The following is a 55,786-nucleotide window of genomic DNA, read 5'->3' on the forward strand; positions in this document are numbered from 1 at the left end:
TGGCTCCGGTGGCTCCGGTGGCTCCGGTGGCTCCGGTGGCTCGGGTGGCTCGGGTGGCTCCGGTGGCGCGGGCGGAGGCCACGGCGGCTCTGGCGGCTCTGGCGGCTCTGGCGGCTCTGGCGGCTCTGGCGGCTCTGGCGGTGCTGGCGGTGCTGGCGGTGCTGGCGGTGCTGGCGGAGGCCACGGTGGTTCCGGTGGTTCCGGTGGTTCCGGTGGTTCCGGTGGTTCCGGTGGTTCCGGTGGTTCCGGTGGTTCCGGTGGTTCCGGTGGTTCCGGTGGTTCCGGCGGTGGTTCCGGTGGTTCCGGTGGTTCCGGTGGTTCCGGCGGTTCCGGCGGTTCCGGCGGTGGCCACGGCGGCCCAGGGGGTGGTTGCGGTTGCGGAGGCAACAGTGGCGGCAACGGCTCAGGTAACGGGCACGGCTCAGGGGGCAATGGTAACGGTGGCGCGGGTGGCGGCCATGGCTCCGGTGGCGACGGCTCGGGTGGCGGCCATGGCTCCGGCGGCAACGGCCACGGCTCGAGCGGTAACGGCGGCTCCGGTGGAAATGGCGCCGGCGGCGGCCACGGCCACTAGGCCGCGCCCTAACAATCGACGCGCGTTTGGAGAGCAGCTATTTCAGCTCGACAGTTGCTCTCCTCGCCGGCCGCGCCGCCCTCCATCGTCGATACGCCGAGGCGCCTTGCCCGGCAATTCACCGTCTCAAAGATGCATCACCGCCGGCCATTGGTCTGTCGGAAAATCCTCGGCGCCAACGTCCGCCAACGCACCGACGGCGCTCGCACATATCCCGTCGTACTACCCGAACTCACAACATTTCCAGCGGCACCTTCTTGCGCGGCGGCTTAAACGCCTCGTCGATCGCGGCGAGTTCCTGCGTCGACAGCACAACATCGAGCGCTTCACGATTCGCGCGGACATGCTCGACGCTGCCAGCCTTAGGAATCGCGCATACCTGCGGCTGCGCGAGCACCCATGCCAGCGCGACTTGAACGGCCGATAGTCCGCGCTCGCGCGCGATGTCGTCGAGTACCGACCGCTTCGGCAGTCGCATATGATCGATCGGGCTATAGGCCATCGCGGGCATACCGCGAGCCGCCATCCACGGCAGTAAATCGAACTCGGGGCCACGCCGCGCCACGTTATAGAAAATCTGGTTCGTGGCGCACGCTTGCCCACCGGCGTCGACGAGTTCTTCCATATCGTCGACGTCGAGGTTGCTCACGCCCCAATGCCGTATCTTGCCGTCACGCCGCAACGCCTCGAACCCTTCGACGGTTTCCTCGAATGCGATGCCGCCGCGCCAGTGCAGCAGGTATAAATCGAGCCGGTCTGTCTCGAGCCGCCTCAAGCTCGCCTCGCACGATGCCACGACGCCGCGCCTGCTCGCGTTATGCGGATAGACTTTGCTGACGAGAAACACCTGGTCGCGCAAACCGGCGAGCGCCTCGCCGAGCAACGTCTCGGTCGCGCCCTCGCCATACATCTCCGCGGTATCGATCACGGTCATGCCGAGTTCGATACCGGCACGCAATGCGTCGATCTCGGCGGCGCGCCGCTCGGGCCGCTCGCCCATTTCCCAGGTTCCTTGCCCCAAGCGGGCAATGCGCTCGCCGTCGGGCAGCGTGACGAAGGTGTCGTCGCGCATCATATCGACCTCCCTTTCAACGGTTGACCCTGCGAACAAGTGTAGCCATCGGCGCCATTGTCTGCGCGCGCGCCCGCGAATAGCCGGTATGAGACGGTAGAGCACCAGCGGCTCGTACGCGAGAAGCGGCCCGAAGGCTCGCGCGATGCCTTAAAATTGCCGCTTGCCCCTCGCCGCGCATATTCCATGACCCAAGCTTCCTCGGAAGACCGCTGGCGCGATCTGCGCCCCGATCCCGACAACGACACGCCGCTTTACCTGCAGCTCGCGCGCAAGCTCGGCCAGGCGATCCACGAAAACCGCTGGAACGCCGGAGAAGCGTTGCCCTCGGAACGCGTGTTGTCGGACGCCCTCGGCGTCTCGCGCATCACGGCGCGCAAGGCCATCGCACTGCTCGTCGAGCAAGGCCTCATCCGCCGCACGCAAGGCGCGGGCAGTTTTATCACTCCGCGTTACGACGATCCGCTCTCGCGCCTGTCGAGCTTCAGCGAAATGCTGCGCCGGCGTGGGTTCACACCCAGTTCGAAATGGATTTCGCAAGAGATCCAGCCCGCAAGCCGCGACGAAGTCATTCAATTGGGGTTGTCGCCGGCCGCCGCCGTCACGCGCCTCAAGCGCCTTCGGCTCGCGAACGGCATCGTCATGGCCGTCGAAAACTCCACGCTCCCCGCATCGGTCATACCCGACCCGCATGCGATCGGCGATTCGCTGTATAGCTATCTGGAACAGCGCGGGCTCGGCATCGTACGCGCGCTGCAACACTTCCGCGCCGTCAACGCAAGCGAGGAAATCGCGCGGCAAATGGGCATCGCGACGCACGACGCGCTGCTGCTGATCACGCGCATCGGTTATACGGCCGATCAGCGCGCGATCGAGCTGACGGACACATACTGCCGCAACGACTACTACGACTTCGTGGCCGAACTACGCAAGTAGCGCAAGGAGCAACAGCCACGCAAGGCAACGCACGCCGCGCGATCGCTCGTGCGGTTCAACGCTTGCTCACGCACCCCAACTGGGCCGATCGGTGCCAAGCGGCACGGGAGGGCGATCGAAACGCGGCGGCGTTTCCGACATCGTCTCCGCCGGCGCAGCGGCCAGCACCTTACCGAACGGCGAGTCCATCGTCTGCATGAGATCGCGTACCGCGCCGAGCCGCACGTCCGGCGCGCGCCACCCGTCGGCGATCGTGCCGAACGATTGCAGCCATCGCCCCGTTTGCGCCAGCGAGACGCGCACATGCCAGCTACCGCCTTGAACGGCCCGCCGCTGCAGCGCGACCATCGCGCCGAAAGCGGCCAGGTACCCCGTCGCATGATCGAGCGCCTGACACGGCAAATGCTTGGGCGCCGCCGTACCCGCCGCCTCCCGTTCTGTCCAAGCGATGCCGCTCGCCGATTGCACGAGACTATCGAAGCCGCGCCGCCGCGACCATGGACCGGTATGCCCGTACGCGCAGATCGAGACATAGACGATTCCCGGCCGCGCGCGCGCCAGCGCCTCGGGTGAAAACCCGTGCGCGGCGATCGCCCCCGGCCGATACGCTTGCAAGAAGACGTCTGCCTCGCGCGCGAGCGCATGCAACACGGAGCGCTCGTCGTCGCGTCGCAGATCGAGCAGCGCCGAACGTTTGCCGCGGCCGTTATCGATGACCAGCGGCGCGATGTTCGGCAAGTGCGGGCCGTTGACGAGCAACACGTCCGCGCCGTGTTGAGCAAGCGTACGCCCTGCTACCGGGCCCGCGATGATACGGCTCAAGTCGAGCACGCGCACGCCTTCGAGCGGCCGCGTCGAGGGCGAGCCGCCAGCGCCGATCGGTATCGGCGGCGCCTCGTTCGTACCGCCGTCGATTCGCTCGATCTCGAACAGCGGTAAAGCGGCCAGCGCGGCGGCTTGCGGCAGCGCCGACCATTGCTCAGGGCTCCTAATCAATGCCGCGCACAGCCCCGCATCGGCAAGCACCTGATCGAGCGCGGCGCCATCCCATTCACGAATGGCCTCGGTCACGGCGGCTTGATCGTCGGCGCAGCCGAGCACCTTCACGATGCCTTGCCGATGATGCGGGAAATTCGTGTGAAGCTGGATCCACCCTCCGTCGCGCGTCTCGTAGAAGCCCATCAGAGGGTCGCGCAGCTCGGGGGCCGCACCTTCGTCGATCCTCAGATAGCGTTCGCTGCGGAACACGGCAAGGGCGCGCCGCTGCTCGACCTCCACACGTTGACGGCGCCCCGTGCGCAAGCGGTGGCATTCGGCCGCGGCGAGCGCTTGCGCGCCGATGGTGGCGTTGGCCAGCGCGCCGACGCGATAGACCGAAGGCAGACCGGGGTCCTCGCCGACGAGGCGAATGTCGTCCAATGCGGCGGCATCGCAACCGGCCACGGACCATACATGTTCGAGCGCGCTAAAGGCAGTCATGATTCGGAATTGGCGAAGTGAAGGGTGTCGATGAGTCTAGAATCGACATCAACGTCGATCAATCTTGATTCAAATAATCAACATATATCGATTTGTTTGGTTCTTCGCGGAATTTAAGACCATGTCGACCTACTTGACCGCGGCAGAAGCGGCCGCCGCCCTCGGCATCAGCGTTCCGACGCTGTACTCGTATGTCAGCCGGGGCATGCTGAGTTCCGCACCGGAAAGCGCAGGCAAGCGCCGGCTCTATGCCGCCGATGAAGTCCGAAAGCTCGCTCGCAGGAAAGCTGACGGCAAGCGGGCCGGCAAGGTCGCGCAGAAGGTGCTCGATTGGGGCGTCCCAGTGCTCGAATCGCGCATCACGTTGATCGCCGACGGCCGGCTACTTTATCGCGGACGCAACGCGATCGAACTCGCGCGGACCGCCACGCTAGAGGAGACGGCCGCCTTGCTTTGGGAATGCGACCAGGCATGTTTCGATGCGGCACCCGATGCGCCGATCCCCTCGTCGGCCTGGCAGGCTTGGCTCAAGCAGACGGTCGCGAGCGCGCCGCACGAGCGCGCGCTCGTCATGCTGCCCGCCGCCGCGGCGCATATGCCGCGCTTGTTTTCGACCGGGCGGCAGGCGCAGTGGGAGACGGCACCCGCACTGTTGCGCGTATTGGCCGCCGCGCTCGCCGCCGTGCCCCTGTCGCGCGAACCGCTGCATCGGCAATTCGCGGCCGCTTGGGGCGTTCGCCATCGCCGGCATGTCGAGTTGCTGCGCGCCGCGCTCGTCGTATGCGCCGACCACGAATTGAATGCATCGGCCTTCACCGTCCGCTGTATCGCCTCCACGGGAATGCATTTGTTCGGCGCCGTCACGGGCGGGCTCGCGGCGCTGGCGGGACCACGCCACTGCGGCGAGACGATGCTCGTGACCGCCCTCTTTCATGAGGCGCGCGAAGCGGGCGACGTCGACCGCTATCTGGCCGCGAGGCTCGCGCGAACCGATATCGTTTCACGCACGATCTTGCCCGGCTTCGGCCACATGCTTTATCCGGACGGCGATCCGCGCGCGGCCGTGTTGCTCGACATGCTCGCCGAACGAGCCGCGAGCCGCGCCGAGCGCCAGGCGCTCGCGGACATCGATTCGATCGTCCGGGCGGCGTACGATGCAACGGGACTCGCCCCCACCGTCGACTTCGCGCTGTCCGCGCTGGAGCGTGTCCTCGCGTTGCCGTCGGGTTCGGCGTTTTCATTGTTTGCGCTCGGCCGGGCGGCGGGCTGGATCGCACATGCGATGGAGCAGATGGAGGACGGCCGGCTGATCCGTCCGCGCGCACGTTATATCGGCCCCGACGAGCCGGCGCACTGATTCGCCCGCCTATCGATTCGCGCGCGATAGCGCCCGGCGACTCAAGCGAGTGCCTGCCGCCCGCGTGAACCGAGCCCGTGCGCGATGGCCGAACGCGTGCGAGCGGGACCGGCGCGCGAAACATCGTTCCCGACTTTCCCACGCGAGCTCGCACTGCTCAACGTCAACCGCACGTCGCCTCGCCCCGCGCCGATCCATGCACGCATACCCGCCGGCAGGACGAAGGATTGGCCGGAATCGACCCAATAGTCTTCGGCATCCCCTTCGAACGTCAGCCAAAGCGTGCCCTGCTCCACCTCGACGACGAGCGCATGGTCCGCCCGCCACGCCGTTGCGGGCTCGTCGTATCCCATCTCGAACGTACGGATCTCGCGCATCGCCTACTCCTTCAAAAATATTCCGTCTATGCATTATTGCGAGGGCATGGCTACAATCACATGCACAGTACCGAACAGTTTTGTCCGAACTGTTCAGTTGAAATACCGAACAGTCGGAGCATGAGCATGCAGATCAAGATCGACCGCGCGAGCGCCGTACCGATGACCGAGCAGATCGTCGCGGCGATGGAGGCGTGGATTCGCTCGCGGGAGGCGCACGCGGGCGCGAAGTTGCCGTCGATCCGCCAACTCGCGCAAGACTGCGCCATCAGCCGCTTCCCGGTGATCGAGGCCTATGACCGGCTCGTATCGCTAGGCTTGATCGAGTCGCGTCACGGGTCGGGGTTTTACGTAAGCGCGAGTGTGCACGCCGCGCTCGATCGCGCGGGCGCATCCGATCCGAGCCGCGCCGAGGAAGAATCGAACTACATCCTCGCGCAGTTCAATCACCCCGGCGAAACGCTCAAGCTCGGCAGCGGATTCATTCCCGAGGCATGGCGCGATATGGAAGGCATCGCGCAAGCGGTGCGGCACGTCGCCCGCACCGATCCCGGCTCGTTGATCGACTACGCCACGCCGCTCGGCAATCCCGCTTTGCGCGAACATCTACAGGCGCGCATCGCCCCGCTCGGGATCGGCGCGGACGCATCGCAGATCGTCACGACGTTCGGTGCGAGCCAGGCGATCGACTTGATCGTCCGATATCTGCTGCGCGCGGGCGACACGATGTTCGTCGAGGACCCGGGGTATTACAACTTGTTCGGACTCCTAAAACTGCACGGCATCAACGTGGTGGGGATTCCGCGGACGGCGACCGGTCCCGACATCGATTTTCTCCAAGCGCAATTGAAGCGGTACCGCCCGCGGGCCCTGTTCGTCAACACGGTGTTCCACAATCCGACCGGCACCGTCGTGGCGCCCTCGGTGGCGTTTCGCCTGCTGCAGCTCGCGCACGAGTACGACTTCACGATCGTGGAGGACGATATCTATGCCGACTTCCAAGCGGATACGACCGACCGGCTCGCGGCGCTCGATCGGCTCGAGCGGGTCATCTATATCGGCGGGCTGTCGAAGACGCTGTCTTCCTCGCTACGCATCGGGTTCATCGCCGCGAATCACAAGACCGTGAAAGCGCTCGGCGACATTAAGATGCTGACGAGCATCAGCGGGTCGCAATTCGCCGAAGCCGTCACCTTGACGATGCTCGAACGCGGCGCCTATCGGAAATTTCTCGAGCGGCTGCGCCGGCGCATGACCGACGCGCTCGGCTCGACCGCGCGCACGCTGGAGGCGAACGGCTGGCACCTATTCGCGCCGCCCATGGGCGGCAAGTTCATCTGGGCTCGTGTGCCGCACATCGACGATTCGCAGGCCTTGGTCGAATGCGCCGCGGCCTGCGACGTCACGATAGCGACAGGCGCCTACTTCCGGCCGAATAGCGAGGCGAGCCCGTGGATTCGCATCAACGCCGCCTACGCACAAGACCGCCGGGCGCAAGCGTTCTTCGCGCAAGCCGGCGCACTTGCGCCCGGCGACGGCCGGTCGGCCGCGAACGCGCTCGAACGCGCCGTCGCCGGTTGACGCGAGAACACAAAGCGGCGCGAGTGCGCCCCGTCCCGGTGCCGCCTCGGCGCGCGTTCGGCACCACCGCTGTGCGCGCGCGGGCCCAGCGGCACGCTTTGCATGCAGGCGGCGCGCCGCGTCGAGGGGTTTGACAATGCGCATAGAACTTGCTCTCCTATGCTGTACAGTTCGTCATTGATTGCTAAGTAGCGCCGCAGGCGCATGCAAGCGCCCGTTTTCACCCGTCGACTTCCCCATGAGCATGATCGATCTCGATCCTCCCGGCTTTCAGCCGCCTCGTCCCGTCGCGGACGACGCGGGTAGCCGCCGCACCGTCGTCTACGGCGGCTACACCGTGTTCAGCGTGTTCCAGCCGGTGTTTTCGGTCTCGCATCGTCGAGCGATCGGCTATCACGCCTCGCTGCGCGCGCACGATGACGAGGGGCGGCAGGTTCCCTCGCGCGACGTCTTCGCACAAGCCGCGCGGCGCGGAGATCTGCTCGAGCTAGGCCGGCTCGCCGAATCGCTGCACTTGGGCAATTTCAGCGCGATCGACGGACACGATGAATGGCTGTTTCTGAGCCTGCACCCCGCGGCGCTCATGGATACGAGTTATGGCGACGCGCTGCTCGCGAACCTCAAGTCGTTGGGGTTGCCGCCGCAGCGCGTCGTGCTCGAGGTTCCCGAACAAGCCGGCGGCGAGACGGGACGCTTCGCGGAGATCGTCGACGGTCTGCGCAAATCGGGGTTTTTGATCGCGCTCGGCGGCTTCGGCGCGAAACACTCGAACATCGATCGCGTCTGGCATCTGCATCCGGACATCGTTTCGCTCGACCGCGGCATCCTCGCGCAAGCTAGCGAGCACTCACACTTCGAACGCGTCTTGCCTCAACTCGTCTCGCTGCTGCACGAATCGGGGCAGCTCGTGCTGATGGGGGGCCTAGCCACCGAGCGCGACGCGCTGATCGCACTCGAATGCAATGTGGATTTCGTGCAGGGCAGCTACTTCGCCGAGCCGAGCGCCGAACCGGCCGAACCGCAAGCCGCCGCGGGGCTCATCGATGCGTTGTCGGCGGCCTTGCGCAAGCGCGTCGCCGCCCGCGAGCGCACGCAGGCCGAGCGCCTGGAACCTTACGTGAAGTCGCTCGAGCAAGCCTGCGAGCGATTCGTGAGCGGCACGCCGGTGCTCGCCGCTTGCGATGCGCTGCTGGCGCTACCCGATACCGCGCGCTGCTTCGTGCTCGATGCCGAGGGCAGACAGATCGGCGACAACCTCGTGCCGAACGGCCGCGTGTCGCGCCGCGCCAAGCGTTTTCGCCCTCTGCTGCATTCGGAAGGCGCGAACTGGGCCCATCGTCCGTATTTCACGCAAGCCGTGCGAGCGCCCGGTCCCGTGCACGTGACGGCGCCGTATCTATCGCTGAACGAAGCGCACTTGTGCGTGACGGCATCGATCGCCGCGCAAACGGCTCTTGGACTGCAGGTGTTGTGCGTCGATATCGACTGGGAAGCGGCGTCGAGCCGCAGATGATACGAGCGGGAGATGGCCGATCGCGAAACACGCTTGCTAAAGCGCGCATCGGTGAAGCAAGGTCGGGGGTAGCGGGTAGTGGACGATAGAGCCGGGTTCAGGCCGCGCAAGCGGCCGTTACCGGCGAGCGGCCGGCGATTCGCATCAGCAATTGCGTGATCGCGCGCGAGCCGACGCGGCGGTTGAGCGCATCCAGTTCCGCCCCGCTCCTCAAGAGTATGAATTGCCCTCTCCAATCGCCCGACGGCCCGCGCGTCCATGCAAAGCGCACGAGGCCGACGACCTCGCACGCATGCATGAGCGCCAACCCGCCCCCCCAGTCCGACGGCAACGCATAGACTTCGACGGCAACGCCTTCGCTTTGCGCGACGGCACGTTCGGCCGCTGCGCGCGCCGCGCCCGCGTTTGCGCCCGAATGTGCCCCCGAGTTTGCCCCCCGGTACCCCGTGCTCGCGACAGCCTGCCCTGCCATCGGCCTTTGTGCGCTTTGGGCGAACAGCCGTAGCGCGCCGGCCGCATCGGCCGCGTGGATCGCATCGCGCAAACCCTCGAAGCTGCCCACGTGCGGCTGCGCCGCCTCGATACGAGCGCGCGAGCGTCCGTCCGCCGCCTGACGCTCGGCGTTCGTGAGACGCTGCCGCGCCCGATGCGCGAGTTGCCGGCAATGCGCGGCCGTCTTGCCGACGACCTCGGCGATTTGCGCATAGTCGAAATCGAATGCCTCGTGCAGCACGAACGCCGCGCGCTCGTCCGGCGAGAGCCGCTCGAGCAATAGCGCGACGGCTTCGGCGATCGACGCCGCCCGCATCGCTTCGTCTTCCGCGGACGGGACGAACTCGTCGAGCCACGGCTGGGTCACCCATTCGTTCGCGCGCGCCGTTTGCTCCGATTGCAAGCGCCGGATACGATCGATCGCCAAACGGGTCGTCACCGTCGTCAGCCACGCGAGGGGCGTGCGCAACTCGTGCGCGGCAGCCGCGTGCCATTTGAGCCATGCGTCCTGCACGACGTCCTCGGCTTCCGCCCGGCTGCCGAGCATGCGATAAGCGATCGATATGAGCCGCGCACGGGCGGCCTCGAAACCCAATGTTTTCTCTATTTCTTCTTGCGTCATTGAATTGGCTCCTAAAGTCGAGCTTTTGGCGCGCCGTGCGCCCTCGTCCTGTTGACGTTCGAGCATGCTCCGATGTGACGCGAGTGCGGACGTTTTTTTCCGTAGGCCGAGCGTCACATCGACCGCGGGCGGCGCGTCATGTCAGCAAAGACCGCTTGCGAAGCGTATCCTCGTTGGGCGGCCATCGTCGACTTCCACCCGAGGAGCGCCATGCTTTCCTATCCGTCGAACCAACTCGTGCCGACCGTCATCGAGCAGTCGGGCCGCGGCGAGCGCGCCTACGACATCTATTCCCGACTGCTGCGCGAACGGATCGTCTTCCTCGTCGGCCCCGTCACCGACGACACGGCGAGCTTGATCGTCGCGCAAATGCTTTTTTTGGAATCGGAGAATCCCGATAAGGATATTTTCTTTTACATCAATTCGCCGGGCGGCTCCGTATACGACGGTTTCGCCATCTACGACACGATGCAATTCATCAAGCCGCAAGTCTCGACGCTATGCACGGGATTCGCGGCGAGCATGGGCTCGTTTCTGCTCGCGGCCGGCGCGAAAGGCAAGCGCTTCGCGCTGCCCAACGCCCGCATCATGATCCATCAGCCCTCCGGCGGCAATCAAGGCACCGCGGCCGACATCGAGATTCAAGCCAAGGAGGTGCTGTTCTTGCGCGAACGGCTCAATCGGATATTGGCCGAGCGTACGGGCCAATCGATCGAGCAAATCGAGAAGGATACCGATCGCGACAATTTCATGTCGGCAACCGCGGCAAAAGAATACGGGCTCATCGACGACGTGCTGACCGATCGCGTGTCGCTCGCGGACTTCGCGCGGCGCGATACGTTGTGATCACTTCGCCGGGCACGGCTACCCAAATGAACTTAATGGCCCAGCGTTGAAGCGAGCGCGTAAGAAGTGACCGCGAACGACCGGAAAGGGGCGGTTATTTTCGCGGCCATTGTCATCATGAAAAATCGAGCTACTATCGGCCAGACACCTCGCGATGAAACACAGGTGGACGCGAATCCACTGACCGACATTCATGACCGTTTACCAGACAGAACCGGCATTATAGTTCGCCACGCTCCAGTGCTGCGCGCACGTCGCATGCAAGTCGCAAAGCATGACTCTGCTGCTCCGGACTGTCCGGCATGATGAATTTCAGCAACAACTGAAAGGTTGTGGAGGGGTTCGCTTTCGGGGGACTGTTCCCCTCTTCCCAACGGCTGCGCAATCCCGCATTCGCCCGATCTATCGCGTCATCAACGTTCTGCTGACAAAGAGTCCACTTAAATTCCGGCTGCTTCTCGTGATGATATCCCGGCATAACGCGTCGCAGCTCTCTCTGAGCAGCATGCCTGCTCAGTGGCGCATTACTATTTCGAAAATGCAACAGCCCCCATACTTCTATGCACGGATCCGAAAGCGAAACCGGGATACCGCCCCTCCTGGCACGGTCCAAGGCTCGCTCAAGGTCCTGATGCTCGTCGACATCGAACACCGCCCAGACAATCGTGTCTGAGTCAGACGAAGTGTCATGGTCAATGCAAGCTTTCACAATCGTGTCGGGCGTCCCTGCACCGCGCTTTATACCCACGAGTGTAATCGGAGATCGCTTCGCAACGGAGGCATAATACGCTTCTATATATCTTGGCTCCGTAATCTCGCCTTCGCAATAAACAACCAGACCTTGCTTCCTTACTCTCTTGGCGGGCTTGCGCTCTAACGACGCACTACTCCGCAATGAATTCAACTTTCGCGGCATTCTTTTATCAGCGACAAATCGCGACCAAAAAACGGGATGGCCCCATAACGCCCCTCGAGGTAGCCTTTTTCAATGTTTTCTTTTGCACGAGCACTAAAATCAGTTAACGGATAAACAGACGTTTCACCAGCGTCGTTTTTCTCAGCGAACCAGACCTCATCGCGTCTGAGCAGGTCACGGGACAGCAAATTGGTATCGTGTGTCGAAAAAATTAATTGAGCTCGCATAGGGTTCGAAGTCGAGCTTGTAAAAAGCTTGATTATTTTCTCCGAAAGCTTTGTGTGAAGATTGGTCGCAATTTCATCCACAACAAGCACACCACCAACTGCAAGCGCAATCATCATAGGGCCCAACAAACTGGCCAAATATCGAGTACCCATGCTTTCATCAGAGTATGGAATCTCGTACTTCTTGCCATCCACACCCAAATGAGTAAACGTCAACCGATATTCTTCGTCAGGATTTGCATCGGGTGGCACAACGGTATTGAAATTCGTCTTCATAAACTCCGCCAAACGCCGAAACACCTCCTTTCGAGACTCAGAAGACTCCTCTTTGGTCACTGAATAATCTGTGATACCCGCATCAATATTAGATAGAAATTGAACAATTTCATCGCGACAATGATGATCTTTCAATTGTTGAGCGAGTGCGGTCTCAGGCATGGGCCCATTACTCAACCGAACCGCGAGCACCTTGTATGACAGAGCGAGCCATACCGGCAGCATCATCGAATGATTAATTGACTCGGCGTGCGCAAGCAGAAGCGTATTGCTTCGCTCTGCAATACTTCTTAACGTGCGATCGATGGGCTTGAACGATGGTCCAAAATAAACATGTGGCTCGTCGCCAGTGAAATCCCGCTCAAACAATGTGTTGCGCGCGCCCTTCGGAAACGAATACAACCATTCTTGGACGATTCCGGTGGCGTTGTGAGCGTAGCCGTAGGTGTAGCGAGTACCGTTTACCGCAACGTCTGCTTCATAGATTGATGGTTCAAGATGCGACTCATCGTCCAGCGCGAAAGGGCGGAAACCGATCGTCTTCGTTAAGTCCCCTGCTAACCCTTCGATCCCGGCAGAGAAAGCTACAAGCGCGTCGAGGATGTTCGTCTTGCCGGCTGCATTCGCCCCATAGAGCACCAGGACCGGAAGTACCTCCAATGAAGGGTTGCGAGTCAGTACGTTGTCGCTGGTGTGCGACAACTCCTCCTTCAGTTGTGTGGACGCAATCCAGGATATCTCCTGGAGGTCCTTGATCGACGCGTGGTTCTTGGCGCTGAAGCGTAAAAGCATGTTGTTAGCCCAGTGTTTTGTCGATTTTCGAACGTTTTGCTCAAAAAAGTCAACGACTTTGCCCTCAGAATCATCCGAGTCTCCTTGCCGGTGAGGTCAGCGTGCGTCTCACTCGCGCTGGATAGCCCACCAGTAATGACTCGCTCGGTTGATGTTTTGGATAGACTCTCGCGCTCAATATCGAGACGGCGGAAGCGACGATCGGCCACGGATTCCACTGGAAACGATCGTTATGATGCGTACGCCTGAGGTTGAGCCGACCGTGGCTCGGATCCAACCAATGGACGCGAACAATCGCTAGGTTGGGGACTTGGCGATGAGTCAGGCGTACGCCTGGTCAACTTGAGCCATCTGAGCAGCCTCAATGGCATGGGTCACAGTTCGAAAACGACTTTCAGCCACTCTCCGATTGAGTAGCCGCGCGCCGGGATCAAACATTGATTTGCCCGCCCGCGTATGCATACGGCGCTGAATTTGTTTGGAAAATCCAGAATGCATCCGGCAAAACCCTCGAGGTTTCCATCATTGAAAAAGGCCCTCTGTCTCTCGATCAGAAGGCCTTTTTTGGATGACAGACGCGGTTCGGATGCCTCGCGCCCTTCTCCTCGCTTACGCGAAATTCTTCGCGGCGAAGTCCCAGTTCACGAGGTTCCAGTACGCCTCGACGAACTTCGGACGCGCATTGCGATAGTCGATGTAGTACGCATGTTCCCACACGTCGATCGTCAACAGGGCCTTGGCATCGGTCGTCAGCGGCGTTGCGGCGTTGCTCGTCGAGACGATATCGAGCGAACCGTCGGCCTTCTTCACGAGCCACGTCCAGCCCGAACCGAAGTTGCCCACGGCAGCCTTCGAGAACGCTTCCTTGAACGCATCGAAGGAACCCCACTTCGCATTGATGGCGTCGGCCAGCGCACCGCTCGGAGCGCCGCCGCCTTGCGGCTTCAGGCTATTCCAGAAGAACGTGTGATTCCAGATTTGAGCGGAGTTGTTGAAGATACCGCCCGACGACTTCTTGATGATTTCTTCGAGCGACAGGTTCTCGAACTCGGTGCCCTTGATCAGATTGTTCAGATTCGTCACGTAGGCTTGGTGGTGCTTGCCATAGTGAAACTCGAGCGTTTCTTCCGACATGTGCGGAGCGAGTGCGTTCTTCGCGTACGGCAGCGGCGGGAGCGTATGTTCCATGGTGCTGTTCCTTGTGTGTTATGGGGAAGTAGGCGGCTAACGCTTTGGAGCACTGGATTGTAGGCGAGTTGGAATAACCCCGCAAACGCGCGGCCTTTATGGGCAGCATTGACCGTCAGCCGCCGTAATCAGCGTAAAAAATGCTCTCGCAATACGCATTTCGTCGCATGGATGGATGCAAATGACCGACGATGGCGCCGCAATGGCCGCAATCGCGGAAAGCGTCAAAAGCCGTCGGTCAGCCGCGCCTGCACGTCCTTGAGCGTCACATCGACCGAACCGTCGGCGACATGAACCGTCAGGCGCTTGTCCCGCTTCAGCGCCGACGGCGATCGCACGGCGCGCCCCGTTTGCGTGTCGATCAGCGCGGCGTAGCCGCGTTCGAGCGTGCGCTGCGGGCTCAGTACCTCCAGCCGGCCCTCGAGCGTCGCCACCTGGGCCGAACGTCGCTCCCGCTGCCGCTCGATACCGGCGGAAAGCCGCCGCGATAGCCCCCCGAGCGCCGCGCGCGGCGCGGCAAGATCGGGCCGCCAGCGCTGCCAGGAAAGCCGCACGATCGCGAAGCGGGCCTGCGCGTCGCGCAGCGGACGTCCGCCCGCCGAGGCGAGACGCGCCTGCAATTGCCCAAGATGGGTTCGCTGGCGGCGCAACCGCTCGGCGGGACTCACGAGCCTGCGCGCCAGCCAGTCGAGCTGCTGCGCGCGCCGCTCCATCAGCCGCCCGAACCCGCGCGCGAGCGCGGCCGTGCGGTGGTCCAATTCGCGCAGCAACATCGTGCGTTGCGGGCTCACGAGTTCCGCGGCGCCCGTCGGCGTGGGGGCGCGGACGTCAGCCGCGAAATCGGCGATCGTGAAGTCGGTCTCGTGTCCGACGCCGCTCACGATCGGCAACTCGCTCGCCGCGATCGCCCGCGCAAGCCGCTCCTCGTTGAACGACCAGAGATCCTCGATCGAGCCGCCGCCGCGGCAAACGATCAGCACGTCGACCTCGCGCCGCGCATTCGCCGTCTCCACCATGGCGGCGAGCTTCTCGCTGGCACCGGCGCCTTGCACGGGCGCCGGATAGACGATGACGGCAACGTGCGGTGCGCGGCGCGCGAGCGTCGTGAGCACGTCGCGCAACGCCGCCGCCTGGAGCGAGGTCACGATGCCGATCGCACGCGGATGCGTGGGCAAAACGCGCTTGCGCTCCGCGGCGAACAAGCCCTCCGCCTCGAGTTGCGCCCTCAGCTTGAGGAATTGCTCGTAGAGCCGCCCCATGCCCGTGCGGCGCACGGCCTCGACGTTCAGTTGCAACTCGCCGCGCGGCTCGTACATCGTCACGAGCGCGCGCACCTCGATCTTGTCGCCTTCGCGGGGCGTGAATTCCGCGTACTGCGCGCGGCCTCGAAACATCACGCAGCGCATTTGCGCGCCGGCATCCTTGATCGAAAAATACCAATGACCGCTGGCGGCACGCGTGAAGTTCGATACTTCTCCCGCTACCCAAACGAGCGGAAACGAGCGCTCGAGCATCGTGCCGATCGCGCGGTTGAGGACCGATACAGGCACGGCCATGTCGGCCTCGAAGGCTGCGGCGGGTAGCGGCGCCGCGGCGCCGCCGGGGGGAAATGGAGGGCGAGATTGCATGCAAAACCTTTTTGGACCGGTCGGGACAATAGACCGCCGCGCGGCGCGCGTCCAGCCCTCCGTCATCGCATGCAAGGTTTCCCACATAGCGAAGCGCCATCGACGATGGCCGAGAACGCCGAATAAAATCCGCGCAACGCACGCAGTCATGTTTTAACACATTGATTTTTATAGAATATTTTTAAGCATATCATTGGACTTGGCCGATAAGAAGTCCGATTTATCGGCCTTCCGGCTCGCGGGGGTGGAAGTTTTTCACAGAGTTATCCACAGCCGAGCCCGGACGGCGGATATCGCTGCCGAGCGAGAGCCGGCCGCAACGCGCGCTTGCGGCGTGCTTGCGCCGCGCGCTACAGTGCCGAGTTCCGCTCGCTAAACTTCCGACAATCTGACGCCCCTCGCCCGCCGAATGAATCGCATGGCCGACCGACTCAAAGCACGCGCCGAAACCTATGTCACCCGAGAATGGCAACGCCGCGGAGCATTCGCTTGGGGCATGACGCCGCTGGCCTGTCTGTTCGGCGCGGTCGCCGCGGCGCGGCGCGCCGCCTTCGCACTCGGCTGGTTCGAGCGGGTGCGCGTCGGGGTGCCGGTCGTCGTCGTGGGCAATGTCACCGTCGGCGGCACCGGCAAGACGCCCACGGTCATCGCCCTCGTCGAGGCGCTGCGCGCCGCAGGCTTCACGCCCGGGGTGGTCTCGCGCGGGTACGGCGCCAAGGGCGGCGAGCCGCGTCCCGTCACGGCGAATTCGTCCGCCAAGCAAGCCGGCGACGAGCCGGTCCTGATCGCGCGGCGCACGAGCGCGCCGGTGTGGGTCGCGCGCGATCGCGTCGCCTGCGCCAAGGCCCTGCGGGCCGCTCACATCGACGTGGACGTGATCGTCAGCGACGACGGTTTGCAGCACTATCGTCTCGAACGCGACGTCGAACTCGTGCTGTTCGATCACCGCTTGGCGGGCAACGGCTTGCTCTTGCCGGCCGGGCCGTTGCGCGAGCCGCTCTCGCGACGCCGCGACGCGACGCTCGTGAACAACCCGTTCGAACGCACGCTGCCGCCCTGGCCCGACACGTTCGCCCTATCGCTGACACCGGGCGCGGCATGGCATCTAAGCGATCCCAGTCTGCGACGTCCGCTCGCGCAGTTCACGGGCGAGCGTGTGCTGGCGGCCGCGGGCATCGGCTCGCCCGAGCGCTTTTTTGCCACGCTGCGCGCGGCGGGGATCGCGCCGCTCACGCGCGCATTGCCCGACCACTACACATTCGACGAGAACCCGTTCGTGGGCGAGGACGTGGACGCCATCTTGGTGACCGAGAAGGATGCAGTAAAATTAAATGCTTGGCGTGATGCTCGTATCTGGGTCGTCCCGGTCGAAGCCACGCTCCCTGCTGGCCTCATCGATTTGGTTGTGGAGAAACTCCGTGGACGCTCGCCTGCTTGAAATCCTCGTTTGCCCGATTTGCAAGGGGCCGCTCACCTACGATCGCGGCCAGCAAGAACTCATTTGCCAGGCCGACAAACTGGCATACCCGATTCGCGACGGCATCCCCGTCATGCTCGTCGACGAAGCGCGCCAAACCGTGGAAGGCACGCCCGTCGATCCGGCCGGCGGTGCTTGAGGCCGCGCTCGCCGCTCCCGGGCGCCTCACGTCACACGTCTTTTCCCGCACCTCGATGACCGCCAACGCCAGTCTCGCCACGCCGCCCTTCGTCGCGGTGGTTCCCGCTCGCCTCGCCTCCACGCGTCTGCCCGAAAAACCGCTTGCCGATATCGCCGGCAAGCCGATGGTCGTGCGCGTCGCGCAGCGAGCCCGCGAAGCGGGTGCGCAGCGCGTGCTGATCGCCACCGACGACGCCCGTGTCCTCGAGGCCGCGCATGCGCATGGGATCGAAGCAGTGCTCACGCGCGCCGACCATCCCTCGGGCACGGACCGGCTCGCCGAGGTCGCGACGCTGCTCGCGCTGCCGGACGAGACGATCGTCGTGAACGTGCAAGGCGACGAACCGCTGATCGATCCCGCGCTCGTGCGCGACGTTGTGTCGCACCTTGCCGCGCATCCCGACTGCGCGATCGCAACAGCCGCGCATCCGATCGTCGACGCGGCCGAAGTGTTCAACCCGAACGTCGTGAAGGTCGTGCTCGATGCGCGCGGCGTGGCGCTGTATTTTTCGCGTGCGCCGATCCCTTGGCAACGCGACGCCTATGCGCCGCAGTGCGGCGCGCAAGCGATCGACATCGCGGCGATGCCCGCGCCGCCAACGGGTGCGGTCCTGCGCCATATCGGGCTGTATGCTTATCGCGCACGCTTTCTGCGCACGTATCCGTCGCTCGCTCAGGCACCGATCGAACACGCCGAGATGCTCGAGCAGTTGCGCGCGATGTGGCACGGCGAGCGCATCGCCGTGCGCGTCACGAACGATGCGCCGGCGCCCGGCGTGGACACGCCGGCCGATCTCGAGCGCGTGCGCACACTTTTCCTAACGAACAGCTAACCTTTCCGGTCGAAGCGCTAACGACCCATGGCATAATCGGGGCCGATTGCGCGAGCATTTCGCACTATTCGCTTCCGATTCCCGTTCGTTTCGCCCGATCGCCCAACGGCTGCCGGCTGCGTCGTCAACACGATGCGCCCCGCCACACGGGCTCGACCGATGCGCGTGCGCGCGGCGTGACACGCAACGGATGGAAGCATGTATGCCATCGGCATTTCGATGTGCGTTGGGCTTCGCGCCGCAGCATTCACATACGATTCGGAGAACAGCATGCGTTTGATCCTGTTGGGTGCGCCGGGCGCCGGCAAGGGTACCCAGGCTAACTACATCAAAGAACAATTCGGGATTCCGCAGATTTCGACCGGTGACATGCTGCGCGCCGCCGTCAAAGCCGGCTCGCCGCTCGGCGTCGAAGCCAAGCGCTTCATGGATGCCGGCGAACTCGTGCCGGACGCGCTCATCATCAATCTCGTGAAGGAGCGTCTGCTCGAAGCCGATTGCAAAAACGGCTATCTGTTCGACGGTTTTCCGCGCACGCTGCCGCAAGCCGAAGCGATGAAGGAAGCCGGCGTCGCCATCGATTACGTCCTCGAGATCGACGTGCCGTTCGATGAGATCATCGTCCGCATGAGCGGCCGCCGCACGCACCCGCAGTCCGGTCGCACCTATCACGTGAAGTTCAATCCGCCGAAGGTCGAAGGCAAAGACGACGTGACGGGCGAGCCGTTGATTCAACGCGACGACGACAAGGAAGAGACGGTGAAGAAGCGTCTCGACGTCTACGTCGCGCAAACGAAGCCGCTCATCGACTACTACCAGCAATGGGCGCAACGCGGCGTCGAAAACGGCTTGAGCGCGCCGCAGTATCGGCGCATCTCGGGCCTCGGCAGCGTCGACGAAATCCGTCAGCGCGTGTTCGAAGCCCTGAAATAAGGCCGCGTCAAGCCAGCACAACCCGCCCCCAACGGCGGGTTTTTTTACGCCCGCGAGCGATTACAATCGTCGGCGGCCCCCTGCCAACCGGTCACGAGCCGCGCGGCGGCGGGCATGCACCCTCTTGAAAACATGAAAGGAGCAGCAGCATGGAGATTCGCGGCAACGCATTTTTGGTCACCGGCGGCGCGTCGGGCCTCGGGGCGGCGACGGCGCGGCTTTTCGCCGAACACGGCGGCAAGGTCGTCATCGCCGATCTGAACGAAGATGCGGGCAATAAGCTCGCGGGCGAACTGAAGGGCGCGTTCGTCAAATGCGACGTGAGCCGCGAGGCCGATGCCCAGCAGGCCGTCGAAGCGGCGACGCGGCTCGGCCCGCTCGTCGGGCTTGTGAACTGCGCCGGTGTGGCGCCGGCCGTCAAGACCGTCGGCAAAGACGGTCCCCACCCGCTCGAAAAATTTCAACGTACGATCGAGATCAATCTGATCGGCACGTTCAACATGCTGAGGCTCGCCGCCTTCGAGATGTCGAAAAACGAGCCGAACGCGAACGGCGAGCGCGGTGTGATCGTCAACACCGCCTCGGTGGCGGCATTCGACGGACAAATCGGGCAAGCAGCCTACGCGGCGTCCAAGAGCGGCGTGGCCGGTATGACGCTGCCGATCGCACGCGATCTGTCGCGTAACGCAATCCGCGTCATGACGATCGCACCGGGTATCTTCGAAACGCCCATGCTGCTCGGCATGCCGAAGGAAGTGCAAGACGCGCTCGGCGCGATGGTGCCGTTCCCGCCTCGCCTCGGCAAGCCGGACGAATACGCGATGCTCGTCAAGCAGATCTTCGACAATCCGATGCTCAACGGCGAAGTGATTCGCCTCGACGGCGCGATCCGCATGCAGCCGAAGTAAATCGGCCTCGCCAGCGCAAAACGCCTGGCCGGCGCATCCGCGCGGGCCAGGCGTTTCTCTTTTTCGTGGACGAGATCGCGCGCCGCTTTACATATCGCCGTGATCGGTGCGCTGCCGCAACTCGCTCAACTGCGATTCGACGGCCGTCGCGTCCTCCGCGTCGGGGCAATCTTCGAGATAGCGTTCGAGGTCTTCGAGCGCCGGCCGCAGATAATCGAGCCGTGCATAGGCGAAACCGCGGTCGCGCACTTCCTCGATATTGCCGGGCAGCAGCACGACGAGCCGCTGCTGTACCGCCAGCAGCCGCTGCCAACGTTCCGACTGCAGGTAGACGGCCTTCAAATTGCGCAACATGCGCGCGATGATCTCGCGCGGCGTGGCGGGCTGCAGCAACATCCGCAAGGCGTTCCCGACCGACTGCTCCGTATGCGAGATGTACGGCTCGAGCATATCGACCATCTGCGCCTCGGAGAGCGACTGGCCGGTCGTCGGGTCGAGCATCACGTCCCCTTCGGGCAGCGTCACGCGCAGCAAGAAGTGACCGGGGAACGATACGCCCTTTACGGGCACGCCGATTTGCTCGCCGAGTTCCAAGTACAGCACGGCGAGCGAGATCGGAATCCCGCGCCGGCGCTTGAGCACGACGTTCAGATGGCTATTGTCCGGGTCGTAGTAATCGTTCAGATTGCCCGCGAAGCCCAGTTCCCGAAAGAAGAAGCGGTTCAGCGCGCCGATTTTTTCGGTTAGATCGGCCCCTTCGGGCAAACGCCGTTTGATACGCAGGGCGAGTTCGTCCAGCTCCGCGAGCACGCCTTCGAGGTCGAGATCGGGATAGGTGTCCTGCGCGAGCGAGACCGCCGTCTCGGTGAGCGGCAGGCTGTCGTCGTCGGCGACGAGAGTGGCGAAGTAATCGAGTACGGATGTCATGACCGTCACTTGGTACGCCGTTTAAAGTAAGCGTATTTGAAGCCCATCAGCCAAAGCATACTGAAATATAGTGCGGCGAATATCACAAGACACGCGGCAAGCAGCGCGATGCGCGCAAGCGGATGATGCCGCAACCCGATCCAGTCGAAACTGATCGCACACCAATGCATGGCACCGGCCAGCATCAGCGACGATCCCGCCAATTGCATCAGAAACAGCAGCCACCCGCTCGACGGAGTATAGATCCCGCGCCGGCGCAAACCGATGAATAACAATGAAGCGTTTACGCAAGCTCCGAGCCCGACGCTGAGCGTCAACCCCGCATGCCCGAGCACGGGCACGAACACGTAGTTGGACAACTGCGTGACGACGAGCACGGCGATACCGATGATCACGGGCGTCTTGATGTCTTGCTTGGCATAGAAACCCGGCGCGAGGATCTTGATGAGGATCAGACCGACGAGACCGACCCCATAGGCCGCGAGCGCCCGTCCCACCATGACGACCGCGTGCGCGTCGAACCGGCCGTAGTCGAACAGCGCGGCGGTCAGCGGCTGCGCGAAGACGAACAGCGCCAGCGCGCTGGGCACGGCGAGCAAGAACGTCACGCGCAAGCCCCAATCGAGCAGCGCGGAATACTCGTGCGAATCGGCGTCCGCATGCGCCTTCGCCAAACTCGGCAGCAAGATCGTGCCGAGCGCGACGCCGAGCAGGGCCGTCGGAAACTCCATCAGCCGGTCGGCGTAATAGATCCAGGAAACGGCGCCGGGCCCGAGACGCGAAGCGATGTTCGTGTTGATGATCAGACTTAGTTGCGCGACCGAGACCGCGAACGTGGCCGGCACCATTTTGACGAGGACGCGCTTCACCCCGCGGTGAGCGAGCGCGGCAAACGGATTGAGCCCGATGCGCGGCGCCATGTCGATCTTGCGCAACCCCGGGAGCTGCACGGCGAACTGCAACACCCCGCCGACGACGACGGCCCACGCCAGCGCATAGACCGGTATCTTCAGGTGCGGTGCAACGAAAGCGGCCGCGACGATGAACGCGATGTTCAGCAATACGGGGGCGAACGCCGGCAGCGAAAATTTGCCGTAGGTATTCAGTACGCCGGCGGCGAGCGTCGTCAGCGAGATGAAGATGATGTACGGGAACATGATCCGCGTCATCACCACCGCGAGGGTGAATGCCTGCCCGTCGGTACGGAGCCCCGAGGCGACGACGTAGACGACCCACGCGGAGCCGGCGACGCCGAGCAAGGAGACGAGGGCAAGCATCCAGGCGAGCACGGTCGACATCGCGTCGACGAGCGCTTTGGTGGCGTCGTGCCCTTGCTGGCTCTTGAATTCGGCCAGGATCGGCACGAAAGCCTGCGAGAACGCACCTTCGGCGGACAAGCGCCGCAAAAGGTTCGGGATACGGAAGGCGACGTAAAAGGCGTCGGTGTATTGACTGGCGCCGAACGCACGGGCGATCAGCGTTTCACGGGCCAGTCCGGTCACGCGCGACAGCAGCGTGAAGCCGCTGACCGTCAGCAGGGCTCGGAAGAGATTCATGGGGCGCCTATTATACGGACACCGGCGGGCGCATCGCCCGCTCGAACGATCAGCGGGCCACCCAACGGGCTCGGCCCCCCTTCGACCGCGAACGCGATAAGGGGTTGCATGAGCGCCGAATCCCGAGCGCGCTTGCCATCTATCTGATTTTGTTGCTATACTCGCGCGTTTCGAAGCTCGACCTCGGTCGCCGACTGGCCTTTTCTCGCCTTCCTCGTTTAAGGCCGGCCCCGGTTGCTGGCTCAGAGGCCGGCTAAGGACCCCATGGCGGGCGCCGGCTAGTGGTCGCTAGGCGCCGTATTCGCGGTGAATCGCGAAAGCTACGAATACGCTTCGCCGATGTTTTTGCACTTCCGGGCAATCGCTTCCGGAAGTTTGGACCAAAAAGCGGCACTCGATCGGCCCTCCGGCCGGGCGCCGAAACAGTACAGGACAAGGAACTCTCATGGCTAACTCCGCACAAGCACGCAAGCGCGCCCGTCAGGCCGCGAAGGCGAACTCGCACAACTCGGCTCTGCGCTCGAAGTACCGCACGGCGGTCAAGGCCGTTCGCAAGGCGATCGAAGCCGGCGATCAAGCCAAGGCAGCGGAGCTTTTCCGCGCGTCGGCCAAGACGATGGACATCATCGCCGACAAGAAGATCGTTCACAAGAACAAGGCCGCTCGCCATAAGAGCCGCCTGGCCGCAGCCATCAAGGGTCTGCAAGCCGCAGCAGCGCAGTAAGCCTCGTGCCGGGGCGCATCGCGCGCCTCGCTCGATAGTCGGACTCTCCCACCCTATCCGGCCTGCCCGTCGGGTTCGGTGCGCGAGTCGATTGACGGTGGAATCCGCAACAAAAAAGCCCGCAGTGTGCGCATTGCGGGCTTTTTTGCGTACTGACCACCGGTGTGCCGGCGGCGCTTAAAGACGGCGCGACGGCGGTACGTCAGAATCGAACGGCCGAATAGCCGGCCGTTCCCACGCTACGCTTTGCGCACGGCGCCGTGATCGGCGGGCAATTCGCAGGCTTCGGTCACGACGAGATCGTTGTCTTTGGCGAAATTCATGACGAAGTCGAACGCCATCGGCTCGATGTCACGCAACCGCGAATCGACAATCACGCACTTGAGATCGCCGAGGAGGGTGGGCCGGACGTAGCGCGAGTATTGCAGCCGCGCATTCGGCCCTTGGGCGCCGGGACCATAGCAGGACATGACCCCTGCGAGGCGTTCAGACCAATCACTGGGCCGAAATTTCTTTCCGCCTTTCGTGATGCCTTGGATGAAGTATTCAGTATGGGGTGCTTCGGCCATGTAACAAACCCATGAGACTTGCCCGAAGCCTGCCCGCCGGGCTTGGGAAAACTCGTCGATTATACCACCGCAACGCCTTTTTGCCGCACTGCACACAAACTGGGCACGGCACGCCGCGCGCGGGCTCGGGCGCGTCCCGGCGGCTCGTCAAAACTACCGAAATCCTTTATGCTGCTTGCAGTTACCACATCCGACGGCGGCGCCGTCCGGTGCCCTCGCACCGGGTGAAGCCCGCCGTATTCGTTTCATGGCCGCCAAACAAATCCGTCACTACCTCCAGTTCAACGACTTCTCCCGGGACGACTACGAGTACGTGCTAGAACGCGCGCGCATCTTGAAACGCAAGTTCAAGAACTACGAGACGTATCACCCGTTGCACGACCGAACGCTTGCGATGATTTTCGAGAAGAACTCGACGCGCACGCGCCTCTCGTTCGAAGCCGGCATCTTCCAGCTAGGCGGCCATGCCGTGTTCATGAGCACGCGCGATACCCAACTCGGCCGCGGCGAGCCCATTGAAGACGCCGCTCAAGTGATTTCGCGGATGGTGGACATCATCATGATCCGCACGTTCGGCCAAGACATCATTCGCCGGTTCGCGGAAAACTCGCGCGTGCCCGTCATCAACGGGCTCACGAACGAATACCACCCGTGCCAGGTGCTCGCGGACATCTTCACCTACTTCGAGCACCGGGGCCCGATCGCGGGCAAGACGGTCGCGTGGGTCGGCGACGCGAACAATATGCTGTACACGTGGATCGAGGCCGCGCAAATCCTCGATTTCAAGCTGCGGGTATCCACGCCGCCGGGTTATCAGCTCGACCCGGCGCTCGTGGCCGCCGGCAGCCAGCCGTTCTTCGAGGAGTTTGCCGATCCGAACGAAGCATGCCGCGGCGCGGATCTAGTCACGACAGACGTCTGGACCAGTATGGGCTTCGAGGCGGAAAACGAAGCGCGTAAGGCCGCGTTCGCCGATTGGTGCGTCGATGCCGAAATGATGGCGCTAGCCCATCCCGATGCCTTGTTCATGCACTGTCTGCCCGCCCATCGCGGCGAGGAAGTCAGCGCCGAAGTCATCGACGGGCCGCAAAGCGTCGTCTGGGACGAAGCCGAAAACCGGCTGCACGTGCAGAAGGCGTTGATGGAGTTCTTGCTGCTCGGCAAGCTCAATCACTGATCACTGATAGACGGAGCCGGCTCGCGCGGCGAACCGGCTCGCCGCGTCACACGACGATCGGCTCCGGTTCGAGTTGCACGCCGTAGCGCGTGCGCACGTCGTCCTGGATCGCTCGAGCCAGCGCGAGGATGGCGGCGCCCGTCGCGCCGCCGCGATTGACGAGCACGAGCGCCTGGCGTTCGTGGACCGCCGCCGCGCCCATCGCCCGCCCCTTCCAACCGCAACGATCGATGAGCCAGCCGGCCGCCAGCTTCACGCGGCCATCGGCTTGCGGGTAAGAGACGAGTTGCGGCTCGCGGGCGCGAAGCGCTTCGAACATGGCCGCATCGACGACAGGGTTCTTGAAAAAGCTGCCCGCGTTGCCGAGCACGGCCGGATCCGGAAGCTTCGCGCGGCGCACGGCCACCACGGCATCGAAAATCGCCCGAGGCGTCGCGCTCCCCCTACCGGCCTCGCTCGAATCCATCGCGCGCGCGATGTCGGCATAGTCGGCGCGCGGCGTCCATCGCTTCGGCAAGCGGAACGTCACGGCCGTGATCGCGAATCGATCCCGCCCTTCCCGCTTGAAAAAACTGTCGCGGTAACCGAAGCGGCACTGCGCCGCATCGAGTACGACCGTCTCGCCGCTCGCCAGCTCGACGGCACGCAGCGAATCGAAACGCTCGGCCATTTCGAGGCCGTATGCCCCGATGTTCTGGATCGGCGCGGCGCCGACCGTGCCGGGGATGAGCGCCAAGTTCTCGAGACCGGGAAACCCGCTCGCGAGCGTCCAGGCGACGAACGCATGCCAGTTTTCTCCGGCGGCCGCTTCGACGTACCAAGCCTCGTCGTCCTCGTGCACGAGGCGCTTGCCCGTCAACGCGACATGCAGGGCGACGCCGTCGAAATCGCGCGTGAGCACGATGTTGCTGCCACCGCCGAGCACGAGGTGCGGCATGCCGGCCACGCGCGGGTCGCGCAGCACGGCCGCGAATTGCCCGGGCGTTTGCGCGCGGCAAAACCAGCGCGCGCGCGCATCGATGCCGAACGTGTTGTAGGCACGCAGCGATTGATCGGGAACAAGCACAAACGAATCAGGATCGGAAAAGGACATCGTCGAAAAAAGCGCGCTTGCGCTGCAGCGTCGGGACAACCGTCGCACAATGCGACAGCGCGGATGCGATCCGGCGTTTTCTCGGAAGAAAGGCGTCGGTAAAATGGCGTTCGGTCGTGATTATAGCGAGTGCCCGCCTTGCGCTAGATGCGCGTAGGTGCGCGGGCACGCAAGCCATGCATGCGGCGGCCGGTGCCGCTGCTCAAAACATAAGTCGGGAGAAACAATATGCCGTCGTTCGATGTCGTCTGCGAAGCCAATATGGTCGAAGTCAAGAATACGATCGAGCAATCGAACAAGGAAATCTCAACGCGCTTCGATTTTAAGGGGTCGGACGCACGCGTCGAGCAAAAGGAACGCGAACTCACGATGTTTGCCGACGACGAATTCAAGCTCGGTCAGGTCAAAGACGTCCTGCTGTCGAAAATGGCCAAGCGCAACGTCGACGTGCGCTTTCTCGACTACGGCAAAATCGAAAAAATCGGCGGAGACAAGGTCAAGCAAATCGTCACGATCAAGAAGGGCGTGTCGGGTGACCTTGCCAAGAAGATCGTCAAGCTCGTCAAGGACAGCAAAATCAAAGTTCAAGCAAGCATTCAAGGCGATGCAGTGCGCGTGACGGGCGCCAAGCGCGACGACCTGCAAAGCGTCATTGCCATGTTGCGCAAGGACGTGACCGATACGCCGCTCGACTTCAATAACTTCCGCGACTGATAGGCGCCGCGCTCGCTCAATGCTTGCGCGCGTGCGCCTCGCCGGCGCCCGATTTCGCGGCGGCCTGCGCCGCGCCCTTCTTATCGCCGATCCGGCTTTCCGTGCCGGCGATCAGCTTGCCGATGTTGGCGCGATGGCGCCATACGAGCAGCGCGCTCATCGCGAACACGGCCCACGCAATCTCGTTCTCCCCGAACAGGAAGATGTCGAATAACGGTGCGAACACGGCGGCGACGAGCGCGGCGAGCGACGAATAGCGCATGAAGAACGCGACGATGAGCCAGGTCAGCGCCGTTGCGAGGCCAAGCACCGGTTGGATCGCAAGCAAGACGCCGGCAGCCGTCGCCACCCCCTTGCCGCCCTTGAATTTGAAGAAGACCGGATAAAGGTGCCCGAGGAAGACGGCGATCGCCGCCAACGCCACGGCGGTGTCGCCCAGGCCGAAGCGCGGACCGAACCGCGTGACGAGCCAAACGGCCAGCCAGCCTTTGAACGCATCGCCGAGCAGTGTCAAGACGGCCGCGGTCTTATTGCCGCTGCGCAGTACGTTCGTCGCGCCGGGGTTCTTCGATCCGTAGGAACGGGGATCGGCCAGCCCCATCGCGGCGCTGACGATCACGGCGAACGAGATCGATCCGATCAGATAGGCGGCAACGGTGGCGATCAACAATGACATAGGCGGGACTCTTTCGACTTAGCGGGCAAACCGCGCAAAAGCGCGGGGCGGGTCATTTTACCGAACGGCGCGGGTCAATCGACGCTCGCGCATTGCACGGGGCGCGCGCCGAGCAGCGCCGTCAATACCGACGGCGCCAAGCTGATCAAATAGCCGCGGCGCCCGCCGTTCAGATAGATCGAATCGAGATCGAGAATGCTCGACTCGACGTAGACGGGCATCGTCTTTTTCGTGCCGAACGGCGAGGTGCCGCCGACCAAAAAACCGGAATGCCGATTCGCGACCTCGGGCTTGCAGGGTTCGACGCGCTTCGCGCCGATTTGGCGGGCGAGATTCTTCGTCGAGACGGTGCGGTCGCCGTGCATGAGGACGATCAGCGGCTTCGCGTTTTCATCCTCCATGACGAGCGTCTTGACGACGCAGTGCTCGTCCACGCCGAGCTGGCGGGCCGATTCGCCGGTCCCGCCGTGCTCGACGTAGTCGTACGGGTGCTCGCCGAAAGGCACGTCATGGCGCCGCAGGAACTGCGTGGCCGGGGTCTCCGAAACATGTTTGCTTTTGCTCATCGGCGCATTGTAAGCGCAACCGCCCGCTCGTTCACCAAGCGCCGCATTCACCCGCGCGGGTGATGCGTCGCGTGCAACGTCTTTAGGCGCTCGCGCGCGACGTGCGTATAAATCTGCGTGGTGGAAATATCGGCGTGACCGAGCAACAGTTGCACGACGCGCAAGTCCGCCCCGTGATTGATTAGGTGCGTCGCGAAGGCGTGCCGCAGCGTGTGCGGCGACAGCGGCGTTTGCACGCCGGCCGCGCGCGCATGCCGCTTGATGATGTTCCAGAACTGCTGACGCGTCATGCCGTCGCCGCGCGCCGTGACGAACAGCGCATCGGCCGCGCGCGCGCCCATCAGCGCAGGGCGGGCGTCGCGCAGATACCGCGCGATCCAGGCGTGCGCCTCTTCGCCGAACGGCACGAGCCGCTCTTTCGAGCCTTTGCCCATGACGCGCACGACGCCCTCGTTTAGCCCCACCTCGACGGTCTTGAGCGCAACGAGTTCGCTGACGCGCAAGCCGCTGGCGTACATCAACTCGAGCATCGTCCGGTCGCGCAAGCCCAGCTCGGTGTCGACGTCGGGCGCCGCGAGCAGCGCCTCGACCTGCGCCTCGGTCAAGGTCGACGGAAAACGCGGGGCTTGCGTCGCCGAGCGGATGCGCATCGTCGGATCCGCGCTCACGCGATGTTCGCGCAATGCCCAAGCGTAGTAACGCCGGAAGACGGACAGCCGGCGATTCGAGGACGTCGCCTTGCCGTCGCTGCGCGCGGCGATATAACCGTTGATATGCGGCTCGGCGGCCGCATCGATGCCGACCCGGTGCGTGCGCGCGAGCCATTCGGCGAAGAGCCGCAAGTCTCGGCCATACGCGTCGAGCGTATTGCGCGAGAGCCCGTGTTCGAGCCAAAGCGCATCGCCGAACGCATCGATCGCGCGCACGTTGACCGCCTGCAACGCCTGCACGGCCGGGTCGGCCGCCTCCCGCGACGAGTGCGCGGGCGCATCGGGCCGCGCCGGCGCGGCGATCTCCCCCGTGTCGTTCATATCGCTCATAACGCCAGTGCGAGTTGATTACTTTCGTGCGCGATCAGCCAGCGCTTGACGCGCGGATAAAATCCGTCGCCGGCATGATGCGAGAAGCCGCCGAGACCATTCGCCCCCACGACGCGGTGGCACGGCACGACGAGCGGAAACGGGTTGTCGCCGCACGCCTGGCCGACGGCTCGCGCCACACCGCCCACCTGAGCCGCGAGCGAGCCGTAGGTCATGACGCTGCCGAGGGGGATTTCGCACATCGCCTGCCAGACGCGCCGTTGAAACGGCGTGCCCGTATCCGCGAGCGGCAAATCGAACGGCGCGCCGGCATCGGCCAGATAACGCTCGATTTGCCGCGCGGCCCGCTCGGCGATCGCCGAATCGGGCGAGCGCGCGGGGACCGAATCTTCTAGATAGACGATCGATCGCACGACGCCGGCCGCGGCATCGACTTCGATCCCGACTTTGCCGAACGGCGCACTGACGACGGCGTGGTACATCGATGTTCTCCGGTGGATAACGGCAGCGTTGATGTCCCGTAGCTTACGCCGCTTGCAGCGCCCATTGCACGTGCTCGCGCACGAGCGACGACGGATCCTCGGTGCGCGCTCGCAAAGCCTCGACGATTCGTACGCGGGCCTCGCGGCCCAGCGCGTCGAGTTCGCTCAAGCGCTCAGTCGTCGCATCCGTGCGTCCGGCTCGCAGCGCATTGCCCATCGCCACGGCCAAATTGCGCAGCCATCGCTCGTAGCCGATGCGCCGGATCGCGCTGCCCTGCATCCGCGTATCGAACTGCTCGGCGCTCCACGAGAACAACTCGACGAGCGTCGCCCGATCGAGCCCATGCCGCACGTCGAAATCGTCGACCGGCGCCGCCTGCGCGAATTTGTTCCAAGGGCATACGAGCTGGCAGTCGTCGCAGCCGTAGATCCGATTGCCGATCAGCGGCCGCAACGGTTCGGGAATGCTGCCCTTCAACTCGATCGTCAAGTATGAAATGCAGCGGCGCGCATCGACGCGATAAGGGCCGACGATCGCACCGGTCGGGCACGCGTCGATACAACGCGTGCACTGCCCGCAATGGGCGCCGGCCTCGCGCGTCGCGCGTTCGGGGGCCGTTTGCGCATCGGTGGGCAAGTCGATGTCGACGTAGATCTCGCCGAGGAAAAACAGCGAGCCCGCGTCGCGCTCGAGCAGCAACGTGTGCTTGCCGCGCCAGCCGACCCCGGCCTTTTGCGCAAGCGCCACCTCGAGCACGGGTGCCGAATCGGTAAAGACGCGGTAACCGTAAGCGCCGATCGCGCGCTCGATGCGCTCGGCAAGCTGCTGCAAACGCTGGCGCATGACCTTGTGATAGTCGCGCCCGCGGGCATAGAGCGAGACGACGGCCGCTTCCGGATCGGCCAAGCGCGCCATCTCTCGCGCGCGCCAATCGCCGCCGACACCCCGGCCGCCCTCGCGAGGAGCAGCTAACGAAGCGCTTTCATCGTGTTCGCCCGCGAGCGTTGCCGCGGGCAAATACGCCATGCGCGCCGTGATCACACGTCGCGTACCGGCCACAAGCTCGGCCGGCCGCGCACGTTTGGCGCCATGTTTGGCCATATAATCCATCTCGCCGTGGCAGCCCGCTTCGAGCCACGCAGTCAGCGCTGCTTCGGCATCCGAAAGATCGGTGTCGCTGATACCGACGGCCGAAAAGCCCAGCTCGAGGCCCCACGCTTTGATCCGCCGCGCAAGCGTCGCGAGCGCGGTGTCGTCGAGCGGCTGCGTCGCGCCGCCCGCATCGGCCTCGCCGAGCGTGCGGGCGCCTTGGACGGCCTGTTCCGGACTTCGTTTCATCCCGCTATTTTACGAGAATGCCCGCCGCGTCCGCATCGTCGTTTTTTCCGCCCGCGAAAGCGCTTCTCGAGCGCAGCTTCCCGCTCGATGACCTCGCGGCCACCGACGCGTTCGGCGAGCGTTTCGCGCGGGCGATCGACCACGTCCGCATGCTTCCGGGCTTCACGGGCCTGCACGTGCAGCTATTGGGCGACCTCGGCGCGGGCAAGACCACGCTCGTGCGCGCGACGCTGGCCGGTCTCGGGCACCGGGGCCGCGTGCGCAGCCCGACTTACACGCTCGTCGAGCCCTACGCGCTCGCCCGCGACGACGGGGAACTCGAGCTTTATCACTTCGATCTGTACCGCTTCGCCGATCCGGCGGAGTGGGCCGACGCGGGCTTTCGCGAATATTTCGACGCGGGCGCGGTCTGCCTAGTCGAGTGGCCGCAGAAGGCCGGCGCGCTATTGGGCACGCCCGACCTCGTCTTCTCGCTCGATACGATCGACGCGGACCGGCGCATGCTCGAGGCCCGTGCATACAGCGAACCAGGAAAAGCATGTCTCGAAAGATGTTGATCAAGCCGTTCAAATCGATCGAATCGGCAGCCACGGCCACCCATAATTGGCGCCGCCGCCAAGTGCTGCGCGCGGGCGCATCGACGCTCGTGCTCGGGCTCGCGTCCTCGCTCGCGCTGCCTCGCCTTGCATTGGCAAGCTCGGTCCTCGGCGTGCGCGTATGGCCGGCACGCGACTACACGCGCGTGACGATCGAATCCGATCAACCGCTGCAAAGCACGCAGCAATTGCTGCAGGGGCCCGATCGCCTCGTCGTCGACCTGAACGGTCTCGACCTCGATCAAGCGCTGCGCGACCTTGTCTCGAAGATCACGCCGAACGACCCGCAGATTCAGACGGTGCGCGTCGGGCAATTTCAGCCGCATGTCGTGCGGCTCGTGTTCGACTTGAAGGGCTCCGTCAAACCGCAAGTGTTTACGTTGCCGCCCGTGGGCAGCTATCGCTATCGGCTCGTCCTCGATTTGTACCCGACGGTCGCGCCCGATCCGCTGATGGAATTGCTCGCCGAGACCGAACGCAAGGAAAAGCGCCTGGACCAAAGCGCGCGCAGCGCGGATGCCATGCAAACGCCGGCGCCGCTCGCGGGACCCAACGCCGGGCCGGCCTCGCCGCCCTCCCCGCCCGACAATAGCGATGCGTTTTTCGAACGCTACGCGCAACAAGGCGAAAACGGCACCCCGGCCGCGGGCGCCGGTGGTTCGGCTTCGAACGGCGGCGTGCCGCGCAAGGCGCCCAAGCCCGCCGTGGAGCCGCCGGCGCTCGCGCAACGCAAAAGCGGCCCGAGCAAGAGCGAAAGCCCGGCCGAGGACGGCCTCGACGGCGGCGATACTTACGCGTTCACGACGCCGAAATCGGGCAAGACCGTGCGCCTGCTCACAGTCGCGATCGATCCGGGCCACGGCGGCGAGGACCCCGGCGCCATCGGCAGCGCCGGCACCTACGAAAAGCATGTGGCGCTCGATATCGCCAAAAAGTTACGCGCGCTGATCGATGCGCAACCGAACATGCGCTCGATGATGACGCGCGACGCCGACTTCTTCGTGCCGCTCAACGTGCGCGTGCAAAAAGCGCGACGCGTCGGCGCCGACCTGTTCGTCTCGATCCACGCCGATGCGTTCACGACGCCCGAGGCCCGCGGCTCGTCGGTGTTCGCGCTCTCCGAGCACGGTGCGACGAGCGCCGCGGCGCGCTGGATGGCGAATAAGGAAAATTCGTCGGATCTCATCGGCGGTATCAACGTCAAGACTCAGGATGAGACCGTCAACCGCGCCCTATTCGACATGTCCACGACGGCGCAGATCCGCGACTCGCTACGCTACGGCAATTTCGTGCTCAAGGAAGTGGGCGAGATCAATAAGCTGCACAAGGGCTCGGTGGAGCAAGCGGGCTTCGCGGTATTGAAAGCGCCCGATATTCCGTCGATCCTCGTCGAAACCGCGTTCATCAGCAATCCCGACGAGGAAAAGCGTTTGAACGACGACGGCTACCGCGGCGAAATGGCCAATGCCATCCTCAAGGGCATCAAGCGCTACTTCGCGGCGAATCCCCCGCTCGCGAAGAATCGGATGGCGTGACGGGCCTTGGGGCCCAGGCCCGTGAGGGCAAGCACGGGTCGAGGCGGCGCATCGGGTAGGCGAAGTACAATGATCCGCCCCAATGCTCCGTAGGAGTGCGCCGTGCCGCCATCCGTAAAAGCCATTCTGAAGCCGACGCAGCGCGACATCGGCAGCCTGTTGGTGCGTCGCGTCTTGCCGGCGCTCGCGGCGCGGCTCGTCGGCCCGTTCATTTTTTTCGACCACATGGGGCCGGCCACCTACGCGCCGGGCACCGGCGTGGACGTGCGCCCGCATCCGCATATCGGGCTCGCCACCGTCACTTATCTGTTCGAAGGCGCGATGCTTCATCGCGACAGCATCGGGTCCGTGCAGCGCATCACGCCCGGAGATGTCAATTGGATGACGGCCGGCCGCGGCATCGTGCACTCCGAGCGCACGCCCGACGAAGAACGCCGCCATGGCCAGGTGATGCACGGGATTCAAACCTGGGTGGCGCTGCCGCTCGCGCATGAGACGGACGAGCCCTCGTTCGAGCATCATGGCGCCGCGACCTTGCCGCAAACCGAACGCAACGGCGTGTCGCTCACGGTCATCGCCGGCAGCGCTTTCGGCCTGCAAGCGCCCACGCGCACCTACTCGCCCACCCTTTACGTCGCCGCGAGCTTCGCGCCGGACGGCGCGCTGGCGCTCACGCCCGAGCATGAGGAGCGCGGCGTCTATCTCGTCGACGGCGATCTTTCGATCGACGGCGAGCCGCTCGAGCCCTATCACATGGCCGTGCTCGCTCCCGGAGAAACGGCTACGCTCGCGAGCCGCTCGGGCGCAACGGTCATGCTGCTCGGCGGGGCGAAACTCGAAGGCGAACGGTTCATCGAATGGAATTTCGTGGCGAGTTCGCGCGAGAAGATCGCCGAGGCCAAGGCAGCCTGGGCCGCGCAGGCGATGGGCAAGGTGCCGGGCGAGACCGAATGGATCCCGCTTCCGGAGCGCGGCGCGCGGCCGCCGCAAGGTTGAAATGACGCAAGCCGCACCCATCTGCTGCGGCATCGGAAACCATTGAGGTTTGCTATGAACACCAGTTTGGCTACCTTCGAAAAAGACGTGATCGACGCCTCGGCCCTCGCGCCCGTCCTGGTCGATTTCTGGGCGCCGTGGTGCGGCCCGTGCAAGACGCTCGGCCCCATGCTCGAAAAACTCGAGCAAGAGTACGGCGGCCGCTGGCGGCTCGTGAAGGTGAACGTCGACGAAAACCAGCAGCTCGCCGCGCACTTTCAGGTGCGCAGTATTCCGCACGTCGTGGCATTCGCGGGCGGGCGCCCCGTGGATCAATTCACCGGCGTGCTGCCGGAAGGGCAATTGCGCGCGTTCATCGAGCGGCTCGTGCCCGATCCGGCTCAAGCCGAACACCGCACCGCGCTCCATGCGCTGGAGCAAGGCGAGTTGGAAGTCGCGCGCGATCATCTGCAAGCGGCGCTGGCGCTCGATCCCGGTTTCGACGAGGCGCGGCTAGACCTCATCGAGCTATTGCTGGACCAAGAACAGGTCGAGGACGCGCGCCGCGAGGCCGAGTTGCTCTCGCCGAAGACGACGCAAGGCATCGACCCGCGTTACAACGCGCTCAAGACGCGGCTGGACGCGCTCGACGCGGCCACGGATTTGCCGCCCACCGACGCGCTCGAAGCCGCCGTCGCGGCCGATCCCGCCAATTTGGAAGCGCGCTTCGATTTGGCCAACGCCCTGATCGCGCGCCGTGCTTACGAACCGGCGCTGGAGCACCTGCTGGAGATCGTCAAACGCGACCGTTCGTTCCGCGACGATGCGGGCCGCAAGACGATGCTCTCGGTGTTCGATCTGGCGGCGCAGCGGCCCGAACTCGTCGCGCAATGGCGGCGCAAGCTCAGCGCCGTTCTTTACTGACCCGCACAAAGCGGCCCTGCCCGCGCCCCGCGAGCATTCAGCGGGGCGCTTTGGCGAGCGCGCGCAAGACGTGCGCGGCGGCCGCGAAGCCGAAACTCGCCGTCACGCACACGCTCGAACCGAAACCGGCGCAGTTCAGTCCGACCGGCCCGGCATGCCCGGGCGAGGTGCTCAAGTGCTGGGCGACGTCGTCCATGTCGCAAACGGCCGCTTCGGGATAGATGAGCGGCTCGTCGGAATAGACGGCGCTCACCTTGAATTTCGCCTTCGGTCCGCGCGGAAATCCGTGCTGCTTACGCAGTTGCGCGCGCACCTTCGAGAGCAGCGGGTCTTGGATCGTCAAGGCCAGATCGTCGATGCGGATGCGCGTCGGATCGAGTTGTCCGCCAGCCCCGCCCACCGTGACGAGCGGCTGCCGATGCTGGACGCACCACGCGATGAGCGCCGTTTTCGTGCGAACGCTGTCGATGGCGTCGACGACATAGTCGAAACCGCCCCCAAGCAGCGTCTCGAAGTTTTCCGGTTCGACGAAATCCTCGATACGCCGGACCTCGCACGCGGGATCGATCAGGGCGATGCGCTCCGCCATCGCATCGACCTTGGGCTTGCCGAAATTGCCGTTCAGCGCGTGCACTTGCCGGTTCGTATTGCTTTCGGCAACGTTATCGAGATCGATCAGCGTCAGTTTGCCGATCGCGCTGCGCGCGAGCGCCTCGGCCACCCAGGAGCCCACCCCGCCGATCCCGATGACGGCCACGTGCGCGCGCTCGAACGCGGCGAGCGCGCTATCGCCGTACAGGCGGGCGATGCCGCCGAACCGGCGCGCGCGATCGACTTCGCCGATCTCGGATGCGGGGAGGAGATCGGCGCTGACCGCGGTGGCGCTAGGGCTGGACATGGTGCATGTAATTCATACCTTGGAAGCCTGTATTTTGCCTGATTGCGTCCGAGCGGACCGCACGAAAGGCAAGAGGGCGGGCGGCGCCGCATTGCGACTACGCGACGCGCGGCACGTTTGTCGCAGGTTGGCTATACTGACCCCGACTGTGTAGCGGTCGCATAACAACATGACTACCCTCGCCGATCTCCGAAAAGACTATGCGCGCGGCTCGCTCGATGAAACGAGCGTCGACGCCGATCCGATCCGCCAATTCGATGCCTGGTTCAAACAGGCACTCGACGCGCGGCTGCCCGAGCCCAATACGATGACGCTCGCCACGGTCGACGCGCGCGGGTATCCGTCCGCGCGGATCGTGCTGATCAAGGGCGTGGACGAACGCGGCTTCGTCTTCTTCACGAATTACGAAAGCCGCAAGGGGCTCGATTTGGCGGCCAACCCGCATGCGTGCCTGCTCTTTTACTGGATCGAGCTCGAACGTCAGGTAAGGGTGGAAGGAACCGTCGTCAAGACGAGCGCCGAGGATAGCGACACTTATTTCAATTCGCGTCCGCTCGGTTCGCGCATCGGTGCCTGGGCATCGGATCAGAGCCGGCCGATCGAGAGCCGCGCGCTGCTCGAAGCCCGCGAAAAGTCATTTGCCGAGCGCTTTGGCGAGAATCCTCCCCGGCCGCCGCATTGGGGCGGCTACCGCCTCGTGCCGGAAACCATCGAGTTTTGGCAAGGGCGCCCGTCGCGACTGCACGACCGAATTCTTTACACACGCCAGAGCGCCGGGACCTGGCGCATCTCGCGACTTTCGCCTTGACGGCGAGCTGACGCGCTAGCGCCCGCCCTTTGGCCTTGCCGGGCAGGCGGGCTCGACCGTCTGTGTAAGAACATGCCGCCCGCGCCGGGCGGCTGCTTTGCTCTGCTTTGCATTTTCAACGTACACGGAGAAAACGCATGTTCTGGGAGAAAAAGCTGGCGCAGTGGGTAGACGACGTGCGCAACAAGACGAACCTGCCGGCCCGGCTCGTCTTATGGAACGGTCAGCAACTCGATTTCGGCAGCTTCGCGGCGCCGCAAGTCACGCTCAAGGTCAATTCGGCCTCGGCGCTGCCGCTGTTGCTCGAACCGAGCCTCGACAATCTCGGCGAAGCCTATGTGAAAGGCAAGATCGACATCGAGGGCAAGCTGTCCGACATCATCTCGATCGGCTACTCCCTCGCCCGGAGTACGGTCACGAGCGCAAGCAAGCTCGCCCGCGTGCGGCGCTACTTCAATCACTCGAAAAACTCGGACAAGAAAGCGATCCAATACCACTACGACGTATCGAACGAGTTTTACAAGCTGTGGCTGGACAATAACATGGTTTATTCGTGCGCCTACTTCGAAAACGGCGACGAGAGCCTCGACGCGGCGCAGTTGAAGAAGATCGACCACATCTTGAGAAAAATCCAGCTACAACCGGGTCAGCGCCTGCTCGACATCGGCTGCGGCTGGGGCGCCCTCGTGCTGCGCGCTGCCAGCAAGTTCGGCGCGCAGTGCGTCGGCGTCACGCTCTCGCAGAACCAGTTCGATCTGGCCACCGAGCGCGTCAAAGCGGCAGGGCTGGCCGATAAAATCGAGATCCGGCTGCAGGACTATCGCGACATCGACGGACAATTCGATCGCATCACGAGCGTGGGGATGTTCGAGCACGTCGGGCGCAAAAACCTGCCCGCTTATTTCGGCAAGATCCGCGAGTTGCTGGTCGAAGACGGGATCGCCATGAATCACGGCATTACCTCGACCGATTACGACAGCGGCGAAACCGCACTCGGCGGGGGCGAGTTCATCGACCGGTATGTTTTCCCCGACGGCGAGTTGCCGCACATCAGTCTGGCGCTGGAATCGATGCAGCGCGGCGGACTCGAACCCGTCGACGTGGAAAGCTTACGGCGTCATTACGCGCGAACGCTGGAGATCTGGACCGACAACTTCGAGCGGCATAGCGAGAAGCTCAAAACGCTCGTCGACGACGAAAAATTCCGGATCTGGCGCGTCTATCTGGCCGGGTGCGCCTACGCATTCGAAAATGACGACGTCTCGTTGTTCCAAATCGTCTGCCGCCGGGCCGGCCGCAGCGCTCAAACGTTGCCTTGGTCGCGCCGCTACATGTACGATCGCCCGCTCGACGCATAGCGCGCACTCGACCCTTTACGAGGGTCCGGCAACCGATGGCAGCAAGCTCAGACGATTCGCAATTCGATCTATTCGGCGACATGGACGCCGCCTCGCCGCCGGCGGCGTCCTCCGGCAAAGGCCCTGCCGAGCCCGTGGATTCGCACTCGGCCGGCGAAGCGGCCCCGGCCAGACGCGGCGGCCGCCGGGCACGAGCCGTGCTCCCCGCGCCCCCATCGCCCGAGGTCCTCGACTGCGCGCGAGCCTTGCCGCCGCAGGTGCGTCTAGGCACCTCGTCCTGGTCGTTTCCGGGATGGGAAGGTCTCGTCTACGGCGAGGGTTACAGCGATTCGAAACTCGCGCGCGACGGGCTCGCCGCCTACGGAGCGCATCCGCTGCTGGGCACGGTCAGCATCGACCGCTCGTTTTACGCCCCGCTTTCGGTGGCCGACTACCTGCGCTACGCGCAACAGGTGCCCGACGGCTTCCGATTCGTCGTCAAGGCGCCGGCCTCGGTCACGGATACCACGCTGCGCGGCGAGCGGGGCGAACCGGTCGCCGAGAACCCATGCTTCCTCGACGCCCGGCTCGCCGCCGACGAGTTCGTGACGCCGTGCTTGGAAGGCCTCGGACCGAAGGCCGGCTCGCTCGTTTTCCAATTTCCGCCGCTGCCCGAGCGGATCTTGGCGGACCCGCTCGCTTTCATCGAACGGCTCGGCGCGTTTTTCGACGCGCTCCCGCCGCTGCCGGCGGCGCCGGACGGCGCCTGCGGCCCATGCTACGCACTGGAAATTCGGGATGCTTGCCTGCTGACGCCGCGGCTGATCCGCATGCTGCGCGAGCGCGGGGTGCGCTACTGCGTGGGGCTGCACGCTCGCATGCCCGATCCGTTAAGACAAGCGGCCGCGCTGGCGCTGCTCGACGGCGAGGCGCCAAGCGGCCCGCTCATCGTGCGCTGGAGTTTGCACGGCGGCTTCAAGTACGAACAGGCGAAGGCCAAGTACGAACCGTTCAACCGGATCGTCGACGAGGATCCGGCCACGCGCGCGGCGCTGGCCGAGCTTGCCGCGCGGTACGCGATCGCGGGGCAGCCCGTGCTGATCGTGACGAACAATAAGGCCGAGGGCTCGGCCCCGCTCACCTGTGTGGGACTCGCGCGCGAAATCGCCGCCGCCTGCGCCCGATTGCGCGAAGAGGCGGCGACGGCGGACGAAGCCCGTTCCGCTTGAGCGCCGCGCGAGCCGCCGCTGCCAATGCAGGCCTACCGTATCCGGCAACCGGCGGCAGTTAGGCGCCCGGGCGCATCCAGCTCGCGAATTTCGCGCGGAATTTCGCGACTTTCGGCGCCACCACGAAGGCGCAATACCCTTGCTCGGGATGCCGAGCGAAATAGCGCTGGTGGTAGGCTTCGGCCGGCCAGTAGTTGCCGTCCAGCGGTTCGACTTGGGTGACGATCGGTGCGTCGAATACGGCTTCGCGCTCGAGTTCGCGGATCGATTCGAGCGCAATCTCGCGCTGACGTTCGTCATGCGTGAAAATCACTGACCGGTACTGGTCGCCGACGTCGTTGCCCTGACGGTTCAGTTGGGTCGGATCGTGGATCGAGAAGAAAATCTTCAGGATCTCGTGATAGCTGATCCGGGCCGGATCGAACTCGACTTTGACCACTTCGGCGTGACCCGTGCCGCCATCGCAGACTTGCTCGTAAGTCGGCTGCGCGAGCGTGCCGCCCGCGTAGCCCGATTCGACGCTTTTTACGCCTTCGACGTCGAGATAAACGGCTTCGAGACACCAGAAGCACCCGCCGCCCAGCGTCGCCGTTTCGGTTGTCTGACTCATCGCTTTCGCTCTCCTCGTACTTGCCCGGTATTTGGCAACACGCCCGATTCCCGCGCATTGCGCTCCGAGAGACTAGCTTAGTGCGTTTTCGCGGAAGATGTCAGTCTATGCGAATCGGGCGGCGCCACGCGGGCGCGAGTTGTGCGTAACCTGAATCGGCCCATGCCGATTCAATTAGAATCTGCGCTACGCAACTTACGCCGAAGCCTTCAATCTTGGACTTTTTTCTTTCCGCCGCTCTTTGTGATGCGCCGTATGCGGCGGCCGCGCGCCAAACCGGAGTTTTCGCCAGATGAAGCGCGCGAACCCTCCCAATTTCGACGCCGCCGCATTCCGGCGCGCACTGGGCCAATTTGCGACGGGTGTGACGGTTATCACGACGCGCGCCTCGTCGGGGCAGCTTATCGGCATCACCGCGAGTTCGTTCAATTCCGTTTCGCTCGATCCGCCGCTCGTCCTATGGAGCCTCGCGACCAAGTCCGCCTCGATGCCCGTGTTCCGAGCGAACAGCCATTACGTCGTCAACGTGCTGGCTGCCTCGCAGCTCGACCTGTGTCAGCGTTTCGCGACGGTCAAGGGCGACCGCTTCGCCGGCGTGTCGCACGCCGCGGGCGATACCGGCATGCCCGTGCTCGAAGGCGCGCTGGCCTGGTTCGAATGCCATAACCGCAGCCGCTACGAGGAAGGCGACCATGTCATCTTCGTGGGTGAAGTCGAGCGTTGCGGCGTCAACCCGGACGCCGAGGAGATCGCGCCGCTGATCTTTCACGGCGGCGCGTTCCACGGCGTCAAGCCGCTGTAAGGCCGGCGCCTGGGCGCATCAGACGAGCGTTTCGAGCTGATAGCGGCGCGAGTAGACACCGGGGGTCACCGCGCGGTTGCCTTGAACGATCCGCACCCGGTAGCTGTCCGGGCACTTGCCGTGGCCGCCCGTGGCCTCGCGCACGCGGGCATCGCGCTCGCCCGAGACCTCGTGCCAGGTCTTGCGCCACTGGCGCGCCGCGTGCCGATAGCCGATCAGCCAGCCGACGCCCATCCGGCGCGCGGCGATCATCGTCGCTAGCTCTTGCAAGAACCCCGCCGCGCCGAGTTTGCACCCGCGAAACGCGATCAGCCCCGCCTCGCGCATCCCCCACTGCTCGAACCAACTCGACACGCCGGCCGCATCGATGATCTTGCGGCCGATGCTGACGCCTCCCGGCAGGCCATGACTCACGACGATCAGTTTCGTCGACAAATCGGAAAACGCGAGGCACCCCTCGGTGATCGGCGTAAAGCCTCGAATCTTGCAGCCCGACGCATGAGGCAACGTGAAGCAGCGCTGATCGGGAATGCGGTAGCGCTGCTTCCACGCATATGAATCCATGTTGATGATCGGGTCGTTGGGGTCGAGCATGATGATCGCCGCCTGCTTCCATTTCATATGCATCTCCGGTTCGGGGAAGGAACGGCCTACGATAACCACCCCCCTTCACCCGGCCGGCCCCGAACGGCGACCTAGGACCGAATTACCCGTTACGGCACGCTTTTACGACTTTTCGTAAGCGGCTGCGGCCGGCGTCAGCGCGCTTGCCCCGTCGTCGCTGTCGGCGTCAGCGTGACCGGCACGCCCGAATCTTCCTTGAGCGTCTGCAAGACGATATTCGAGCGGATGTCCATGACGCCGGGCGCCTTATACAGCTTGCTCAGCACGAAATCGGAGTAGTGTTTCAGGTTGTGCGCGAGCACGCGCAGCACATAGTGGCTTTCCCCGGTGACGACGAAGGCACCCACCACCTCGGGCCAGGCGCGCACCGCCTCGGCAAAGCGTTCGTGCCAATTCTCCTGATCGTTGCGCATCGAAACCTGGACGAACGCTTCGAGCTCGAAGCCGAGCGCCTCCCGGTTCAGACACGCGCGATACCGCTCGATGACGCCCTGCTCCTCGAGCAGCCGCAGCCGGCGCAGACACGCCGACGGCGACAAGGAAATGCGCTCGGCCAGATCGAGGTTGCTGATCCGCCCTTCGTTTTGGAGAACGCTCAGAATACGGCAATCGGTGGCGTCCAGCGTGATCGCGTTCATTTTTGGCCCCCTTTTTAGGTTTATCTCGAATTATGTTCTAGTCTGCGCCGTTGGTGGCGAGAATTTCGCAAGCACTTTGCGCGCGAAGTTGCCTATCATCGTCTCAAGCTTCCCGATGATTGAGGAGACATGAAGGAGACGATTTGGGATATCTCGCCGCCGGTCGAGCCCGGTACGCCAGTCTGGCCTGGTGACACGCCCGTCGGCGTCGAGCGCGTGTGGCGCATGGAAGCGGGCTCGCCCGTCAACGTCGCGCGGCTCACCTGCTCGCCGCATACGGGCGCGCACGCCGATGCGCCGCTGCACTACGACGCCGGCGGCGCCGCGATCGGACATGTGCCGCTCACGCCCTATCTCGGTCAGTGCCGCGTCGTCCATTGCATCGGCGCGGCCCCACTCGTGCTGCCCGAGCATATCGCGCCGTTCGCCGATGCGCTGCCGCCGCGCGTCTTGCTGCGCACGTACGCGCAGGCACCGGTCACACGCTGGGACGAAGCGTTTTGCGCCGTCGCGCCGCAAACGATCGATTTTCTCGCCGAGCGCGGCGTCATCTTGATCGGCATCGATACGCCATCGCTCGATCCTCAGGACTCCAAAACGATGGACAGCCATGGCCGCGTGCGCGCGCACCGCATGGCCATCCTCGAGGGGCTCGTGCTCGACGCCGTGGCGCCGGGCGATTACGAGTTGATCGCGTTGCCGCTCAAGCTCACCACGCTCGATGCGAGTCCCGTGCGCGCGGTACTGCGCGCATGGCCCGCACCGCGTGAAATCTGATCGCTTGCCCATTCCAACTCCCCATACCGACTTCATGAAGACTCGTGCCGATGCACTCGCGCTCGATCGCGACGACCCCCTGGCTCATTTACGCGAGCGATTCGCACTGACGCCGGACGTCATTTATCTCGACGGCAACTCGTTGGGCGTGCCGCCCGCCGCGGCCGCGGCACGCGCGCAAGCGGTCATTGCCAAGGAATGGACCGAAGGACTCATCCGCAGCTGGAACACGGCGGGCTGGTTCGCGCTACCGCGCCGCCTCGGCGACAAGCTCGCGCCGCTGGTCGGCGCGGCGGCCGATGAACTCGTCGTCACCGACACCATTTCGGTCAACCTCTTCAAGCTGCTTTCAGCCGCTTTGAGGATGGCGCATGAGCGCGATCCGAGCCGCCGCGTGATCGTGTCCGAGCGCGCGAACTTCCCGACCGATCTTTACATCGCGCAAGGGCTCATCGAGCAACTCGATCGCGGTTACAGCTTGCGTCTCGTCGACGACCCCGCCGAGTTGCCCGACGCCATCGGCGCCGATACGGCGATCGCGATGATCACGCACGTGAACTATCGAACCGGCTACATGCACGACATGGCTTCGCTCACGCAGCTCATCCAGCGTGCCGGTGCGTTCGCTCTGTGGGACCTCGCGCATTCCGCCGGCGCCGTGCCCGTCGATTTGAACGCGGTCAATGCCGACTTCGCGGTCGGCTGTACCTATAAGTATCTGAACGGTGGCCCCGGCTCTCCGGCTTTCGCGTGGGTGGCCAAGCGCCATCAGGACGATCTCGCGCAACCGCTCTCGGGCTGGTGGGGCCACGCCGCGCCGTTCGCGATGAACCCCGCGTATACGGCGGGCCCGGGCATCGGGCGTTTTCTGTGCGGCACGCAGCCGATCGTCTCGATGTCGCTCGTCGAGGCCGGGCTCGACGTGTTTCTCGAAACCGATATGAGCGCGATCCGGCGTAAATCGCTGGCCCTCACCGATGCCTTCATCGATCTCGTTCAAACGCGCTGCCCGGGCCATCCGCTGACGCTCGTCACGCCGCGCGCGCACACGCAGCGTGGCTCGCACGTGAGCTTCGAGCATCCGCACGGTTACGAAGTCATGCAAGCGTTGATCGCGCGCGGCGTGATCGGCGATTACCGGGAACCGCACGTGCTGCGCTTCGGCTTCACGCCGCTTTACACCCGTTTCGTCGATGTATGGGACGCCGTGGAGGCGCTGCGCGACGTGCTCGATACGCAGACCTGGCGCTCGCCCGAGTTCGCCGCTCGCCATTCAGTCACCTGAGGCACGCCGAGGAAATCCAAATGACCGAACATATGCGTCTACCGGAAATGCCCGAAACGGCCGAGTCGATGCCGATGCCGCAAGCGGCGCGCGGCTGCCCGTTCGGGCATGGCGAAGCGCCCGCGGCGGCCGACGCTTCAGCGAAGGCGACGCCGCACGTACCCACGGGCGATGCGGGTTGGCACGATGCGCAACTCGATTTCTCGCAGTCGATGAGCTACGGCGATTACCTCTCGCTGGATTCGATTTTGCACGCGCAACATCCGCGCTCGCCCGATCACAACGAGATGCTGTTCATCATCCAGCATCAGACGAGCGAGCTTTGGATGAAGCTTGCGCTCTACGAGTTGCGCGCGGCGCTCGGCTGCGTGCGACGCGACGAGCTACCGCCCGCGTTCAAGATGCTCGCGCGCGTCTCGCGCATCATGGAGCAACTCGTGCAAGCGTGGAACGTGCTGGCCACGCTGACGCCTTCCGAATACACGGCGATGCGCCCGCACTTGGGTTCGTCGTCTGGCTTTCAGTCGTATCAGTATCGGCAGATCGAGTTCGTGCTCGGCAACAAGAATGCGCAGATGTTGAAGCCGCACGCTCATCGGCCCGACGTACTCGCCGAGGTACAGGCGACGCTCGACGCGCCCTCGTTTTACGACGAGGTCGTGCGCCTGCTCGCGCGGCGCGGTTTTGCGATCGCTCCCGAACGGCTCCAGCGCGATTGGACCCAGCCGACGGTCTATGACGCTTCGGTGGAAGCGGCATGGCTAGTGGTCTATCGCGATCCGTCGCAGCATTGGGAACTCTACGAAATGGCCGAAGAACTCGTCGACTTGGAAGATGCGTTCCGGCAATGGCGTTTTCGGCACGTGACCACGGTGGAACGCATCATCGGCTACAAGCAAGGCACCGGCGGCACGAGCGGCGCGCCTTATCTGCGCAAGATGCTCGACGTGGTGCTGTTTCCCGAGCTTTGGCACGTCAGGACCGTGCTGTAGGGCGACATCGATGTCCCCGCTCGCCGCTCGTTGGCGGGGACACCGGCCCAACCGTCAGATCTCGAGACTGCCCGGCTCCGGACATATCCACGAAGCCTTCAATCGCTCGCGGATCTCGGCTAACGTCGTCGTGACCAGCAACTCGCCGTCGCGAAACACCGGTTTCAGCTCGCCCAGCTCGAACTCCTCCAGCGTCTGCTGCTCGTAGAGCACGTAGTCGCCGCCTTCTTTTTCGACACGCAGTAGTCCGCGCGCCGATTTCTTCGTGCCGTCGTCGGTCGCGGGATCCTTATAGATGTCGACTTGCTCATCGCCGACCTCCGCGTAGATGGCCTTCATCGCCCAGCCGAACGTATCGCGCGAAAGCATGTTGTAGGTGTATGAGCCGATGCCGAACACGACATTGCTCGACGCGAAGCCCTTGGCGGCCAACCGGCGCATGATCTCCCACGCGCGCGGCAACGAGATCGAATCACCGTAGATAAGGCCGACCTTGTCGTTCAGCATCTTGTAGCCCTTCTCCGTCTCGGTGCCGCCGTAGATATCCCACAGGCACTGCACGGAACCCTTGCGCTCGGCCTCGGTAATCGTCTGCTGCGTCGCCGCCACGACGTATTTTCCGTCGATCATTCGATAGGTGCCGTCGGCGTTGCGCATCAGTTCGCCGTCGTCGTAGCCGGCCAAGATCCGCACCGGATCGCCCGAATCGGGACGAAACACCACGCGGCTTTGGCCCAAGGCGTTCGGCTTGCGCGCCAAAATGTCGTCCTTCAACTCCTTGGCAATGACCGTGATGACGTTCCAGTAGTCGAACGAGTCGGAGACTAAGGACACCATCCCCGCCGGATAGTCTTGCGTCACGAACTCGCGGATCACTTCGCGCTCGGCCAACCGTCGCAGCCCTTTTTCCTCGTAGCCGGCGGCCTCCAACTCGTTCGCAATCCGTTGCGCCTCGCGTGCCGCGTCCTGCGCCGAGAGCCCTTTGAGCGCAGCCGGCATCGAGACGCCAACGCCCTTGCCCGTTGCCAGGCGCTTGAGCGTGAACAAGATGCGCAACGTCATCACGCTATGTTCGGAGGCCGGGATCGAGCCGCCCACCAGTTCCTTGTCCGCATCGGCGCCGTAGTAGTCCTCGGCATAGTCGATCGCGGGGATCGTGTCCGTGCCCGTGAATGACAGCAAGTGCCCGGTGCCGCACCGCATGGCGTCGTGCACGCCGCTCATGCCGCGCATCGAAAAATCATGTCCTTGCCAATCGACGAAGGCTTGCGGCGCGCCCGTCAATTGCGCAAAGTAGGTCAGCAGCTTGCGGAACTCGAACGCGATCGTCGCCACCGTGGACGGCTTCCACAGTTCGGTGCTGAACAGCGTTTCGAAATAGGTGGATACCCACGGGAAATCCGGGTGCGTATTGACGAACACGACCGGCGGCACTTTGATGTTCACGCGCGCGCCTTCGGGCAACGCCCTCAGCTCGAGCGGCAAGTAGCCGAGGTCGTGCAGCGCCGCCAGTCGGTCGACGGGGACGGCGTCGGGACCCAGCGCGGTGTCCATGCGGCGCTTGTATTTGCGCAGCGCCTCGGCCTTCGGCACCTGAAAGAATTCCCGTTGGAACACGCCGAGGAAAAACTCTTTGATGAAACCTTGCAAGCCGAACCAAACGACCTTGTTGTCGAAGAACTGCGGCAGCACGGGCGCGTACTTCGCGGAGCGGGGCGTGAAGTTCGCGACGAGCGTCTTAGTTTCGCGGGGGTATTGCCCCGGATGCCCCGTTTTATAGAAATCTGCCAGATTGAAGGGAATCAGTCCGTTCATGCTCTTTCTCCTGGATATGCGATGTGCGGTGGGTTCAGACCTGGATGGCGCGCGTATCGCTCGTCCAGTTGTTGCGCGTGAAGACCGCGGCATACTCGTTCAGCAATGCATCGAGGCCCTTGCTGAAAATGCCGTGTGTCACGTAGAGGTACAGCGGCCGACGTATGCCTGCGTCCGTTTGCTTGCGGCGCGCGGCATGCGCAAGTTCGGTGAAGGTGCGGCCGCCGTCGCAGATATCGTCGACCACGAGCAGCGGGCAATCCGGCAATACCCCTTGAATCTCCGTGCCGGTGATTGCGCCGGTGTGCGTATCGCGCACTTTGTCGGCGAATACGACGGGCAACTCGAGTTGCGCAGCCAGTTTGAGCACGCGCTTGCGTGCGCCGGCATCCGGCGCGACGAGCGCTACCTGCTCGCCGTGGGGGGTGATGCGCTGGAGCGCGCGACGCAAAGCGGGGATCGGATCGTCGATGATGGAACGCTCGAGCAAGGCAGGCGTGACGTCGCTGTGCGGATCTTGGACGAGCACTCGCCGGTATTGCTGAGCGTTGATCAGATCGCAAAATACCTTGACGCTCAACGACTCGCCGGGATTGGCAACCCGATCTTGGCGCGCATAGGGCACGTACGGCAGTTCCAAATCGATCGGCACACCCGGATAAGCCCGGCGCAATGCGTCGGTCGCCATGAGCAACGTCATCACCGCGTCCGCGGTCGGAAGGTGCGCCGTCACTTCGAATACGTCGGCGCTTATGCCGGTCTCCACAGTGACGTGCAACTCGCCGCCCGGAAACTTCAAGACCTTCATTTCCACGGGACGGCGAGCGAAGCCGGAAGTATCCGGGGAATGCGTCGTTTGAGCTACCGCGGTGATGCCGATCATCGCCCTCTCCACATAGTTGTAAATCTCGACTAACGTGGGCCGAAGTATAAAACGAGATAGTCGATATTTGCAACTATGTTTGTTAGAATATTTCCTTGGCGGTTTCGAGCAAGGGAGGAGGACGATGACCAAGCGCTACCAGAAACCCGACGTCAGCGTCGACGTGGTATTGCTGACGCTCGCGGAGCAAGGCTTGATGGTCGCGCTCCATCGGCGTCCGAACGAGCCTTACGCCGGGGCGCTTGCGCTGCCCGGCGGCTACATTCATACCGACGAGGACGGTTCGCTGGAAGATGCCGCGCGCCGCACGTTGCGCGAAAAGACGGGACTGGCGCCGCGCTATCTCGAGCAATTACAAACGTTCGCGGGTCCGGGGCGCGATCCGCGCGGGTGGTCGGTCGCCGTCAGCTATGTCGCGCTGGTTCCACTGGCGGAGTTGGCGGCGGGACCAAGCGGCGTCTTCGAGTTCTACTCGGTGGACGCGATTCCCGAACTTGCTTTCGACCATAGCGATCAAGTTCGCGCCGCGGTGGAGCGCGTCAGAAACAAATCGAGCTATTCGACGCTGCCGTGCTGGCTGCTGCCGGAACGATTCACGTTGACGCAATTGCAGCACACATACGAAGCGGTCTTCGGCGAGACCGTCACCCGCGCGACCTTCCGATCGCGGCTCGGGATCAAAGTGGGCGATGTGCAAGCCGGGCAGGCGGTGGACGAAGCCGGCGTGTTGATCGCCACCGACGACTATCAAGTCGGCAACCAACGACCGGCGCGTCTGTTCCGCGCCGACAAACTGGGGTTGTTCAAGCGCGCAAGCTGGTGACGGTAAGCAGGCGGCCGCTTACCGGTCACTCCCACGCACGCCTGGATGATATGTTATATCATCTCGGTCATGCATTCTCATGGAACGACCCGATGTCCGCCGCCTCCTTGACTGCCCGGCTTGCGCGCGCCGATGCGTACGCGGCCGAGAACGGCCTGACGCTGACGCAATTGCGGCGCCAAGTCTATGCGCTCGTCGCGGCCGCCGGCAAGCCGATCGGCGCCTACGATCTACTCGCTGCGCTTGAACCCGAACGCGGCCGCGTGCCGCCGACGACCGTCTATCGCGCACTCGATTTTCTCGTCGAGCACGGGTTCGTTCATCGCATCGAATCGCGCAACGCATTCGTCGCATGCTGCGAGATCGGCAAACCGCACCAGAGTCAGTTCCTGATCTGCGAACGCTGCGGCGATACGCTCGAAATCCCCGGCGAGGAACTCGCCGAGCGGCTCTCGTCCACGCCGCCCGCCCACGGATTCGAAGTCCATAAGCAAGTCGTCGAGCTAAGCGGACTGTGCGGCGAATGCCGGCATAAGCGCGGTCAGCCGACCCATCGCCGATAACGCGTCGTCGTATCCGCACGCCGCCCCGGATCATTAGGAGAACCCATGAAATTTTTCGACCGCGCCGGTCGCTTAGCCCGGCACGCGCGGCAGTCGTTGCGCCGCATTGCATTCGCGCTGGCCACGCTCTGCGCGCTCGCGTTCAGCGGCGCCGCGCTTGCCCAAAGCAGCCCCATCCAAGCCGTGGCCGCGGAGAATTTCTATGGTGACGTCGTCAAGCAATTGGGCGGCGCGCATGTCAGCGTCACGAGCATCTTGAGCAACCCCGAACAAGATCCGCATTTGTTCGAGGCCAGCCCGAAGACCGCCCGCGATCTGCATCGCGCGGCACTCGTCGTCTATAACGGCGCCGATTACGATCCTTGGATGGACAAGCTGCTGGCCGCCTCGGGCAACGACAAACGTATCGTGATCGTCGCCGCCGATCTCGTCGGCAAGAAAGCCGGTGACAATCCGCATTTATGGTACGACCCGCGCACGATGCCCGTGGTCGCGCGCAAGATCGTCGAGGCGCTCGATCGCGTCGATGCCACGCACAAGGCGGACTACGACGCGAATCTCGCTCGATTCCTCGCATCGCTGCAACCGGTCCAAATCAAAATCGACACGCTGCGAGCCAAGTACCAGGGGACGCCGGTCACCGCGACCGAACCTGTCGCGGGGTACCTCAGCGAGGCGATCGGCCTGACCGTGCGCAATGCGCGCTTTCAACTGGCGGTCATGAACGACACGGAGCCCGCGGCTTCCGACATCGCCGCTTTCGAACAAGATTTGCGCGGCAAGCGCGTCAAAGCGCTGATCTACAACGCCCAAGCCGTGACCAAATTGACTCGGCGCATGCTCGAATTAGCGCAAGCGTCGCACGTGCCGAGCGTCAGCGTGACCGAGACGGAGCCTGCGGGATCGACGTATCAGCAATGGATGACGACGCAAATCGACGCGCTCGCGCAAGCGCTCGGGGAACCGCAACGATGAACGAAGACAGCGAGCGCAATGCGCTTCCGACGGCGGCGTTCGCAAGCGCATCGTCACGGCCGGCGCTGGAACTCGAGCATGTCTCGCTCGAGTTGGCCGGACGCACGATCTTGAGCGACGTGAGTCTTGCCATCGGCCAAGGCGAGTTCGTCGGCGTCCTCGGCCCGAACGGCGCGGGTAAGACGACGCTGATGCGCGCCGTGCTCGGCCTCGTGCCCGTCGCGCACGGCGCGATCCGCATCGGCGGCCAAGCTGTCGCGCGCGGCAATGCCGCCATCGGCTACATGCCGCAAACGCGTAGCGCGCTGGCGAGCCGGCGCGTGCTCGGCCGCGATTTCGTCGCAATGGCCGCGGACGGGCACCGGTGGGGCCTGCCGATCGCCGACAGCGCAACGCGCGCGGACGTCGAGCGCGTACTCGAACTGGTCGGCGCGGGCACGCTCGCCGCTCGGCCGTTGACGGAACTCTCGGGCGGCGAGCGTCAACGGCTATTGCTTGCTCAGTGCCTGCTTGGCAGACCGCGCCTACTGCTGCTCGACGAACCGCTCATCAGTCTCGATCCGCATCATCAGCGCAGCGTCGTCGAACTCGTGCGGCGCGTGCAGCGCGAACTCGGCATCACGGTGCTGTTTTCGGCGCATGAACTCAATCCGCTGCTCAATGCGATCGACCGCGTGCTGTACTTAGGTCGCGGCAGCGCCGCGCTCGGCACGGTCGACGAAGTCATCACGCGGCCCGTGCTGTCGCGGCTATACGGTTCGCCGATCGACGTTATGCGCGTGAACGGCCGCATTTTCGTGATGTCGGGCGACGTCGAAGTCGAAAAGCACGATCACGAACACGAGCACGACGGCGGCGGCTCCAGCCATGGGCACGCCCACGACCATGGGCACGGTCATCGTCATGGCCCGCACGGGCACGGCACCTCACACGGACAGACGCACGATGTTTGAATACGACTTCATGGTGAACGCGTTCGCGGCGTCGGGGATCGTCGCCGTGCTCGCGGGGATAGTCGGTTACTTCCTGGTCATGCGCGAGCAAACCTTCGCCGGCCATGCGCTGTCGCACGTGGGATTCACGGGCGCGACCGGCGCCGTGCTGATCGGCATCTCGCCGCTCTGGGGCATGATCGGTTTCACGCTCGCGGCCGGCCTTTCGATGGGCGCCCTCGGCGAACGGCTGGCCGGCCGCGACGTGGCGATCGGCGTCGTGCTTTCGCTGGCGCTCGGCTGCGGCTTGCTGTTTCTGCATTTCTTCACGGCCTATGCCACGCAAGTGACGGCGCTGCTGTTCGGCAACGTCCTCGGCGTGACGAAGGAAACGCTTGTCGTGCTCGCGGGCATCGGCACCGCCAGCCTGATTGCATTGGGCGCCATCATGCGGCCGCTGCTGTTCGCCACCCTGCAGCCTGAGCTCGCGGAAGCCAAAGGGGTCTCGCTGCGGCTCGTTTCCGTCCTGTTCCTCGCGATCGCCGCGCTCGCGGTGGCGGCCTGCACGCAAATCGTCGGCGTGCTGCTCGTTTTTACCCTGATGGTGGGGCCGGCCGCCGCCGCCCAAAACCTCTCGACGCGGCTCGCGAACGGGGTGACGCTGGCGGCGCTGTTCGCGCTGGGCGAGGCTTGGCTCGGCGTCACGCTGGCCTTCTACACCGATTGGCCGACGAGCTTTTGGATCACGGCGCTTTCCGCGCTCGTCTACGGCGCGAGTTTGCTGCGCCGCCGCTAAAAGTCCGCCCCGGCAGCCTCGCATAGCCCGCGAGCGGCTATCGGGGCTTCTTGCTCCCCCGCTCCCGCCCGCCGGCAAGCTCTCCTGCCCCATTTCCGCCCGGTGGCGCGCACGCCGGTTTTCCCGCTGCACCGCGCCTTGACTTTCGCTCGCCACAAACCGATCATTCGCTCATTCGGAGAACAAAAGATCCATTTTCAATGCGACGGCGTTCGAGCCGCCGCATTCAACATTGCTGGGGCGCGAGCCGGCATGGCGGCCGCCTTCGCGCTCACAAAGGAGACAAACGATGGGTAGCGGCTCGAACGTGATCTTGCATCTGGGCGTGGGCTCGTTTCATCGCGCGCATCAAGCGTGGTACCTGCACCGGCTATCCGCCGCCACCGTGCCTAACGAGGCGCATTGGTCGCTGACGGTGGGCAACATTCGCGGCGACATGAATGCGACGCTCGAAGCGTTGGCCAAGCAGCAGGGCGTCTACACGCTCGAAACGGTGACGCCTCAAGGCGAGCGTGCCTACGAGACGATCCGGTCGATCACGCGCGTGTTGCCGTGGTCGGCGACGCTCGAGCCGATCGTCGAGGCCGGGTCCGATCCCGCCTGCAAGATCATTTCGTTCACCGTGACCGAGGGCGGCTATTACCTCGACGAACACGACCGGCTAGATACGGCGAATCCGGATCTGGCCGCCGATCTAGCCGGCGCGCGCTCGACGATCTACGGCGCGCTCGCCGCGATCCTCGACGCGCGGCGTGCGAACGGGGCCGGCCCCGTCACGCTGCAAAGCTGCGACAACTTGCGTAGCAACGGCGAGCGCTTCGAGGCCGGCATGCGCGCGTTTCTCGCCGCGCGCGGTGAAACGGCGCTCGCCGAGTGGTTCGAGGCAAACACCACGTGCCCGAACTCGATGGTCGATCGCATCACGCCGCGCCCGACCGACGACGTGCGCGCGCGCGTGCTGGCGGCGACGGGCGTTCCCGACAACTGCCCCGTCATGGGTGAGGCGTTCATCCAGTGGGTCATCGAAGACCGCTTCAAGGCCGGTCGCCCAGCCTGGGAGCGCGTCGGAGCGGAAGTGGTCGAATCGGTCATCCCGTATGAGGAAGCGAAGATTCGCATCTTGAACGCAAGCCATAGCTGCATCGCTTGGGCCGGCACGCTCGTGGGGCATACCTACATCCACGAAGGAACGCTCGATGCCGATGTGCGCCGCCTCGCCCACGAGTACGTCACGCAAGACGTCATCCCTTGCCTGACGCCGAGCCCGCTCGACTTGGCGCGTTACCGCGACGTCGTGCTCGACCGGTTCAGCAACCCCTATATCCAAGATACGAACCACCGCGTGGCGGCGGACGGCTTCTCGAAGATTCCGGGCTTCATCGCACCGACGCTCGTCGAATGCTTCGCGCGCAACGCGCAGCCGAACGCGACGGCGGTCTTGCCGGCGCTCTTCTTCCGCTTCCTCGAGCGGTGGCACAAGGGTACGTTGCCCTACACGTACCAGGACGGGTTGCTCGATGAGGCCGCCGTGCATTCATGGTTCGACTCGGGCAATGCGCTGGCTCCGTTCTGCGCATCGCGCGCGCTGTGGGGCGGCTTGGCGGGCGACGTCCGGCTCGAGCGGGTGATTCATGCGGCGCTCGAACGCGTCGACGCGTGGCTGGCTTCGCGCGAACGTTCCGCGCATTGACCCGCATTGGCGCACGCCGCGCCGCGCGGTTAAAGTAGCGCATTCGCGTTTTCCGACTCAGTCACGGATCGCATCGATCAAGGGGCCGTCCGCCATGTACCTCGGCATCGACCTAGGCACGTCCGAAGTAAAAGTGTTGTTGCTCTCGGCCGACGCGCGCGTGCTCGCCACCGCGGGTTCGCCGTTTCACGTCTCGCGGCCCCATCCCCGTTGGGCCGAGCAAGATCCGGCCGACTGGTGGCGCGGGACCTGCGAGGCGATCGCCAAACTGCGCGCCGTATGTCCCGACGCCTTCGCGCAAGTGCGCGGCATTGGGCTATCGGGCCAAATGCACGGCGCGGTGCTGCTCGATGCCGCCGATCGCGTGTTGCGTCCGGCGATCTTATGGAACGATATGCGCAGCGTCGAGGAGTGCGAAGAACTCACGCGCCGCGCACCCGAGTTGCACGCGGTCGCCGGCAACCTGGCGATGCCGGGCTTCACGGCGCCCAAGCTGCTATGGGTCGCGCGCCACGAGCCCGACATATTTCAGCGCACCGCATGTGTCTTGTTGCCGAAGGATTACCTGCGGCTACGCATGACCGGCGACAAGGTCTCCGATCCATCCGACGGCGCCGGCACGCTATGGCTCGACGTCGGCAAGCGCGACTGGTCGGATTCGCTCTTGAGCGCGTGCGACATGAGCCGGGCGCAGATGCCGCGGCTTGCCGAAGGCAGCGCGCCGTCGGGTGTACTGCGCGCCGACATCGCGCGCGAATGGGGCTTGAGCGGCGAGGTCGTCGTCGCGGCGGGCGGCGGCGATAACGCGACGAGTGCGATCGGCATCGGCGCGACCGAACCCGGCGACGGCTTTGTCTCGCTCGGTACGTCGGGCGTGCTGTGCGTGGTCGGCGACCGGTTTTCGCCGAACCCGGCATCGGCCGTGCACGCATTCTGTCATGCGATTCCCGACCGCTGGCATCAGATGAGCGTCGTCCTCTCGGCCGCCAGTTGCCTGCGCTGGGTCTGCAAACTGACCGGTACCGACGAGCCGACGCTCGTCGGCGAAGCCGGCGCGCTCTCGCCCGAGGCGCTCGAATCGGCGCCAATCTTTTTGCCGTATCTGTCGGGCGAACGCACGCCGCATAACGACCCGTACGCTCAGGGCGTGTTCTTCGGCATGACGCACGCAACCGACCGGGCTTTGCTCGGCTATGCCGTGCTCGAGGGCGTGACGCTCGCGCTGACCGACGGCCTCGACGCGCTGGCCGCCGCGGGCACGGCGCCCAGCGCCCTCTCGCTGCTGGGCGGCGGCGCGCGCAGTGCGTTCTGGGCGCAATTGCTCGCCGATGCGCTGGCGACGCCCACGCGACAGCACGGCGGCGGCGAAACCGGTGCGGCGTTGGGGGCCGCGCGGCTCGGTTGGCTCGCGGCCGGGGGAGATCCACGCGAAGTGCTGACGAAACCGCCCGTCGTCGCGCAGTTCACCCCCAATGCCGAGCGTCATGCACAATTGCGGATGCGCCTCGGCGCATATCGCGAGCTTTACCGTCACGTGCGGCCGCTATTCGAGCCCACGCGCGCACGGCTGGCATAACGCAATCATCGGGATATTTCGCAGCCCATCCGCACCGGGTCTATCACCGTGTCAAAAGTCAACGAAAAACTGGACCTGGCCACCCGTGCCGCGTGGCTCTACTACGTCGCGGGCAATACGCAGAACGAGATCGCGGAAAAGCTGCAGGTCTCGCGCCCGGTGGCGCAGCGGCTCGTCGCGTTCGCCGTCGAAAAGAATCTCGTGCGCGTGCGCATCGAGCATCGGCTCGCCGATTGCCTGACGCTGGCCGACGAGCTCAAAGCCCGCTACGGGCTTTCGATGTGCGAGGTCGTGCCCGTCGACGACGACACGCCCGAAGCCATCGACCGCAAGCTCGCCGTCGCGAGCGCTCAGGTCATGGAACGCTATCTGAGCGAGGAAAAGCCGATGATCGTCTCGGTGAGCAGCGGGCGAACGCTGAAGGCCGCCGTCGATCAACTCGGCCAGATCGACCGGCCGCAGCACCGGCTCGTATCGATGGTGGGCGCGATCGCGCAAGACGGTTCGTCGAACCGGTACGACGTGGCGCTGCATATCTCCGAAAAGACGGGCGGCAAGCATTTTCTGCTGCCGGCGCCGCTCATCGCCGACAGCGAAGCCGAGCGTGCGCAGTGGGTCAATCACCGGCTTTAC

General features: G+C 64.2%; 55 protein-coding genes (1 of these 55 cut by a window edge). 32 read left to right on the plus strand and 23 right to left on the minus strand.

The genetic code is table 11. The features are described from left to right. Positions 1-806: 806 nt before the first annotated feature. Positions 807-1,646, minus strand: coding sequence for an aldo/keto reductase (locus tag DXT59_RS03275; RefSeq protein WP_116135574.1), 840 nt, complete (start codon positions 1,644-1,646; stop codon positions 807-809). Between the two features lie 186 nt (positions 1,647-1,832). Here DXT59_RS03275 and DXT59_RS03280 point away from each other — a divergent pair, with 186 nt between their 5' ends. Next, the gene (locus tag DXT59_RS03280) at positions 1,833-2,582 is read left to right on the plus strand and encodes a GntR family transcriptional regulator (RefSeq protein ID WP_102647155.1); all 750 of its coding nucleotides are present in this window, start codon (positions 1,833-1,835) and stop codon (positions 2,580-2,582) included. Positions 2,583-2,648: 66 nt separating this feature from the next. On the opposite strand, the gene DXT59_RS03285 is transcribed toward DXT59_RS03280, so the two are convergent. Further along, entirely contained in the window at positions 2,649-4,061 is a 1,413-nt protein-coding gene (locus DXT59_RS03285; protein WP_116135511.1) for a CoA transferase, read from the minus strand. A gap of 121 nt (positions 4,062-4,182) precedes the next feature. Here DXT59_RS03285 and DXT59_RS03290 point away from each other — a divergent pair, with 121 nt between their 5' ends. Continuing rightward, positions 4,183-5,418, plus strand: coding sequence for a citrate/2-methylcitrate synthase (locus tag DXT59_RS03290; protein WP_116135512.1), 1,236 nt, complete (start codon positions 4,183-4,185; stop codon positions 5,416-5,418). Between the two features lie 41 nt (positions 5,419-5,459). Here DXT59_RS03290 and DXT59_RS03295 read toward each other — a convergent pair whose 3' ends face one another. After that, on the minus strand, positions 5,460-5,795 hold the full coding sequence (locus tag DXT59_RS03295; protein ID WP_116135513.1) for a DUF2917 domain-containing protein: 336 nt from the start codon (positions 5,793-5,795) through the stop codon (positions 5,460-5,462). 120 nt (positions 5,796-5,915) lie between these two features. Here DXT59_RS03295 and DXT59_RS03300 point away from each other — a divergent pair, with 120 nt between their 5' ends. Together DXT59_RS03300 and DXT59_RS03305 are read left to right on the plus strand one after the other, a co-directional pair. Next, the gene (locus DXT59_RS03300; RefSeq protein WP_116135514.1) at positions 5,916-7,376 is read left to right on the plus strand and encodes an aminotransferase-like domain-containing protein; all 1,461 of its coding nucleotides are present in this window, start codon (positions 5,916-5,918) and stop codon (positions 7,374-7,376) included. A 238-nt stretch (positions 7,377-7,614) separates the two neighbouring features. Beyond that, on the plus strand, positions 7,615-8,889 hold the full coding sequence (locus tag DXT59_RS03305; protein ID WP_116135515.1) for a sensor domain-containing phosphodiesterase: 1,275 nt from the start codon (positions 7,615-7,617) through the stop codon (positions 8,887-8,889). Positions 8,890-8,986: 97 nt separating this feature from the next. On the opposite strand, the gene DXT59_RS03310 is transcribed toward DXT59_RS03305, so the two are convergent. Continuing rightward, positions 8,987-10,003: a sigma-70 family RNA polymerase sigma factor gene (locus DXT59_RS03310; protein ID WP_116135516.1), complete on the minus strand. Its 1,017-nt coding sequence runs from the start codon at positions 10,001-10,003 to the stop codon at positions 8,987-8,989. Between the two features lie 210 nt (positions 10,004-10,213). On the opposite strand from DXT59_RS03310, the gene clpP reads away from it, so the two are divergent. Next, complete coding sequence (gene clpP, locus DXT59_RS03315) at positions 10,214-10,849, plus strand: ATP-dependent Clp endopeptidase proteolytic subunit ClpP (protein ID WP_116135517.1); 636 nt, start codon at positions 10,214-10,216, stop codon at positions 10,847-10,849. A gap of 220 nt (positions 10,850-11,069) precedes the next feature. On the opposite strand, the gene DXT59_RS31530 is transcribed toward clpP, so the two are convergent. The 4 genes from DXT59_RS31530 to xseA form a co-directional block, all read right to left on the minus strand. Continuing rightward, positions 11,070-11,765 carry an RloB family protein gene (locus tag DXT59_RS31530; RefSeq protein WP_116135518.1) on the minus strand — a complete coding sequence of 232 codons (696 nt, stop codon included), beginning with the start codon at positions 11,763-11,765 and terminating at the stop codon, positions 11,070-11,072. Next, positions 11,750-13,060, minus strand: coding sequence for an AAA family ATPase (locus tag DXT59_RS03325; RefSeq protein WP_116135519.1), 1,311 nt, complete (start codon positions 13,058-13,060; stop codon positions 11,750-11,752). Before DXT59_RS03325 ends, DXT59_RS31530 begins: the two co-directional genes overlap by 16 nt. Positions 13,061-13,669: 609 nt before the next feature. Further along, positions 13,670-14,248, minus strand: coding sequence for a superoxide dismutase [Fe] (sodB, locus tag DXT59_RS03330; protein WP_116135520.1), 579 nt, complete (start codon positions 14,246-14,248; stop codon positions 13,670-13,672). 224 nt (positions 14,249-14,472) lie between these two features. Next, positions 14,473-15,876, minus strand: coding sequence for an exodeoxyribonuclease VII large subunit (xseA, locus tag DXT59_RS03335; protein ID WP_162877932.1), 1,404 nt, complete (start codon positions 15,874-15,876; stop codon positions 14,473-14,475). Between the two features lie 409 nt (positions 15,877-16,285). Between xseA and lpxK the strand changes: the two genes are divergently transcribed. The 5 genes from lpxK (at position 16,286) to DXT59_RS03365 (ending at position 20,207) form a co-directional block, all read left to right on the plus strand. Beyond that, the gene (lpxK, locus tag DXT59_RS03340; protein WP_162877933.1) at positions 16,286-17,314 is read left to right on the plus strand and encodes a tetraacyldisaccharide 4'-kinase; all 1,029 of its coding nucleotides are present in this window, start codon (positions 16,286-16,288) and stop codon (positions 17,312-17,314) included. Beyond that, a complete protein-coding gene (locus DXT59_RS03345; RefSeq protein ID WP_116135522.1) occupies positions 17,295-17,492 on the plus strand; it encodes a Trm112 family protein in 198 nt (65 codons plus the stop codon). The genes lpxK and DXT59_RS03345 overlap by 20 nt, the downstream gene beginning before the upstream one ends. Before the next feature lie 55 nt (positions 17,493-17,547). After that, a complete protein-coding gene (gene kdsB, locus DXT59_RS03350) occupies positions 17,548-18,366 on the plus strand; it encodes a 3-deoxy-manno-octulosonate cytidylyltransferase (RefSeq protein WP_116135575.1) in 819 nt (272 codons plus the stop codon). A gap of 270 nt (positions 18,367-18,636) precedes the next feature. Further along, a complete protein-coding gene (gene adk / locus DXT59_RS03360; protein ID WP_116135524.1) occupies positions 18,637-19,299 on the plus strand; it encodes an adenylate kinase in 663 nt (220 codons plus the stop codon). Positions 19,300-19,448: 149 nt separating this feature from the next. Beyond that, positions 19,449-20,207, plus strand: a complete 759-nt coding sequence (locus tag DXT59_RS03365; RefSeq protein ID WP_116135525.1) for a 3-hydroxyacyl-CoA dehydrogenase — start codon at positions 19,449-19,451, stop codon at positions 20,205-20,207. An 87-nt stretch (positions 20,208-20,294) separates the two neighbouring features. Here the strand turns inward: DXT59_RS03365 and DXT59_RS03370 are convergent, their stop codons facing one another. Both DXT59_RS03370 and murJ read right to left on the minus strand, forming a co-directional pair. Then, positions 20,295-21,134: a SirB1 family protein gene (locus tag DXT59_RS03370; protein WP_116135577.1), complete on the minus strand. Its 840-nt coding sequence runs from the start codon at positions 21,132-21,134 to the stop codon at positions 20,295-20,297. Positions 21,135-21,139: 5 nt separating this feature from the next. Next, positions 21,140-22,690 carry a murein biosynthesis integral membrane protein MurJ gene (gene murJ, locus DXT59_RS03375; protein WP_116135526.1) on the minus strand — a complete coding sequence of 517 codons (1,551 nt, stop codon included), beginning with the start codon at positions 22,688-22,690 and terminating at the stop codon, positions 21,140-21,142. A 445-nt stretch (positions 22,691-23,135) separates the two neighbouring features. On the opposite strand from murJ, the gene rpsT reads away from it, so the two are divergent. After that, complete coding sequence (rpsT, locus tag DXT59_RS03380) at positions 23,136-23,414, plus strand: 30S ribosomal protein S20 (protein ID WP_116135527.1); 279 nt, start codon at positions 23,136-23,138, stop codon at positions 23,412-23,414. Positions 23,415-23,653: 239 nt separating this feature from the next. Here the strand turns inward: rpsT and DXT59_RS03385 are convergent, their stop codons facing one another. After that, positions 23,654-23,983 carry a DUF3579 domain-containing protein gene (locus tag DXT59_RS03385; protein WP_116135528.1) on the minus strand — a complete coding sequence of 110 codons (330 nt, stop codon included), beginning with the start codon at positions 23,981-23,983 and terminating at the stop codon, positions 23,654-23,656. Between the two features lie 247 nt (positions 23,984-24,230). Here DXT59_RS03385 and argF point away from each other — a divergent pair, with 247 nt between their 5' ends. After that, complete coding sequence (gene argF, locus DXT59_RS03390; RefSeq protein WP_116135529.1) at positions 24,231-25,160, plus strand: ornithine carbamoyltransferase; 930 nt, start codon at positions 24,231-24,233, stop codon at positions 25,158-25,160. A gap of 46 nt (positions 25,161-25,206) precedes the next feature. Here the strand turns inward: argF and murB are convergent, their stop codons facing one another. Beyond that, complete coding sequence (gene murB / locus DXT59_RS03395) at positions 25,207-26,253, minus strand: UDP-N-acetylmuramate dehydrogenase (RefSeq protein ID WP_116135530.1); 1,047 nt, start codon at positions 26,251-26,253, stop codon at positions 25,207-25,209. A gap of 228 nt (positions 26,254-26,481) precedes the next feature. Between murB and DXT59_RS03400 the strand changes: the two genes are divergently transcribed. Further along, the gene (locus tag DXT59_RS03400) at positions 26,482-26,967 is read left to right on the plus strand and encodes a YajQ family cyclic di-GMP-binding protein (protein WP_116135531.1); all 486 of its coding nucleotides are present in this window, start codon (positions 26,482-26,484) and stop codon (positions 26,965-26,967) included. Positions 26,968-26,983: 16 nt separating this feature from the next. Here the strand turns inward: DXT59_RS03400 and plsY are convergent, their stop codons facing one another. The 5 genes from plsY to queG form a co-directional block, all read right to left on the minus strand. Further along, positions 26,984-27,643 carry a glycerol-3-phosphate 1-O-acyltransferase PlsY gene (gene plsY / locus DXT59_RS03405; protein ID WP_116135532.1) on the minus strand — a complete coding sequence of 220 codons (660 nt, stop codon included), beginning with the start codon at positions 27,641-27,643 and terminating at the stop codon, positions 26,984-26,986. 74 nt (positions 27,644-27,717) lie between these two features. Further along, positions 27,718-28,209, minus strand: coding sequence for an aminoacyl-tRNA deacylase (locus tag DXT59_RS03410; RefSeq protein ID WP_116135533.1), 492 nt, complete (start codon positions 28,207-28,209; stop codon positions 27,718-27,720). A gap of 47 nt (positions 28,210-28,256) precedes the next feature. Next, positions 28,257-29,240, minus strand: coding sequence for a site-specific tyrosine recombinase XerD (gene xerD, locus DXT59_RS03415; protein WP_116135578.1), 984 nt, complete (start codon positions 29,238-29,240; stop codon positions 28,257-28,259). Positions 29,241-29,245: 5 nt separating this feature from the next. Further along, complete coding sequence (locus tag DXT59_RS03420) at positions 29,246-29,731, minus strand: methylated-DNA--[protein]-cysteine S-methyltransferase (RefSeq protein ID WP_116135534.1); 486 nt, start codon at positions 29,729-29,731, stop codon at positions 29,246-29,248. 43 nt (positions 29,732-29,774) lie between these two features. Next, on the minus strand, positions 29,775-31,070 hold the full coding sequence (gene queG / locus DXT59_RS03425) for a tRNA epoxyqueuosine(34) reductase QueG (RefSeq protein WP_116135535.1): 1,296 nt from the start codon (positions 31,068-31,070) through the stop codon (positions 29,775-29,777). 17 nt (positions 31,071-31,087) lie between these two features. Between queG and tsaE the strand changes: the two genes are divergently transcribed. From tsaE to trxA, 4 genes are all read left to right on the plus strand, one after another. Continuing rightward, positions 31,088-31,627, plus strand: coding sequence for a tRNA (adenosine(37)-N6)-threonylcarbamoyltransferase complex ATPase subunit type 1 TsaE (gene tsaE, locus DXT59_RS03430; protein WP_116135536.1), 540 nt, complete (start codon positions 31,088-31,090; stop codon positions 31,625-31,627). Continuing rightward, positions 31,609-33,201, plus strand: coding sequence for an N-acetylmuramoyl-L-alanine amidase (locus DXT59_RS03435; protein ID WP_116135537.1), 1,593 nt, complete (start codon positions 31,609-31,611; stop codon positions 33,199-33,201). Before tsaE ends, DXT59_RS03435 begins: the two co-directional genes overlap by 19 nt. Before the next feature lie 102 nt (positions 33,202-33,303). Further along, a complete protein-coding gene (locus tag DXT59_RS03440) occupies positions 33,304-34,197 on the plus strand; it encodes a pirin family protein (protein ID WP_116135538.1) in 894 nt (297 codons plus the stop codon). A gap of 54 nt (positions 34,198-34,251) precedes the next feature. Continuing rightward, positions 34,252-35,100, plus strand: coding sequence for a thioredoxin (gene trxA, locus DXT59_RS03445; RefSeq protein ID WP_116135539.1), 849 nt, complete (start codon positions 34,252-34,254; stop codon positions 35,098-35,100). A gap of 37 nt (positions 35,101-35,137) precedes the next feature. Here trxA and tcdA read toward each other — a convergent pair whose 3' ends face one another. Beyond that, positions 35,138-35,998 (minus strand): tRNA cyclic N6-threonylcarbamoyladenosine(37) synthase TcdA, encoded by an 861-nt coding sequence (tcdA, locus tag DXT59_RS03450; protein ID WP_116135540.1) that lies wholly within the window; start codon positions 35,996-35,998, stop codon positions 35,138-35,140. Between the two features lie 169 nt (positions 35,999-36,167). Between tcdA and pdxH the strand changes: the two genes are divergently transcribed. From pdxH to DXT59_RS03465, 3 genes are all read left to right on the plus strand, one after another. After that, positions 36,168-36,806 carry a pyridoxamine 5'-phosphate oxidase gene (gene pdxH / locus DXT59_RS03455; protein ID WP_116135541.1) on the plus strand — a complete coding sequence of 213 codons (639 nt, stop codon included), beginning with the start codon at positions 36,168-36,170 and terminating at the stop codon, positions 36,804-36,806. Between the two features lie 137 nt (positions 36,807-36,943). Next, entirely contained in the window at positions 36,944-38,164 is a 1,221-nt protein-coding gene (locus tag DXT59_RS03460; RefSeq protein WP_116135542.1) for an SAM-dependent methyltransferase, read from the plus strand. 35 nt (positions 38,165-38,199) lie between these two features. Next, positions 38,200-39,372, plus strand: coding sequence for a DUF72 domain-containing protein (locus DXT59_RS03465; RefSeq protein ID WP_420823356.1), 1,173 nt, complete (start codon positions 38,200-38,202; stop codon positions 39,370-39,372). 58 nt (positions 39,373-39,430) lie between these two features. On the opposite strand, the gene msrA is transcribed toward DXT59_RS03465, so the two are convergent. Then, positions 39,431-39,982, minus strand: coding sequence for a peptide-methionine (S)-S-oxide reductase MsrA (gene msrA, locus DXT59_RS03470; protein WP_116135543.1), 552 nt, complete (start codon positions 39,980-39,982; stop codon positions 39,431-39,433). A 292-nt stretch (positions 39,983-40,274) separates the two neighbouring features. On the opposite strand from msrA, the gene DXT59_RS03475 reads away from it, so the two are divergent. Beyond that, positions 40,275-40,784, plus strand: coding sequence for a flavin reductase family protein (locus DXT59_RS03475; protein ID WP_116135544.1), 510 nt, complete (start codon positions 40,275-40,277; stop codon positions 40,782-40,784). Positions 40,785-40,802: 18 nt separating this feature from the next. On the opposite strand, the gene DXT59_RS03480 is transcribed toward DXT59_RS03475, so the two are convergent. Both DXT59_RS03480 and DXT59_RS03485 read right to left on the minus strand, forming a co-directional pair. Then, the gene (locus DXT59_RS03480; RefSeq protein ID WP_162877934.1) at positions 40,803-41,405 is read right to left on the minus strand and encodes a DUF4347 domain-containing protein; all 603 of its coding nucleotides are present in this window, start codon (positions 41,403-41,405) and stop codon (positions 40,803-40,805) included. Between the two features lie 137 nt (positions 41,406-41,542). After that, a complete protein-coding gene (locus DXT59_RS03485; protein WP_116135546.1) occupies positions 41,543-42,046 on the minus strand; it encodes an Lrp/AsnC family transcriptional regulator in 504 nt (167 codons plus the stop codon). 129 nt (positions 42,047-42,175) lie between these two features. On the opposite strand from DXT59_RS03485, the gene kynB reads away from it, so the two are divergent. The 3 genes from kynB to kynA are packed head-to-tail and all read left to right on the plus strand — an operon-like array spanning position 42,176 to position 45,100. Further along, the gene (gene kynB / locus DXT59_RS03490; RefSeq protein ID WP_116135547.1) at positions 42,176-42,823 is read left to right on the plus strand and encodes an arylformamidase; all 648 of its coding nucleotides are present in this window, start codon (positions 42,176-42,178) and stop codon (positions 42,821-42,823) included. Between the two features lie 34 nt (positions 42,824-42,857). Then, positions 42,858-44,108, plus strand: coding sequence for a kynureninase (gene kynU / locus DXT59_RS03495; RefSeq protein WP_116135548.1), 1,251 nt, complete (start codon positions 42,858-42,860; stop codon positions 44,106-44,108). A gap of 20 nt (positions 44,109-44,128) precedes the next feature. Then, a complete protein-coding gene (kynA, locus tag DXT59_RS03500) occupies positions 44,129-45,100 on the plus strand; it encodes a tryptophan 2,3-dioxygenase (RefSeq protein ID WP_116135549.1) in 972 nt (323 codons plus the stop codon). 54 nt (positions 45,101-45,154) lie between these two features. Here kynA and DXT59_RS03505 read toward each other — a convergent pair whose 3' ends face one another. Both DXT59_RS03505 and prs read right to left on the minus strand, forming a co-directional pair. Continuing rightward, positions 45,155-46,915 (minus strand): nicotinate phosphoribosyltransferase, encoded by a 1,761-nt coding sequence (locus tag DXT59_RS03505; protein WP_116135550.1) that lies wholly within the window; start codon positions 46,913-46,915, stop codon positions 45,155-45,157. 34 nt (positions 46,916-46,949) lie between these two features. Beyond that, positions 46,950-47,798, minus strand: a complete 849-nt coding sequence (gene prs, locus DXT59_RS03510) for a ribose-phosphate diphosphokinase (RefSeq protein ID WP_116135551.1) — start codon at positions 47,796-47,798, stop codon at positions 46,950-46,952. 124 nt (positions 47,799-47,922) lie between these two features. Between prs and DXT59_RS03515 the strand changes: the two genes are divergently transcribed. The 8 genes from DXT59_RS03515 to DXT59_RS03550 form a co-directional block, all read left to right on the plus strand. Then, complete coding sequence (locus DXT59_RS03515) at positions 47,923-48,621, plus strand: NUDIX hydrolase (RefSeq protein WP_116135552.1); 699 nt, start codon at positions 47,923-47,925, stop codon at positions 48,619-48,621. 92 nt (positions 48,622-48,713) lie between these two features. Continuing rightward, positions 48,714-49,184, plus strand: coding sequence for a Fur family transcriptional regulator (locus DXT59_RS03520; RefSeq protein WP_116135580.1), 471 nt, complete (start codon positions 48,714-48,716; stop codon positions 49,182-49,184). 45 nt (positions 49,185-49,229) lie between these two features. Then, positions 49,230-50,159, plus strand: a complete 930-nt coding sequence (locus DXT59_RS03525) for a metal ABC transporter solute-binding protein, Zn/Mn family (RefSeq protein WP_116135553.1) — start codon at positions 49,230-49,232, stop codon at positions 50,157-50,159. Further along, the gene (locus DXT59_RS03530; RefSeq protein ID WP_116135554.1) at positions 50,156-51,112 is read left to right on the plus strand and encodes an ABC transporter ATP-binding protein; all 957 of its coding nucleotides are present in this window, start codon (positions 50,156-50,158) and stop codon (positions 51,110-51,112) included. The genes DXT59_RS03525 and DXT59_RS03530 overlap by 4 nt, the downstream gene beginning before the upstream one ends. Beyond that, complete coding sequence (locus DXT59_RS03535) at positions 51,105-51,887, plus strand: metal ABC transporter permease (protein WP_116135555.1); 783 nt, start codon at positions 51,105-51,107, stop codon at positions 51,885-51,887. Before DXT59_RS03530 ends, DXT59_RS03535 begins: the two co-directional genes overlap by 8 nt. Before the next feature lie 289 nt (positions 51,888-52,176). After that, entirely contained in the window at positions 52,177-53,577 is a 1,401-nt protein-coding gene (gene dalD, locus DXT59_RS03540; protein ID WP_116135556.1) for a D-arabinitol 4-dehydrogenase, read from the plus strand. A gap of 94 nt (positions 53,578-53,671) precedes the next feature. Next, on the plus strand, positions 53,672-55,153 hold the full coding sequence (gene xylB, locus DXT59_RS03545) for a xylulokinase (RefSeq protein WP_116135581.1): 1,482 nt from the start codon (positions 53,672-53,674) through the stop codon (positions 55,151-55,153). 48 nt (positions 55,154-55,201) lie between these two features. Next, a protein-coding gene (locus DXT59_RS03550) for a sugar-binding transcriptional regulator (RefSeq protein WP_116135557.1) crosses the window boundary here: on the plus strand, positions 55,202-55,786 show its 5' portion. 414 nt of this gene lie beyond the right edge of the window; the window shows 585 of its 999 coding nt (coding positions 1-585); its start codon is at positions 55,202-55,204; the stop codon falls past the right edge of the window.

The sequence above is a fragment of the Trinickia diaoshuihuensis genome (assembly GCF_003390925.1).
Lineage (GTDB): Bacteria > Pseudomonadota > Gammaproteobacteria > Burkholderiales > Burkholderiaceae > Trinickia > Trinickia diaoshuihuensis.

Coding starts and splice junctions, on each gene's coding strand:
- DXT59_RS03410 (WP_116135533.1), bottom strand. CDS start 28,209: ATGAGCAAAAGCAAACATGTTTCGGAGACCCCGGCCACGCAGTTCCTG.
- xylB (WP_116135581.1), top strand. CDS start 53,672: ATGTACCTCGGCATCGACCTAGGCACGTCCGAAGTAAAAGTGTTGTTG.
- dalD (WP_116135556.1), top strand. CDS start 52,177: ATGGGTAGCGGCTCGAACGTGATCTTGCATCTGGGCGTGGGCTCGTTT.
- clpP (WP_116135517.1), top strand. CDS start 10,214: ATGCTTTCCTATCCGTCGAACCAACTCGTGCCGACCGTCATCGAGCAG.
- DXT59_RS03385 (WP_116135528.1), bottom strand. CDS start 23,983: ATGGCCGAAGCACCCCATACTGAATACTTCATCCAAGGCATCACGAAA.
- DXT59_RS03420 (WP_116135534.1), bottom strand. CDS start 29,731: ATGTACCACGCCGTCGTCAGTGCGCCGTTCGGCAAAGTCGGGATCGAA.
- DXT59_RS03295 (WP_116135513.1), bottom strand. CDS start 5,795: ATGCGCGAGATCCGTACGTTCGAGATGGGATACGACGAGCCCGCAACG.
- DXT59_RS03365 (WP_116135525.1), top strand. CDS start 19,449: ATGGAGATTCGCGGCAACGCATTTTTGGTCACCGGCGGCGCGTCGGGC.
- DXT59_RS03280 (WP_102647155.1), top strand. CDS start 1,833: ATGACCCAAGCTTCCTCGGAAGACCGCTGGCGCGATCTGCGCCCCGAT.
- DXT59_RS03525 (WP_116135553.1), top strand. CDS start 49,230: ATGAAATTTTTCGACCGCGCCGGTCGCTTAGCCCGGCACGCGCGGCAG.
- murB (WP_116135530.1), bottom strand. CDS start 26,253: ATGTCCTTTTCCGATCCTGATTCGTTTGTGCTTGTTCCCGATCAATCG.
- DXT59_RS03475 (WP_116135544.1), top strand. CDS start 40,275: ATGAAGCGCGCGAACCCTCCCAATTTCGACGCCGCCGCATTCCGGCGC.
- DXT59_RS03325 (WP_116135519.1), bottom strand. CDS start 13,060: ATGCTTTTACGCTTCAGCGCCAAGAACCACGCGTCGATCAAGGACCTC.
- murJ (WP_116135526.1), bottom strand. CDS start 22,690: ATGAATCTCTTCCGAGCCCTGCTGACGGTCAGCGGCTTCACGCTGCTG.
- DXT59_RS03505 (WP_116135550.1), bottom strand. CDS start 46,915: ATGAACGGACTGATTCCCTTCAATCTGGCAGATTTCTATAAAACGGGG.
- DXT59_RS03400 (WP_116135531.1), top strand. CDS start 26,482: ATGCCGTCGTTCGATGTCGTCTGCGAAGCCAATATGGTCGAAGTCAAG.
- tcdA (WP_116135540.1), bottom strand. CDS start 35,998: ATGTCCAGCCCTAGCGCCACCGCGGTCAGCGCCGATCTCCTCCCCGCA.
- DXT59_RS03300 (WP_116135514.1), top strand. CDS start 5,916: ATGAGCATGCAGATCAAGATCGACCGCGCGAGCGCCGTACCGATGACC.
- tsaE (WP_116135536.1), top strand. CDS start 31,088: ATGCCCGCCGCGTCCGCATCGTCGTTTTTTCCGCCCGCGAAAGCGCTT.
- xerD (WP_116135578.1), bottom strand. CDS start 29,240: ATGAACGACACGGGGGAGATCGCCGCGCCGGCGCGGCCCGATGCGCCC.
- DXT59_RS03310 (WP_116135516.1), bottom strand. CDS start 10,003: ATGACGCAAGAAGAAATAGAGAAAACATTGGGTTTCGAGGCCGCCCGT.
- pdxH (WP_116135541.1), top strand. CDS start 36,168: ATGACTACCCTCGCCGATCTCCGAAAAGACTATGCGCGCGGCTCGCTC.
- DXT59_RS03535 (WP_116135555.1), top strand. CDS start 51,105: ATGTTTGAATACGACTTCATGGTGAACGCGTTCGCGGCGTCGGGGATC.
- DXT59_RS31530 (WP_116135518.1), bottom strand. CDS start 11,765: ATGCCGCGAAAGTTGAATTCATTGCGGAGTAGTGCGTCGTTAGAGCGC.
- lpxK (WP_162877933.1), top strand. CDS start 16,286: ATGAATCGCATGGCCGACCGACTCAAAGCACGCGCCGAAACCTATGTC.
- DXT59_RS03460 (WP_116135542.1), top strand. CDS start 36,944: ATGTTCTGGGAGAAAAAGCTGGCGCAGTGGGTAGACGACGTGCGCAAC.
- prs (WP_116135551.1), bottom strand. CDS start 47,798: ATGATCGGCATCACCGCGGTAGCTCAAACGACGCATTCCCCGGATACT.
- adk (WP_116135524.1), top strand. CDS start 18,637: ATGCGTTTGATCCTGTTGGGTGCGCCGGGCGCCGGCAAGGGTACCCAG.
- sodB (WP_116135520.1), bottom strand. CDS start 14,248: ATGGAACATACGCTCCCGCCGCTGCCGTACGCGAAGAACGCACTCGCT.
- DXT59_RS03435 (WP_116135537.1), top strand. CDS start 31,609: ATGTCTCGAAAGATGTTGATCAAGCCGTTCAAATCGATCGAATCGGCA.
- kdsB (WP_116135575.1), top strand. CDS start 17,548: ATGACCGCCAACGCCAGTCTCGCCACGCCGCCCTTCGTCGCGGTGGTT.
- kynA (WP_116135549.1), top strand. CDS start 44,129: ATGACCGAACATATGCGTCTACCGGAAATGCCCGAAACGGCCGAGTCG.
- DXT59_RS03520 (WP_116135580.1), top strand. CDS start 48,714: ATGTCCGCCGCCTCCTTGACTGCCCGGCTTGCGCGCGCCGATGCGTAC.
- msrA (WP_116135543.1), bottom strand. CDS start 39,982: ATGAGTCAGACAACCGAAACGGCGACGCTGGGCGGCGGGTGCTTCTGG.
- DXT59_RS03465 (WP_420823356.1), top strand. CDS start 38,200: ATGGCAGCAAGCTCAGACGATTCGCAATTCGATCTATTCGGCGACATG.
- DXT59_RS03480 (WP_162877934.1), bottom strand. CDS start 41,405: ATGAAATGGAAGCAGGCGGCGATCATCATGCTCGACCCCAACGACCCG.
- DXT59_RS03370 (WP_116135577.1), bottom strand. CDS start 21,134: ATGACATCCGTACTCGATTACTTCGCCACTCTCGTCGCCGACGACGAC.
- DXT59_RS03515 (WP_116135552.1), top strand. CDS start 47,923: ATGACCAAGCGCTACCAGAAACCCGACGTCAGCGTCGACGTGGTATTG.
- kynU (WP_116135548.1), top strand. CDS start 42,858: ATGAAGACTCGTGCCGATGCACTCGCGCTCGATCGCGACGACCCCCTG.
- DXT59_RS03285 (WP_116135511.1), bottom strand. CDS start 4,061: ATGACTGCCTTTAGCGCGCTCGAACATGTATGGTCCGTGGCCGGTTGC.
- xseA (WP_162877932.1), bottom strand. CDS start 15,876: ATGCAATCTCGCCCTCCATTTCCCCCCGGCGGCGCCGCGGCGCCGCTA.
- DXT59_RS03290 (WP_116135512.1), top strand. CDS start 4,183: ATGTCGACCTACTTGACCGCGGCAGAAGCGGCCGCCGCCCTCGGCATC.
- queG (WP_116135535.1), bottom strand. CDS start 31,070: ATGAAACGAAGTCCGGAACAGGCCGTCCAAGGCGCCCGCACGCTCGGC.
- trxA (WP_116135539.1), top strand. CDS start 34,252: ATGAACACCAGTTTGGCTACCTTCGAAAAAGACGTGATCGACGCCTCG.
- rpsT (WP_116135527.1), top strand. CDS start 23,136: ATGGCTAACTCCGCACAAGCACGCAAGCGCGCCCGTCAGGCCGCGAAG.
- DXT59_RS03530 (WP_116135554.1), top strand. CDS start 50,156: ATGAACGAAGACAGCGAGCGCAATGCGCTTCCGACGGCGGCGTTCGCA.
- kynB (WP_116135547.1), top strand. CDS start 42,176: ATGAAGGAGACGATTTGGGATATCTCGCCGCCGGTCGAGCCCGGTACG.
- argF (WP_116135529.1), top strand. CDS start 24,231: ATGGCCGCCAAACAAATCCGTCACTACCTCCAGTTCAACGACTTCTCC.
- DXT59_RS03305 (WP_116135515.1), top strand. CDS start 7,615: ATGAGCATGATCGATCTCGATCCTCCCGGCTTTCAGCCGCCTCGTCCC.
- plsY (WP_116135532.1), bottom strand. CDS start 27,643: ATGTCATTGTTGATCGCCACCGTTGCCGCCTATCTGATCGGATCGATC.
- DXT59_RS03275 (WP_116135574.1), bottom strand. CDS start 1,646: ATGCGCGACGACACCTTCGTCACGCTGCCCGACGGCGAGCGCATTGCC.
- DXT59_RS03485 (WP_116135546.1), bottom strand. CDS start 42,046: ATGAACGCGATCACGCTGGACGCCACCGATTGCCGTATTCTGAGCGTT.